The 54,334-nt window shown below is 62.7% G+C and carries 57 protein-coding genes, 1 tRNA gene and 1 pseudogene (1 of these 59 running past the window's edge); 29 read left to right on the top strand and 30 right to left on the bottom strand.

Annotated elements, in window-relative coordinates; genetic code table 11:
• The 8 genes from EN932_RS00265 to EN932_RS38645 all read left to right on the top strand — a co-directional run.
• A protein-coding gene (locus EN932_RS00265) for an ABC transporter ATP-binding protein (protein ID WP_013528529.1) crosses the window boundary here: on the top strand, positions 1-127 show its final stretch. The gene continues 653 nt to the left of window position 1, outside the view; only the last 127 of its 780 coding nucleotides appear in the window; its start codon lies off the left edge, out of view; its stop codon occupies positions 125-127.
• Positions 120-830, top strand: a complete 711-nt coding sequence (locus EN932_RS00270) for an ABC transporter ATP-binding protein (protein ID WP_127369551.1) — start codon at positions 120-122, stop codon at positions 828-830. Before EN932_RS00265 ends, EN932_RS00270 begins: the two co-directional genes overlap by 8 nt.
• 7 nt (positions 831-837) lie before the next feature.
• Entirely contained in the window at positions 838-1,725 is an 888-nt protein-coding gene (locus EN932_RS00275; RefSeq protein ID WP_024502116.1) for a branched-chain amino acid ABC transporter permease, read from the top strand.
• 22 nt (positions 1,726-1,747) lie between these two features.
• Positions 1,748-2,719, top strand: coding sequence for a branched-chain amino acid ABC transporter permease (locus tag EN932_RS00280; protein WP_024502115.1), 972 nt, complete (start codon positions 1,748-1,750; stop codon positions 2,717-2,719).
• A 27-nt stretch (positions 2,720-2,746) separates the two neighbouring features.
• Positions 2,747-3,394, top strand: coding sequence for a class I SAM-dependent methyltransferase (locus EN932_RS00285; RefSeq protein ID WP_024502114.1), 648 nt, complete (start codon positions 2,747-2,749; stop codon positions 3,392-3,394).
• A gap of 91 nt (positions 3,395-3,485) precedes the next feature.
• Positions 3,486-4,544, top strand: coding sequence for an aminopeptidase (locus tag EN932_RS00290; RefSeq protein ID WP_127369108.1), 1,059 nt, complete (start codon positions 3,486-3,488; stop codon positions 4,542-4,544).
• A gap of 336 nt (positions 4,545-4,880) precedes the next feature.
• On the top strand, positions 4,881-5,825 hold the full coding sequence (locus EN932_RS38640) for a hypothetical protein (RefSeq protein WP_245465104.1): 945 nt from the start codon (positions 4,881-4,883) through the stop codon (positions 5,823-5,825).
• Positions 5,826-5,881: 56 nt separating this feature from the next.
• Positions 5,882-6,364, top strand: coding sequence for a gamma-glutamylcyclotransferase family protein (locus EN932_RS38645; RefSeq protein ID WP_245460980.1), 483 nt, complete (start codon positions 5,882-5,884; stop codon positions 6,362-6,364).
• A gap of 201 nt (positions 6,365-6,565) precedes the next feature.
• Here EN932_RS38645 and EN932_RS00300 read toward each other — a convergent pair whose 3' ends face one another.
• From EN932_RS00300 to EN932_RS00340, 9 genes are all read right to left on the bottom strand, one after another.
• Positions 6,566-6,799, bottom strand: a complete 234-nt coding sequence (locus EN932_RS00300) for a hypothetical protein (protein ID WP_024502111.1) — start codon at positions 6,797-6,799, stop codon at positions 6,566-6,568.
• Between the two features lie 103 nt (positions 6,800-6,902).
• The gene (locus tag EN932_RS00305; RefSeq protein WP_127369107.1) at positions 6,903-7,286 is read right to left on the bottom strand and encodes a VOC family protein; all 384 of its coding nucleotides are present in this window, start codon (positions 7,284-7,286) and stop codon (positions 6,903-6,905) included.
• 95 nt (positions 7,287-7,381) lie between these two features.
• Positions 7,382-8,362 carry a 2-dehydropantoate 2-reductase gene (locus EN932_RS00310; RefSeq protein WP_013528521.1) on the bottom strand — a complete coding sequence of 327 codons (981 nt, stop codon included), beginning with the start codon at positions 8,360-8,362 and terminating at the stop codon, positions 7,382-7,384.
• 2 nt (positions 8,363-8,364) lie between these two features.
• The gene (locus EN932_RS00315) at positions 8,365-9,891 is read right to left on the bottom strand and encodes an acyl--CoA ligase (protein WP_013528520.1); all 1,527 of its coding nucleotides are present in this window, start codon (positions 9,889-9,891) and stop codon (positions 8,365-8,367) included.
• A gap of 88 nt (positions 9,892-9,979) precedes the next feature.
• Positions 9,980-11,566 carry a gamma-glutamyltransferase gene (ggt, locus tag EN932_RS00320; protein ID WP_013528519.1) on the bottom strand — a complete coding sequence of 529 codons (1,587 nt, stop codon included), beginning with the start codon at positions 11,564-11,566 and terminating at the stop codon, positions 9,980-9,982.
• A 64-nt stretch (positions 11,567-11,630) separates the two neighbouring features.
• On the bottom strand, positions 11,631-12,431 hold the full coding sequence (locus EN932_RS00325) for an ABC transporter permease (protein WP_127369843.1): 801 nt from the start codon (positions 12,429-12,431) through the stop codon (positions 11,631-11,633).
• Positions 12,428-13,354 (bottom strand): ABC transporter permease, encoded by a 927-nt coding sequence (locus EN932_RS00330; protein ID WP_127369844.1) that lies wholly within the window; start codon positions 13,352-13,354, stop codon positions 12,428-12,430. Before EN932_RS00330 ends, EN932_RS00325 begins: the two co-directional genes overlap by 4 nt.
• A complete protein-coding gene (locus EN932_RS00335; protein WP_013528516.1) occupies positions 13,354-14,436 on the bottom strand; it encodes an ABC transporter ATP-binding protein in 1,083 nt (360 codons plus the stop codon). The genes EN932_RS00330 and EN932_RS00335 overlap by 1 nt, the downstream gene beginning before the upstream one ends.
• Before the next feature lie 82 nt (positions 14,437-14,518).
• Positions 14,519-15,559 carry an ABC transporter substrate-binding protein gene (locus EN932_RS00340; protein WP_127370427.1) on the bottom strand — a complete coding sequence of 347 codons (1,041 nt, stop codon included), beginning with the start codon at positions 15,557-15,559 and terminating at the stop codon, positions 14,519-14,521.
• Positions 15,560-15,788: 229 nt separating this feature from the next.
• On the opposite strand from EN932_RS00340, the gene EN932_RS00350 reads away from it, so the two are divergent.
• Together EN932_RS00350 and EN932_RS00355 are read left to right on the top strand one after the other, a co-directional pair.
• Positions 15,789-16,490: a GntR family transcriptional regulator gene (locus EN932_RS00350; protein ID WP_245461027.1), complete on the top strand. Its 702-nt coding sequence runs from the start codon at positions 15,789-15,791 to the stop codon at positions 16,488-16,490.
• Between the two features lie 118 nt (positions 16,491-16,608).
• A complete protein-coding gene (locus tag EN932_RS00355; protein WP_027161123.1) occupies positions 16,609-17,178 on the top strand; it encodes a TMEM175 family protein in 570 nt (189 codons plus the stop codon).
• 28 nt (positions 17,179-17,206) lie between these two features.
• Here the strand turns inward: EN932_RS00355 and EN932_RS00360 are convergent, their stop codons facing one another.
• The 5 genes from EN932_RS00360 to EN932_RS00380 all read right to left on the bottom strand — a co-directional run bounded on the left by EN932_RS00360 (position 17,207) and on the right by EN932_RS00380 (position 22,493).
• Positions 17,207-17,968 carry an SDR family NAD(P)-dependent oxidoreductase gene (locus EN932_RS00360; RefSeq protein WP_127369480.1) on the bottom strand — a complete coding sequence of 254 codons (762 nt, stop codon included), beginning with the start codon at positions 17,966-17,968 and terminating at the stop codon, positions 17,207-17,209.
• Between the two features lie 212 nt (positions 17,969-18,180).
• Entirely contained in the window at positions 18,181-19,161 is a 981-nt protein-coding gene (locus EN932_RS00365; protein ID WP_127224210.1) for a hypothetical protein, read from the bottom strand.
• A gap of 398 nt (positions 19,162-19,559) precedes the next feature.
• On the bottom strand, positions 19,560-20,336 hold the full coding sequence (locus tag EN932_RS00370; protein ID WP_127224211.1) for a hypothetical protein: 777 nt from the start codon (positions 20,334-20,336) through the stop codon (positions 19,560-19,562).
• A 324-nt stretch (positions 20,337-20,660) separates the two neighbouring features.
• Positions 20,661-20,737: transfer RNA gene (locus EN932_RS00375), tRNA-Arg, on the bottom strand.
• A 253-nt stretch (positions 20,738-20,990) separates the two neighbouring features.
• A complete protein-coding gene (locus EN932_RS00380; protein WP_013528506.1) occupies positions 20,991-22,493 on the bottom strand; it encodes a HAMP domain-containing sensor histidine kinase in 1,503 nt (500 codons plus the stop codon).
• Between the two features lie 278 nt (positions 22,494-22,771).
• Between EN932_RS00380 and rpmH the strand changes: the two genes are divergently transcribed.
• The 4 genes from rpmH to EN932_RS00405 all read left to right on the top strand — a co-directional run bounded on the left by rpmH (position 22,772) and on the right by EN932_RS00405 (position 25,840).
• Positions 22,772-22,906 (top strand): 50S ribosomal protein L34, encoded by a 135-nt coding sequence (gene rpmH, locus EN932_RS00390; RefSeq protein WP_008833937.1) that lies wholly within the window; start codon positions 22,772-22,774, stop codon positions 22,904-22,906.
• Positions 22,907-22,922: 16 nt separating this feature from the next.
• Positions 22,923-23,276, top strand: coding sequence for a ribonuclease P protein component (rnpA, locus tag EN932_RS00395; protein ID WP_013528505.1), 354 nt, complete (start codon positions 22,923-22,925; stop codon positions 23,274-23,276).
• Between the two features lie 14 nt (positions 23,277-23,290).
• On the top strand, positions 23,291-25,102 hold the full coding sequence (gene yidC / locus EN932_RS00400) for a membrane protein insertase YidC (RefSeq protein ID WP_063169714.1): 1,812 nt from the start codon (positions 23,291-23,293) through the stop codon (positions 25,100-25,102).
• 177 nt (positions 25,103-25,279) lie between these two features.
• A complete protein-coding gene (locus tag EN932_RS00405) occupies positions 25,280-25,840 on the top strand; it encodes a fasciclin domain-containing protein (RefSeq protein WP_063169715.1) in 561 nt (186 codons plus the stop codon).
• Positions 25,841-26,029: 189 nt separating this feature from the next.
• Here the strand turns inward: EN932_RS00405 and EN932_RS00410 are convergent, their stop codons facing one another.
• The 3 genes from EN932_RS00410 to EN932_RS00420 are packed head-to-tail and all read right to left on the bottom strand — an operon-like array spanning position 26,030 to position 29,317.
• A complete protein-coding gene (locus tag EN932_RS00410; protein ID WP_127369020.1) occupies positions 26,030-27,571 on the bottom strand; it encodes a DHA2 family efflux MFS transporter permease subunit in 1,542 nt (513 codons plus the stop codon).
• A complete protein-coding gene (locus EN932_RS00415) occupies positions 27,568-28,860 on the bottom strand; it encodes an HlyD family secretion protein (protein WP_127369021.1) in 1,293 nt (430 codons plus the stop codon). The genes EN932_RS00410 and EN932_RS00415 overlap by 4 nt, the downstream gene beginning before the upstream one ends.
• Positions 28,853-29,317 carry a MarR family winged helix-turn-helix transcriptional regulator gene (locus EN932_RS00420; RefSeq protein WP_013528500.1) on the bottom strand — a complete coding sequence of 155 codons (465 nt, stop codon included), beginning with the start codon at positions 29,315-29,317 and terminating at the stop codon, positions 28,853-28,855. Before EN932_RS00420 ends, EN932_RS00415 begins: the two co-directional genes overlap by 8 nt.
• A gap of 202 nt (positions 29,318-29,519) precedes the next feature.
• Here EN932_RS00420 and EN932_RS00425 point away from each other — a divergent pair, with 202 nt between their 5' ends.
• From EN932_RS00425 to yihA, 3 genes are all read left to right on the top strand, one after another.
• Positions 29,520-29,810 (top strand): hypothetical protein, encoded by a 291-nt coding sequence (locus EN932_RS00425; RefSeq protein ID WP_245483243.1) that lies wholly within the window; start codon positions 29,520-29,522, stop codon positions 29,808-29,810.
• Positions 29,811-29,934: 124 nt separating this feature from the next.
• On the top strand, positions 29,935-30,573 hold the full coding sequence (locus tag EN932_RS00430) for a CatB-related O-acetyltransferase (protein WP_027161114.1): 639 nt from the start codon (positions 29,935-29,937) through the stop codon (positions 30,571-30,573).
• The gene (yihA, locus tag EN932_RS00435) at positions 30,570-31,229 is read left to right on the top strand and encodes a ribosome biogenesis GTP-binding protein YihA/YsxC (RefSeq protein ID WP_024502094.1); all 660 of its coding nucleotides are present in this window, start codon (positions 30,570-30,572) and stop codon (positions 31,227-31,229) included. The genes EN932_RS00430 and yihA overlap by 4 nt, the downstream gene beginning before the upstream one ends.
• 91 nt (positions 31,230-31,320) lie before the next feature.
• Here yihA and EN932_RS00440 read toward each other — a convergent pair whose 3' ends face one another.
• A complete protein-coding gene (locus tag EN932_RS00440; protein ID WP_013528496.1) occupies positions 31,321-32,055 on the bottom strand; it encodes a TetR/AcrR family transcriptional regulator in 735 nt (244 codons plus the stop codon).
• A 132-nt stretch (positions 32,056-32,187) separates the two neighbouring features.
• Here EN932_RS00440 and EN932_RS00445 point away from each other — a divergent pair, with 132 nt between their 5' ends.
• On the top strand, positions 32,188-33,387 hold the full coding sequence (locus tag EN932_RS00445) for an HlyD family secretion protein (RefSeq protein ID WP_013528495.1): 1,200 nt from the start codon (positions 32,188-32,190) through the stop codon (positions 33,385-33,387).
• A 22-nt stretch (positions 33,388-33,409) separates the two neighbouring features.
• Positions 33,410-35,005, top strand: a complete 1,596-nt coding sequence (locus tag EN932_RS00450; RefSeq protein ID WP_024502091.1) for a DHA2 family efflux MFS transporter permease subunit — start codon at positions 33,410-33,412, stop codon at positions 35,003-35,005.
• A gap of 171 nt (positions 35,006-35,176) precedes the next feature.
• Here the strand turns inward: EN932_RS00450 and msrB are convergent, their stop codons facing one another.
• From msrB to EN932_RS00470, 4 genes are all read right to left on the bottom strand, one after another.
• On the bottom strand, positions 35,177-35,680 hold the full coding sequence (msrB, locus tag EN932_RS00455) for a peptide-methionine (R)-S-oxide reductase MsrB (protein ID WP_013528493.1): 504 nt from the start codon (positions 35,678-35,680) through the stop codon (positions 35,177-35,179).
• A 212-nt stretch (positions 35,681-35,892) separates the two neighbouring features.
• The gene (locus EN932_RS00460; RefSeq protein WP_127369973.1) at positions 35,893-36,450 is read right to left on the bottom strand and encodes a fasciclin domain-containing protein; all 558 of its coding nucleotides are present in this window, start codon (positions 36,448-36,450) and stop codon (positions 35,893-35,895) included.
• A 221-nt stretch (positions 36,451-36,671) separates the two neighbouring features.
• Positions 36,672-37,400 (bottom strand): anti-sigma factor, encoded by a 729-nt coding sequence (locus tag EN932_RS00465; protein WP_013528491.1) that lies wholly within the window; start codon positions 37,398-37,400, stop codon positions 36,672-36,674.
• Positions 37,397-37,936: a sigma-70 family RNA polymerase sigma factor gene (locus tag EN932_RS00470; RefSeq protein WP_013528490.1), complete on the bottom strand. Its 540-nt coding sequence runs from the start codon at positions 37,934-37,936 to the stop codon at positions 37,397-37,399. The genes EN932_RS00465 and EN932_RS00470 overlap by 4 nt, the downstream gene beginning before the upstream one ends.
• A 152-nt stretch (positions 37,937-38,088) precedes the next feature.
• Between EN932_RS00470 and EN932_RS00475 the strand changes: the two genes are divergently transcribed.
• Positions 38,089-39,588 (top strand): amidase, encoded by a 1,500-nt coding sequence (locus tag EN932_RS00475; protein WP_127370182.1) that lies wholly within the window; start codon positions 38,089-38,091, stop codon positions 39,586-39,588.
• A gap of 103 nt (positions 39,589-39,691) precedes the next feature.
• Entirely contained in the window at positions 39,692-40,585 is an 894-nt protein-coding gene (argB, locus tag EN932_RS00480; RefSeq protein ID WP_013528489.1) for an acetylglutamate kinase, read from the top strand.
• A gap of 8 nt (positions 40,586-40,593) precedes the next feature.
• On the opposite strand, the pseudogene bchE reads toward argB, so the two are convergent.
• Together bchE and EN932_RS00490 are read right to left on the bottom strand one after the other, a co-directional pair.
• Positions 40,594-42,160: pseudogene (bchE, locus tag EN932_RS00485) on the bottom strand (magnesium-protoporphyrin IX monomethyl ester anaerobic oxidative cyclase).
• Positions 42,161-42,277: 117 nt separating this feature from the next.
• Positions 42,278-42,754 carry an Lrp/AsnC family transcriptional regulator gene (locus EN932_RS00490; protein ID WP_024502088.1) on the bottom strand — a complete coding sequence of 159 codons (477 nt, stop codon included), beginning with the start codon at positions 42,752-42,754 and terminating at the stop codon, positions 42,278-42,280.
• 136 nt (positions 42,755-42,890) lie between these two features.
• Here EN932_RS00490 and phhA point away from each other — a divergent pair, with 136 nt between their 5' ends.
• Positions 42,891-43,727, top strand: coding sequence for a phenylalanine 4-monooxygenase (gene phhA, locus EN932_RS00495; protein WP_013528486.1), 837 nt, complete (start codon positions 42,891-42,893; stop codon positions 43,725-43,727).
• 122 nt (positions 43,728-43,849) lie between these two features.
• On the opposite strand, the gene EN932_RS00500 is transcribed toward phhA, so the two are convergent.
• The 3 genes from EN932_RS00500 to EN932_RS00510 all read right to left on the bottom strand — a co-directional run bounded on the left by EN932_RS00500 (position 43,850) and on the right by EN932_RS00510 (position 46,418).
• Positions 43,850-45,289, bottom strand: coding sequence for a GMC family oxidoreductase (locus EN932_RS00500; protein WP_127384771.1), 1,440 nt, complete (start codon positions 45,287-45,289; stop codon positions 43,850-43,852).
• On the bottom strand, positions 45,286-45,462 hold the full coding sequence (locus tag EN932_RS00505; RefSeq protein WP_013528484.1) for a hypothetical protein: 177 nt from the start codon (positions 45,460-45,462) through the stop codon (positions 45,286-45,288). The genes EN932_RS00500 and EN932_RS00505 overlap by 4 nt, the downstream gene beginning before the upstream one ends.
• A 194-nt stretch (positions 45,463-45,656) precedes the next feature.
• Positions 45,657-46,418, bottom strand: a complete 762-nt coding sequence (locus EN932_RS00510) for a GGDEF domain-containing protein (RefSeq protein ID WP_013528483.1) — start codon at positions 46,416-46,418, stop codon at positions 45,657-45,659.
• Positions 46,419-46,578: 160 nt separating this feature from the next.
• Here EN932_RS00510 and EN932_RS00515 point away from each other — a divergent pair, with 160 nt between their 5' ends.
• Positions 46,579-47,292: a pyrimidine 5'-nucleotidase gene (locus tag EN932_RS00515; RefSeq protein ID WP_013528482.1), complete on the top strand. Its 714-nt coding sequence runs from the start codon at positions 46,579-46,581 to the stop codon at positions 47,290-47,292.
• A 91-nt stretch (positions 47,293-47,383) separates the two neighbouring features.
• Here EN932_RS00515 and EN932_RS00520 read toward each other — a convergent pair whose 3' ends face one another.
• Positions 47,384-48,229, bottom strand: coding sequence for an LOG family protein (locus EN932_RS00520; RefSeq protein ID WP_013528481.1), 846 nt, complete (start codon positions 48,227-48,229; stop codon positions 47,384-47,386).
• A 142-nt stretch (positions 48,230-48,371) separates the two neighbouring features.
• On the opposite strand from EN932_RS00520, the gene dapD reads away from it, so the two are divergent.
• The 4 genes from dapD (at position 48,372) to EN932_RS00540 (ending at position 50,818) form a co-directional block, all read left to right on the top strand.
• Complete coding sequence (gene dapD, locus EN932_RS00525) at positions 48,372-49,226, top strand: 2,3,4,5-tetrahydropyridine-2,6-dicarboxylate N-succinyltransferase (RefSeq protein WP_013528480.1); 855 nt, start codon at positions 48,372-48,374, stop codon at positions 49,224-49,226.
• Positions 49,227-49,298: 72 nt separating this feature from the next.
• Positions 49,299-49,661 carry a DUF805 domain-containing protein gene (locus EN932_RS00530; protein WP_013528479.1) on the top strand — a complete coding sequence of 121 codons (363 nt, stop codon included), beginning with the start codon at positions 49,299-49,301 and terminating at the stop codon, positions 49,659-49,661.
• The gene (locus tag EN932_RS00535) at positions 49,654-50,031 is read left to right on the top strand and encodes a DUF805 domain-containing protein (protein WP_024502086.1); all 378 of its coding nucleotides are present in this window, start codon (positions 49,654-49,656) and stop codon (positions 50,029-50,031) included. Before EN932_RS00530 ends, EN932_RS00535 begins: the two co-directional genes overlap by 8 nt.
• A gap of 13 nt (positions 50,032-50,044) precedes the next feature.
• Positions 50,045-50,818, top strand: coding sequence for a hypothetical protein (locus tag EN932_RS00540; RefSeq protein ID WP_063169724.1), 774 nt, complete (start codon positions 50,045-50,047; stop codon positions 50,816-50,818).
• On the opposite strand, the gene EN932_RS00545 is transcribed toward EN932_RS00540, so the two are convergent.
• Positions 50,721-51,761: a 2-dehydropantoate 2-reductase gene (locus tag EN932_RS00545; protein ID WP_127368969.1), complete on the bottom strand. Its 1,041-nt coding sequence runs from the start codon at positions 51,759-51,761 to the stop codon at positions 50,721-50,723. The genes EN932_RS00540 and EN932_RS00545 overlap by 98 nt on opposite strands.
• A gap of 127 nt (positions 51,762-51,888) precedes the next feature.
• On the opposite strand from EN932_RS00545, the gene dapE reads away from it, so the two are divergent.
• Positions 51,889-53,082 (top strand): succinyl-diaminopimelate desuccinylase, encoded by a 1,194-nt coding sequence (dapE, locus tag EN932_RS00550; RefSeq protein ID WP_127388244.1) that lies wholly within the window; start codon positions 51,889-51,891, stop codon positions 53,080-53,082.
• A gap of 5 nt (positions 53,083-53,087) precedes the next feature.
• A complete protein-coding gene (locus EN932_RS00555) occupies positions 53,088-53,723 on the top strand; it encodes a hypothetical protein (protein WP_013528474.1) in 636 nt (211 codons plus the stop codon).
• On the opposite strand, the gene truA is transcribed toward EN932_RS00555, so the two are convergent.
• Positions 53,690-54,334, bottom strand: a 645-nt coding sequence (gene truA / locus EN932_RS00560; RefSeq protein ID WP_128368674.1) for a tRNA pseudouridine(38-40) synthase TruA, incomplete at its 5' end; no start/stop codon positions are given. The two genes, EN932_RS00555 and truA, sit on opposite strands and share 34 nt — an antisense overlap.

A 54,334-nucleotide genomic window follows, 5' to 3' on the forward strand; every position in this document is an offset into this window, starting at 1 on the left:
GGTGGCCGACCTTTGCGACTGGATAACGGTCATGCAGCGCGGCGAGGTGCTGGCCGCTGGCGACTACGCCACCGTTAGCCGCGACGAGCGCGTCAAGATCGCCTATATGGGCACCGCCGATGACTAGTGCCGCACCTCTGCTTGCCGTCACCGGCCTCAACGCCTGGTATGGCGAGGGCCATGCGCTGCACGGTGTCGATCTGGAAGTGTTTGCCGGCGAGACGGTCACGCTGCTCGGCCGCAATGGCGTCGGCAAGACGACGACGCTGCGCGCCATCATGGGGTTGATCCGCAAGCGGACCGGCCGGATCGCCTTCGACGGCAAGGACCTGATGCGGCTGCCGCTGCACCGCACCGCCCATCAAGGCATCGGCTTCGTGCCGGAGGAGCGCGGCATCTTCGCAACGCTGACCGTGGACGAGAATCTGATTCTGCCGCCGGTCGTCGCGCAGGGCGGCATGAGCGTCGAGGAGATATTCGATCTGTTCCCCAATCTGAAGGAGCGGCGCAACAGTCCCGGCACCAGGCTGTCGGGCGGCGAACAGCAGATGCTGGCGATCGCGCGCATGCTGCGAACCGGCGTGAAGATGCTGCTTCTCGACGAACCGACGGAGGGGCTCGCTCCCGTCATCGTGCAGCGCATCGGCGCGTTGCTGGCGACGTTGAAAAAGCGCGGCATGACGATCCTGCTGGTCGAGCAGAACTTCCGCTTCGCCAGTCGCGTCGCCGACCGTTTCTACCTGATGGAGCACGGCAAGGTGGTGGCGGGGTTTCCGGTCGGCGAACTGCCGGACCGCATGGCGCAGCTCCACGAAGTCCTGGGTGTATGATGGCGCCATGACGATGATCTTCGGAATCCCGGTTCAGGCCTTCCTCGGCCAGTTGCTGGTCGGCCTGATCAACGGCTCGTTCTACGCCATGCTGAGCCTGGGCCTGGCCGTCATATTCGGCTTGCTGCGCGTCATCAATTTCGCCCATGGCGCCCAGTATATGTTCGGCGCCTTCGTCGGCTACCTGCTTCTCACCCATCTCGGCATCGGCTATTGGCCCGCTTTGATCCTTGTGCCGCTGATCGTTGGCGTCTTCGGCGTCGTGGTCGAGCGCCTGGCGCTGTCGAGGCTGTACGATCTCGATCCGCTCTACGGGCTGCTCTTCACCTTCGGCCTCGCGCTCGTGCTCGAAGGCATCTTCCGCTATTATTACGGCGTCTCGGGAAACCCTTACGCCGTGCCGCCGCTGCTTGCCGGCGGCACCAATCTCGGCTTCATGTTCCTGCCCAACTATCGCGGCTGGGTCGTGGTCGCCTCGCTGATCGTCTGCTTCGGCACCTGGGCGCTGATCGAGAAGACCAGGCTTGGATCCTATCTGCGCGCGGCAACCGAGAATCCCCGTCTCGTCCAGGCTTTCGGCGTCAACGTGCCGTTGCTGCTGACCCTCACCTACGGCCTTGGCTCCGCGCTGGCCGGGCTTGCCGGCATTCTAGCAGCACCGATTTATCAGGTGAGCCCGCTTATGGGATCGGACCTCATCATCGTCGTCTTCGCGGTGGTGGTGGTCGGCGGCATGGGATCGATCCTCGGTGCGATCGTCACCGGCTACATGCTTGGCCTCGCCGAGGGCCTGACCAAGGTCTTCTACCCCGAGGCCTCCAATCTCGTGGTCTTCGTCATCATGGCCATCGTGCTTCTGGTCCGGCCGGCTGGCCTGTTCGGAAGGGACGCTTGACATGTCGGAAGGGACATCTGACATGACCGAACTGACGCTTCGCGAGGCATCGGCCAAAACCTCGGCACGGCTGGAATGGATGCTGGTCGGGCTCGGCATCCTGGCGCTGCTGGTAGCGCCTTTCCTGATCTATCCGATCTTCCTGATGAAGATGCTGTGTTTCGCGCTGTTTGCCTGCGCGTTCAATCTTCTGCTCGGCTATACCGGGCTCTTATCGTTCGGCCACGCCACCTTCTTCGGCGGCGCCGCCTACTTCACTGCGCATGCCGTCAAGGTCTGGGGCTGGCCGCCGGAAGCCGGCATTCTGCTCGGCATGGCGGGTGCGGCCTTGCTCGGCCTTGTCATGGGCTTTTTCGCAATTCGCCGGCAAGGCATCTATTTCGCCATGATCACGCTGGCGCTGTCGCAGATGTTCTTCTTCTTCTGTGTGCAGTCGCCCTTCACGCAAGGCGAGGACGGCATTCAGGGCGTGCCGCGCGGCATGCTGCTTGGCGTCCTCGACCTGAACGTCTCGCTGAACATGTATTACTTCGTGCTGGCGGTGTTCCTGATCGGCGTCTTCGCCATCTGGCGCATCGTCAACTCGCCGTTCGGCATGATCCTGCGCTCGATCCGCGAGAACGAGAACCGCGCCATTTCGCTGGGCTATTCCGTCGCCAACTACAAGCTGGGCGCCTTCGTCATGTCGGCGGCCCTGGCCGGGCTGGCCGGCTCGCTCAAGGCGATCGTTTTCCAGTTCGCCACGCTCACCGACGTCACCTGGCAGATGTCGGGCGAGGTGATCCTGATGACGCTTCTCGGCGGCATCGGCACCATGGTCGGGCCGATCATCGGCGCCAGCCTTGTCATTGGCCTGGAAAACACGCTTGCCACTTCCGGCTTTCCGGTGACCATCGCCACCGGCCTCATCTTCATGGTGTGCGTGCTGATCTTCCGGCGCGGCATCGTCGGCGAATTTTATGCGCGGATTTTCAAGCGGGCGGGCAAGGACTGAGCACCGGAATCTGGGGGCCGCACGCCAATGTTGGACAACTACGCGGTGGACGGGTTTGGCGTGATCCACCAGGTCGACTCCAAACCGATCAAGTATGACAAGCAGTATATTTCCTATTACGAGGACCTGAGTGACCGGACCATCAAGCTCGGATATCAGCGACTCGGCTGGGTGCTGGGGATCACTGGCGAGATTCCCCGGTCCGTGCTGGAGATTGGATATGGCACCGGCACATTCATCGAAGCCGCGAAAATAACCGGGGTCGCCGACTGCGCCGGCTGCGACATAACCAGGTTTCCGCTGCCCAAGGGCGTCCGCTTCGTCGATTGGGATGAGGCGCTCTCCAGCTCGTGGGATCTCGTCGCCATGTTCGATGTGCTTGAGCATATCCCGGATCTGGGTTTCCTCGCCCGGCTTAAGGCCCGCTACCTGGCCGTCGCCGTCCCTTATTGCCGCTGGCGCGAGCTCGGCGCCGACGGCGACGCCTGGTTCCGGACGTGGCGTATGCGTCTTCCCGACGAGCACCTCCACCACTTCGATCGTGACTCGCTGGTGGCACTCCTCGCACACAGCGGCTTCGAATGCATGACGCTGAACTGCTTCGAGGACGGGATCAGACTGCGCCCTGGGGAAGTGGGTCCGAATATCCTGTCCGGATTCTTTAGAAAGCTATAGACCTCGATCAAATCGATGCGGCTGCTTGGGACCTGGGGCAATCGCGACAATCGCCCGATCGGTACGGGAGCACTGCTGTGGGCAAATCGTGATGCGCGCATTCTTTCGATTGGTTGCCGTTATGATCGTGGTGTCCGGTGTGACCGGCTGCACCAGTGTTTCATATTATGCGCAATCCGTGCAGGGTCATCTGCGGATCATGACGGCGCGCCAGGATGTCGGAAAACTGATCGAGGACCCTTCGACGCCGAAGGCATTGCGCGCTCGAATGGCATCGGCGAGCGCCATACGACAGTTCGCAACGGATGAACTGGCGCTGCCCGACAACAACAGCTACCGCAGCTATGTCGATATCGGTCGGGACTCGGTGACATGGGCCGTCTTCGCCGCGCCGGCATTCTCGCTGACGCCGCGAACATGGTGTTTTCCCGTTTTCGGCTGCGTGCCCTACCGGGGATATTTCTCCAGGAAGTCCGCAATTGAAACCGCTGCCGAACTTCAAGGACAGGGCATGGATGTCTATGTGACGGGCATCACCGCATATTCCACGCTTGGCTGGTCGAGTGACCCGCTGCTGAGCACGATGTTCAGCGAGGATAAAACCTATCTTGCAGGGCTGGTGTTCCATGAATTGGCCCACCAGCGCGTCTACGTGCACGACGATTCCGCATTCAACGAGTCGTTCGCTGTCGCCGTCGAAACGACCGGCGTGAAAAAATGGCTGCGCGCGGCTGGCGATACCGCAGCATTGCGCCGTTACGAAGCCGCCCGGAGGCGCAAAGCTGAATTTCTTGCGCTGGTGTCGCAAACACGGGACGAGTTGGCGAAAGTCTATTCCAACGCCGGAACCTCGGAGCAAAAACTGGCCGCGAAGACGGCCGCGATCGAACGGCTGCGGATGCGCTACCGACACATGCGCGACAGGCGCTGGGGCCGATACCGGGGATACGATGCCTGGTTCGCTTCCCCGATCAACAATGCAAAGCTCGCCGCGACTTCCGTCTATAGCGATCGGGTGACCGCGTTTCTCCGCCTGTTCGATCTGTGCTCGGGCGACTATGTCAGGTTCTATGCGTCGGTCCGACGGATTGGCGCACTGGACCAAGCTCACCGTGCCGAAGCCCTTGCGGCGGCAGATCGCTGTTATTGAGTCGGTCGAAGTGACGGCCAGAAGTGTCGCGATTTATGATTTTGGTGGAATGAATCGCCTATGCACTCGGCAGCCGATGGAGGAGTTGAGTGGATCATTGGTTGGCCGAGCTCCAAAACCTCTCCGACATGATGGGCCGGTAACGGACCGGCAGGTTCCGGCATCCGACAAGTGACAGCGGCCGCTGAATTCGGTGGACTAACGTCTCAAATTGGCCCAATGCGGATATCCCGCGTTGCAGCGCTGGATTTTGAAAGCTCAGTGACATCGGACTATTGTTGAGGCTGTCGCAAACCCTTTGCAGCGCTGTATGACAGGCGTTCGCGGGAGACAATCATGTTGAAGGCTACCGAAGAGGAGATCGAGGAGGTCCAGGAATACTTTGAATGGCAGGCGCCCGACCTCGAAGTGACCTTTATGCAAAAGGTCTACTCGGAATCTGTCCTGAACACTCGCCACGATGTGTGGGATATCCATACCAACAAGGATCGCTGGTGGGTCATCACGGGCGGCACAAACCTCTACTCTCAGGAGCAGTTCCCAAATATGGACCTTGCTCTCACCTTCCATATTGGCCTGATGCTCCGCATTCCGCGTACGGAAAAACAACAGGAGGGAGATCTACGCATACTCCCGTTCGGTCCCGTCTTCGAGAAGATGGAAGAATCCGGCACCGCTGTGACGCAAGCGCATAATCTCGCGGACTATCAAGCTGTAGGCGTCCGCTGCCGGGAGGCGCTTCTCGAACTGATCAGTGTCGCGCAGGACGCGGCAATATGGACAGGCACGCCGCCACAACGTGCGAACTTCCGCGTTTGGACGGAGATCATCTGCAACGATCTTCTGCCGGGCGACACCAACAAAGAGCGTCGCGGGACCCTCAAGAGTGCGCTTGAGTCCGCATGGACGTTTTCAAACTGGCTGACGCATTCAAAGTCGGCCACTTGGATTGATGCCGAGATGGCGCAATCGTTGATCCAACACGCCATCGGCATGGCGACATCACTAATCATTCGCGAGTTGCGCGGGGTGCCTCCGGAGTGCCCGAACTGCGGTTCGCCGCATCTCGAACCCGAGCATGGCGGAAATAATGAGGCACCCGGTATACTTTGGGAACGACCGCGCTGCGCCGACTGCGGATGGGCAGGCAGGCCAGTTCCAATCCTTGATCTCGAGGACGGACGGCCAATCATCACACGCGAAGGCGAAGAAACCGACGAGTGCAGCATAATGACGGTACCGTTACGAACGATCCTGAAGCCGGGACGATCGAACCGCTGAGGAACATAGAGACCGGCCCCCCCGAACACGTCGTCTATTTTGCCTACGGGTCAAACATGTCGACCGCCCGGCTGCGCGAACGCATGCCGAGCTGCAAGCCACTCGGCATCGCCACCTTGCCGGGTCATGAACTCCGTTTTCATAAGCGTAGCGTCGACAAGTCCGCGAAGTGCAACGCATTGGCCACTGGCAACGAGAATAGCGTGATCGGGGTTCTGTTCAGCTTCGACCCTGCCGAACGTGCTGAGCTAGACAAGGCCGAAGGCGTCGGAATTGGCTACGAGCACGCGACGGTCACGGTCATTAATGACAAAGGTCGTAGGCGAAAGGTCCTTACATATCTCGCCACTTCCGACTACATCGACGACAGCCTCAAACCTTATAGCTGGTATAAGGACTTTGTCCTTGCAGGTGGCAGAGAACACGGACTGTCACCGGAGTATATTGCCAAATACATCCAGTCGGTTGAGGCGATCGAAGATTCCGACAAGACACGGGACAATAAGCAGCTGGCCACGCTCGGAAGTTTCGGGCGGTGAGACTACGGTGTCGGGGCAAGTTGCCCGGCCACACTGCGGACCCGATGTCCGCTTAAAGCGCAACACGCGACCGCATTCAGATGTATGCTTTGGGTAGCCGCAATCAACATCGTTGCGGCAAACATACAGCGCAGTCCCGACGTCCAGATGGCGACGGACCGAATCGAGAAACGGCGCGGTTGAGATCGCCCGTGCGCGGTTCTATTGGTCCGAAAACGTCACGCTCACGCCGCGTTGCCGAAAATAAGCCTGCATCAACTTGCGGCCCGAGCGGTTGTTCTGCGCCAGCTTGGTCGGATCGAACACCGCCTGTTTGATCCCCTCTCGCGTCAGCGCCGCCTTAAGCGCCGCGATATGTGTGTCGATGTCGGCATTGTCCGCCCGGAGCGAGGCATAGATGCTCTCGGTCGCCTCGGCCACGGTCAGTTCGCTCATTGGTGTCGTCCTTTGGTTGGTTGGGCGGCGCTTAGCACAGATTCGCGGTCCGCCGATACCGAGACCGTCAGTACAAAGCGCCCATCGTGAAATCGAACCGTCCTTATGGGGCTTCGTAGAGTTCCAGCGGCAATCCATCCGGGTCCCTGAAAAAGGTAAACCGTTGGTCTGTGTATGGATCGATCCGGATTGGCTCGACGGCAACGCCTGCGGCTTCCAGGCGGATAATCACGGGATCAAGATGAGCCACCGCGAATGCCAGATGTCTCAGGCCTGTAGCCTCTGGGTGGGACGGCCGCATCGCCGGTGCAGGGAAGGAGAACAATTCCATTTGGGCCGACCCGATCCGCAGATCCGCCTTCCATGACTGCCGCTCCTCCCGATAAACCTCCCGGATCAGATCGAGGCCGAGGAGTTCGACGTAGAACCGTCGCGACCGGTCGTAGTCGGTGCAGATGAGCGCGACGTGGTGAATGGCGTTCAGCATGCTGCTAACCCTGGTCAAGCTGGGAGATGAGGCCAAGGCGCTTCAAGGCCTGGATCGTCGCGCCCTCGCCACGGTGCTGATCAACCCCGAGCCCATTATCCATAACACCCGCGTTCCACCGCCAGCCGCCGCACCAGCGCCAGCACGGCATCGATGGTCGGGGTCGGCTTGTCCGTTAGCCTGCCAAGTTCCTGTACCGCGCTCACCAGCGCGTCGATCTCCATCGGCCGGCCACGCTCCAGGTCCTGCAGCATCGAGGTCTTGTGCTCGCCGACATCGCCGGCGCCCTTGATGCGCCGGTCGACCGCGATGGGAAAACGCACGCCGAGGCTTTCGCCGATCGCCTGCGCCTCCAGCATCATGGTGCGGGCGAGCGTGCGGGTGCCCTCGTCGGCAACGATCGCGGCAAGCGTGCTGCCGGTCAGCGCCGAGATCGGGTTGAAGGAGAGATTGCCCCACAGTTTTACCCAGATCTCGCTGCGGATGTCTTCGCGCACCGGCGCCTGCAAGCCGCCCTTGACCATCTCCTCGGCCAGAAGCGTGACCCGTTCGCTGCGCTCGCCCGAGGGTTCGCCGAGCGAGAAGCGTTTGCCCTCGACATGGCGGATGAGCCCCGGCGCATCTACCTCGACCGCGGGATAGACGACCGAGCCGATGACGCGGTCCGGTCCAATCCGCTGCCAGATCGCGCCGCCGGGATCGACCGCGTTCAGCCTGGTGCCTTCGAGTGGCCCGCCGACGCCGTGGAAATACCACCACGGCACGCCGTTCTGCATGGTGACGACTGATGTGTGGTCCCCAAGCAGCGGTGCGATCTGGTCGAGCGCCGGGGTGAGGGAATGGGCCTTCAGCGCCAGCACGACATAATCCTGCACGCCAAGTTCCTCGGCCTTGGCGGCGGCCCGGACGGGGACGGACGTCTCCTGGCCATCCTCGATCAGGCGCAGGCCATCTGCCTTGATCGCTTCCAGATGGGCGCCGCGCGCGACGATCGAGAGATCGGTGCGGCCGGCGGCGGCAAGCTTGGCAGCGAGATAGCCGCCGATCGCACCGGCGCCGAAGATGGTGATCTTCATCGTCAAAGCCCGAGTTTGGCGGCAAGGCCGATGCGCTGCAATTTGCCGGTCGCGCCCTTGGGGATCTCGTCCAGGATCAGGATCTTGCGCGGCACTTTGAAGTCGGCAAGCCGCGTCGCGGCATAGGTGCGGATGTCGCCCTCAGTGGCGCTGATGCCTTCGCGCAGCACAACCGCCGCCGCCACCTCCTCGCCAAGCTTGTCATGCGGCATGGCGAAGGTGACGACCTGCGCCACCGCCGGATGGTCCATCAGCACATCGTCGACCTCGAGTGGCGAGATCTTTTCGCCGCCGCGATTGATGATCTCCTTGAGCCGACCGGTGACCCTGAGATAGCCATCCCCGTCCAGCACGCCCTGGTCGCCGGTGTGGAACCAGCCATGCGCGAAAGCCGTGGCGTTGGCATCCGGGTTCTTTTCGTAGCCCGTCGTGACATTGGGCCCGCGGATGACGATCTCGCCGGTCTCGCCTGCATCGAGCAGCCGCCCGTCGGGCGCCATCACAGCCACCTCCGGCCCGGCGGAGGCACCAACGCTGCCGGGCTTGCGCTGGCCCGGCGGCAGCCGGTTCGAGGCCATCTGGTGAGCCGCCTCGGTCATCCCGTAGGATTCGATCACTGGGCAGCCGAAGGTCGCTTCCAGCTCGGTCATGACCTGCGCCGGCAGCGACGCCGAGGACGAGCGGATGAAGCGCAGGCGCGCCGCCGCCAGCGCCTCGGTGTTGCGTGCCGCGCGGGCCAGGATCGCCTGATGCATGGTCGGCACCGCCGTGTACCAGCTCGGCTGCGCCTCGCTCAGCCACTGGAAGAAGCGCAGCGCGTTGAAACCCGGCGTGCAGTAGATGCTGCCGCCGGCAGCCAGCGACGACAGCACGGCCGCGATCAGGCCGTGAATGTGGAACAGCGGCATGATATTGAGGCAACGGTCATCGGCCGTCAGGCCAAGGGTGCCGCCGATATGAGCTGCCGAGGCCGCGATGTTGGCATGGCTGAGCGGCACCAGTTTTGGACGCGATGTCGTGCCGGAGGTATGCAGCAGCAGCGCAATGTCGCTGTCTTGCGCCATGTCGGGCGGGGCCTTCGGTCCGATCGCCGCGCCCTCGATAGCAAAACTGCCGGCGGGTGTGCCGGGCTGCACGACAAGCCGCAGCACGCCGATGCCGAGGCGCTCGGCCACCGTCACCGCGGGGCCGGTCTCACCCTCCGCGACAAGGATCGCCTTGGCGCCGATGTCGGTCAGGTAGAAATCGAGCTCGTCGGCCCGGTAGGCGGGGTTGAGCGGCGCCGTCGAGGCGGCGGCCGCCACGGCGACGAAGGCGGTGGCCATCTCGGGCCCGTTCGGCAGCACGATCGCTACCCTGTCGCCGCGGCCGATGCCGCGCGCATGCAGCTGTTTTGCCGTGTCGGCGATCATGCTGCGCAATCCGCCATGGCTGAGCGTTGCCCTATCGAGCGCCAGAATGGCGGGGGCGTCGTCGGCGCCGGCGGCCAGACGGCGGGAGAGATCTGCGTGGGTTTCAGTTTGGGTCATGATCACCGGCTGGATTTCGAACGATTACTGGCGAGAGCCCTTCTGACGGGCTTGCCTCGATATGGGCGCCATTGGACAACGGATCGCCTCAATAGCCAAGCGCCAAACCATCCTTGCGCGGATCGGAAGCGCCGGTCAGCGTCCCCTTCTCCCAGTCGATCAGCACCACTTGCCCGCCGCCAAGCGGATGATGCGGTTCGGCGATGCGGTGGCCGCGCCGGCGCAGGCCCTCGGTTGCATCAGTGGGAACGCCACGCTCGGCTTCCACTGTGTCATCGTTGTAAAACACCCTCGGCGCATCCAGTGCCTGCTGCGGGTCCATGCCGAAATCGATCATGTTGGTGAGCAGGTGGACATGGCCAAACGGCTGGTAACCGCCGCCCATGACGCCGAACGGCATCACCACGCGGCCGTTCTTCGTCGCCATGCCCGGCATGATCGTGTGCATCGGCCGCTTGCCCGGCGCGATCGCGTTCGGATGCGCCGGGTCGAGGCGGAAGCTCGAACCACGGTTCTGCAGCACGATACCGGTCTTCGGGCCGACGACGCCACTGCCGAACGAATAATAGGTCGAGTTGATGAAGGAGACCGCGTTACGGTCGCGGTCGACGATGGAGATATAGACCGTGTCGCTGCCGGGCAGCTCGACGCGCGGCAGATGCGTCATGGCGCGGTCGCGGTCGATCTCGGCGCGTAGCCGGTCGGCATAGGCGCCGGACAGGAGCTGCTTCAGGGGCACCGGGACATGGTCCTGGTCGCCGACATAGCGGTCGCGGTCGCGGTAAGCCAGGCGCCCGGCCTCGATCTCCAGATGCAGGCGTTCGGCGCCGTTGGGGTCGAGCCCGCCAAGCTCGAAGCCCGACAGCAAATTGAGCATCAAAAGCGCCGTCAGCCCCTGATTGTTCGGCGGCATCTGGTGGATCTCATGGCCGCCATAGGAGGTGCTGACCGGCGCCACATAGTCGCCTCTGGTCGCGGCAAAATCCTCGGCCGTATGAAGTCCGCCCAATTCGTTGAGCCGGCTCACCATATCGTCGGCGACCGCGCCTTCGTAGAAACCGGACCGGCCGTGTTTGGCGATGATGCGCAAGGTCGCCGCCAGTTCCGGCTGCCGATGGACGTCACCCGCCTTCGGCGCCCTGCCGCCGGGCAGGAAGATGCGCGCGGCATGCTCGTCGGCCGACAGGTCGGTCTCCGGCTCGGCCCAGTCGAAGGCGACGCGGTCGTGCACGACATAGCCGTTCTCGGCATAGTGAATGGCCGGCGCCAGCGCCTCGGCAAGGCCCTTGCGGCCATGGTCTTCGAGCAGGCGGCTCCAGGCGTCGACGGCGCCCGGTACGGTGACCGCATGCGGACCCTGCAGCGGGATGCGGTCGAAGCCTTTTTCGAGATACCAGCCGACCGTCGCCCTGGCCGGCGCCCGGCCGGAGCCATTGAAGGCCAGCACATTGCCTTGTCCTCCGGGAGAATAAAGCACGAAGCAGTCGCCACCGATGCCCGTCGATTGCGGCTCGACCACACCCTGCACGGCGGCGGCGCAGACCGCGGCGTCCATGGCATTGCCGCCGGAGCGCAGCATGTCGATGGCCGCAAGCGTTGCAAGCGGATGCGAGGTCGCGGCAACCGCCTCGGTGGCACGAACCGGCGAGCGGCCGGGAAACTGGAAATCACGCATTCTGTCTGGATATCCCCTAGTCACTTCTGCAAATTGGTCACTTCTGCGAATTGATCTGGTGAAATCAATGCCGCCGGCCGAAGATCTGCGCAACCGACAACAGCACGACCGACAGAACGATCAGGCAGGTCGAGATGGCGGCGATCGTCGGGTCGATCTGGTCGCGCAGCGCATTGAACATGCGGCGCGTCAATGTCGTCGTCTCGCCGCCCGATATGAACAGCGAAACCACCACTTCGTCGAAGGAGGTGATGAAGGCAAACAGCGCGCCCGAGACAATCGAGAAGCGGATCTGCGGCATCGTCACCTGCCAGAAGGCGGCGACGCGGCCGGCGCCAAGGCTGCGCGCCACGCGCTCCTGGTTCATGTCGTAGGAGCGCAATCCCGACAGCACGGTCAGCACCACCAACGGCAGCGCCTGCACCGTATGCGCGATGACCAGGCCGGTCAGCGTGTTGTTGAGGCCGATGCGCGCATAGAGAAAGAAGGTGCCGATGCCGATCAGGATCACAGGGACGATGAGCGACGCCGTCAGCAGCGCGTTGATGGTGCCGTTGAAGCGCAGCGTGCCCCGGTTGATGGCATAGGCGGCCGCGGTGCCGAGCGGCGTCGCCACCAGCACGGTCATGACAGCCACCTTGACCGAGACGATCGTGGCATCGCGCCACTCCAGCGACCCGAAATAGGCCTGGTACCAGCGCAGCGACCATTGCTGCGGCGGGAATTGCAGCAGCGTCGAATCGGAAAACGACATGATGACGATGATGATCGACGGTGCGATCAGGAACAGCAGCACGAGGCCGCCGAAGCAATAGAGCCATAGGCGTTGCCGGTGCGAGATAGGCAGGCCGAGATCCCTACTCATCTCGAACTCCACACGCCGGTGGCACGCGCGCCGAGCAGCCACTGGAACAGGCCGAGAAGCGCCAGCGTCACCACCAGCAGCACCACGCCCAGTGCTGCACCCGCGCCCCAGTTTGAATAGAGGCTGGTGGTCTGTTCCATGCGCATCGCCCACATGATGACCTTGCCGCCGCCCATCAAAGCCGGCGTGACGAAGAAGCCCAGGCAGAGCACGAAGACGATGACCACGCCCGAGGCGAGGCCTGGCAGCGACAGCGGAAAGAAGATCTGCCGGAAGGTGGCAGTCGGGCCGGCGCCGAGATTCATGCCGGCGCGCAGGCAGTCGGTGTCGATGGTCTTCATCGAAGCGTAGAGCGGCAGCACCAGGAACGGCAGCAAGATATGCGTCATGCCGATGACGACGCCGGAAAAATTGTTGGCGAGCGATAGCGGCTGGCTGATGATTCCGAGATCGATCAGCCAGCTGTTGATCAGTCCCTTGCGCTGCAGGATCACCAGCCAGGCATAGGTGCGCACCAGAACCGATGTCCAGAACGGCAGGATGACGAAGATCAGGCAGATCGACGCCGCCCGCCGCGACAGTTGCGACAGCATGTAGGCCAAGGGATAGCCGAGCAGCACGCAGGCGCCGGTGACGATGAAGGCGACCTTGAAGGTGGTGATGAAGGTCTTGATGTAGGAGGCCTGCTCGAAGAATCGCGCATAATTGGCGGCGCTGAAGCCGCCCGCTTCGTCGAACAGCGACAGCCAGAACAGCCAGCCGATCGGCACGATGATGATGGCGAAGACCAGAAGCAGGCTTGGCGACAACAGCGCCAGCAGCCGTAGTGATTCACGCCGGGCGTCGGCGTGAAGTCCCTGCGTGTTGAGCTCCCGGCCTGCGGCGCTGCCGATCTCTTCCATGAGGGCGGGCTGCGCGCTCATCAGTCTGCCGCCACCAGGATCGTGTCCTGCGCATCGAGACCGAATGAGACTGGCTGGCCGGGCGCCGGCATTTTGGCCAGCACATCGCTGCGGCAATAGTCGCGCAAAGTCAGCTGGCGGCCGTCGCGCAACGCCGCGTAGCAGACGAAGCTGTCGCCCTGATAGATGATGTCGCTGACTTTCGCCTCGAGCACGTTGACGCCGCTTGTCGGTTCGGCGTCTGCCAGGAGCCGCAGCTTTTCCGGCCGCACCACCATCAGGTGCTGGCCTGCCGCCGGCACTGGTGCCGCGGTATGGATTCTCCGGTCCTCGTACCAGACGGAGCCGTTGCGGCACTCGACCGGAATGAAATTCGATTCGCCGATGAAGCCGGCCACAAATCGCGTTTGCGGCCTGGCGTAGAGGGTTTCAGGCTTGTCGAGCTGTTCGATGCGCCCGGCGTTCATGACCGCGATGCGGTCGGACATGGTGATGGCTTCGCGCTGGTCGTGCGTGACATAGACGGTGGTCATGCCGAGCCGGCGATGCAGGGCGCGCAGCTCGATCTGCATGTGCTCGCGCAGGCCCTTGTCGAGCGCCGACAAGGGTTCGTCCATCAGCACGATGCGCGGCTCGAAGACGATGGCGCGCGCCAGCGCCACACGCTGTCGCTGGCCGCCGGAGAGCTGGTCGACCCGGCGCTCGCCCAGGCCCTGCAATTTCACCAGATCGAGCGCCTTCTCGACACGTTCGGCCGTCTCGGCCGCGGCGACGCCGCGCTGCTTCAGCGGAAAGGCGATGTTGTGGAAGACGTTCATGTGCGGAAACAGCGCGTAGTTCTGGAACACCATGCCGATGTTGCGCTTGTGCGGCGGCGTGGTGATGATCTCGTCGCCGCCGACCCTGATCGAGCCGGCATTGGCCCGCACGAAACCGGCCAGGATCATCAGCAGCGTCGTCTTGCCGGAACCGGAAGGGCCGAGCAGCGTCAGGAATTCGCCGGCCTCGACATCGAGGTTAAGGTCGCGCAGCACAGGCACGCTGCCAAATCGTTTCTCGATCCCGCGCATGCCGATGGGCAACGCGGATGGCGCAATGGACAAGATTTTTCGCTCCTTAGCCGCAGAGAACAGGTGGCGAGGCAGTGGCTGGTTACGCTGCCCGCCGTAAGCTTGTGTCCGCAGCCTATTGCTGGATCAGATTGTTGAACTTCTCCGTCGCCTCGATCAGATTGTCGCGCCAGAATTCTGCATCCTGCAACACCTGCTTCTTGACGTTTTCGGGCGCCGAATTGATGTCCTTGATCCTGTCCTGCGGGATCTTGCCGGTCTCGAAAGCCTTCTCGTTTACCGGGCCATTGTCGACGTAGAGCGGCAGATTGGCCTGCAGCTGCGGGCTGACGAACATCGCAAGCGCCTTCATCGCGGCTTCCTTGTTCTTGGCACCCTTGGGGATGACCATGCAGTCGGCGGTCAGCACGCCCTGATCGAAGGAGAAGCTGACCGGCGCGCCTTCCTTCTTCAAGGTGCCGGCGCGGCCGTTCCAGATGCTCGCCATGTCGACTTCGCCGTCTTTCACCAGTTGCATGGCCTGCGCGCCGGAGGTCCACCAGGCGTCGACATGGCCACGGATCTTGTCGACCGATTTCAGCGCGCCGTCGACATCCACGGGATAGACCTTGTCGATCGGCAGGCCCGAGGCGAGAGCCGCGACGCTCAGCGTTTCGGTCGCCTGGCTGCCGCTCAACGCGCGCCGTCCCGGAAACTTTTCCACGTTCCAGAAGTCGGCCCAGGTCTTGGGGCCTTTGTCGCCGAACACATCAGTCCGGTAGATCAGCACGACGGAGGTGTAGGAAATGCCGACCCAGTCATCGTGGACAAGCTTCGGGTTGATGCCGGTCTTATCGATGATGCCGTAGTCGAGCTTTTCGAACAGCCCTTCCTTCGAACCGCGCGCGCATTCGTCGGCGCCAAGTTCGGTGATGTCCCATTTCACTGCATTGCCGGTCACCTGCAGCCGGACGTCGTCGAGGCCGTTGGTGGTGTCCTCCTTGATGGTGATGCCGAGCGCGTCGGCTGTCGGCTTGAAGAACGCCTTGGTCTGCGCTTCCTGGTAGGTGCCGCCCCACGAGGCGACAGTGATGGTATCGCCCGCCACGGCGGGGGCCGCGACCGCTGCCACGAGGGCGGCCACCGCGACAACGCTGATGCTTCTGGTCCTGTTCATTTTCGGCTCTCCACCGGTGTTCCCATTGTTTTTGATTTCGCATGCTATTTTGTATACAATTTAAAGTGTAGCTTCGGGATCAGCGATGTCAACACCGATCGGCGCGCCTGGGGTCGTCGACCCGGGCTGGGAGATGGGGCGCCGGAGCGTGGCAAACCGCGCCGACTTTGAATACAGCTATGCGTGAGAACGTATGCCGGCAGAAAGACCGGAGAACTGGAAACGGAACTTGGCCAAGGAAACCAAAAACACGCTGCGCGACTCGGTCTATTCCGCGCTCAAGGCGATGATCGTGACCGGCCAGATCCCGCCGGGATCGCGCGTCACCGAGAACGACATCGCCGCAAAACTCAATGTCAGCCGCACGCCGGTGCGCGAGGCCTTCAACCGCCTCGAGCGCGACGGCCTGGTCACCGGCCGGCCGCGCCAGGGCTATGTCGTCACCGAGTTCGACATCAACATGTTCCGCGAGGCCTTCGAGATCCGCGAACTGCTCGACGGCCACGCGACGGAACTGGCCGCCGCTGCTGCGACGGAACAGGACAAGGCGCGGCTGCGTGTCATGCTGGCCGAATGCGAGCGGCTGGCCGCCATTCCGGAGCGCACCACGCGCGAAAAATTCCAGGAGCTCGAAGTCGGCATCGACCTGCACCGCGTCATCGCCGAAATCAGCGGCAATGCGATGCTGCATGGCATGCTGTGCGGCATCCTCGACAAGTGCCAGCACTATGTCTGGACCGAACTGTTGTGGCTCGACGAATGGAAGATCGCCCGCGACGAGCATGCCGAGATCGTCGAGGCGATCTGCGCCGGCGATGCCGCCCGAGCCGGCACGCTGGCCCGCGCCCACGTAAGGGGCTCGCGCGACAATGTGCTGCGCCTGCTGCAGGCGAAATCGGACTACCAGAGTTTTCTGGCCAAGGCGTCCTGAGCGGCGCTGGTGGCGGCGTCAGATGGTCCATATGGATATTGCTATCGACAGCACTACTATATGTCTCACGAACTGCGACGAGGACGGTCCAGTGCTTCCCTCGACAGGGCTCGATCGGTTGAGCGCATTTTCGGATGGCGTGTTCGCCGTCCTCATCACGGTGCTGGTCCTCGACTTGCGCCCGCCGGAGTTGCCGACGTTCAAGGCGCTTCTGGAGCTCTGGCCGACATGGCTGAGCTACAGCGTCAGCTATCTCTTCATCGCCATCGTCTGGGCGAACCATCATCATCTGTTACGCCACGCCAGGGAGGCGACAGCCAGCCTGATGTGGTACAATTTCGCACATCTGTTCTCGGTTTCGCTGCTGCCGCTGGCGACCGCGTGGATGGCGGTCAGCGAGCTGGCGCCGCAGCCGGTCGCCTTCTATGCCGCCGTCTTCTTCCTGGTGAACCTGACCTACATTCTTCTGATCCGCGAACTCATCGACCCGATGCCGGAGAACGCGGTTCCGCTCGCGGTGCGCAAGCGCATGCGCATCCGGTCGCTCGCGACGCTCTGTCTATTCGCGCTGGCGGGGCTGGTCGCCCTGAAATATCCAGTCGCGGGCTTGGCGATCTGTTGCTGCTGCTTGGCCGTCTATCTCAGGCCGGAAGCGCCGGGGGCAGGCAAAAGCTCGGGCAAAGGCTGAATTCTCGCACCCGACGCGTTAAACGGCTTCAGCCCTTGCGCTCCTGAAGGCTGTTGCCGCCATCGACCACCAGCAGGGCGCCGTTGACATAGCTGGCGCCTTCCGAGGCCAGGAACACGACCGCGGCGGCCACCTCATCCGGTCGCCCGGCCCGCGCCGGCGGCGTATTCAGGGCGGCTTGCCGCTCCATCTCGCTCGACGACCCTGTTTCGATCCAGCCGGGAGCCACGGCATTGACGGTCACGCCGCTTTTCGCCACTTCGAGCGCCAGCGTGCGTGTCAGGCCGACCATGCCGGCCTTGGCGGCGGAATAGGCTGATGTGCCTTCGAAAGACACCAGCGGCCCGGTGACCGACGCCACATTGACGATGCGCCCGTAGCCCGCTTCGACCATCGCCGGCAGAAACGCCTTCGTGACGAGGAATGCCGTCTTCAGGCTGACGTCGATCCCCTGATCCCAGTCGGCCTCGGTCATGGCGAGAAACGCCTTGTCGACCGATGGCGATGCCAGCGAGCCCATGCCGGCATTGTTGACCAGTATATCGACCGCGCCGACATCGGCCCGCAGCCGCGTGACATCGGCAGCGATGGTGAGATCGGCGATTGCGGCCCTGGCATCGATGCCTTCTGCACGGAGCTCAACGGCGCGATCGAGCACACGTGCACTGGCACCGGTGAGAAAAACGGCATGGCCGGCTTGGCCGAGCTGCCGGGCAATGGCAAAGCCGATGCCGTCGGCCGCTCCGGCCCCGGTGATAAGTGCTCGCTTGGTGGTAGTGATGGATGTCAATTCAGGCTCCGTTGGTTCCGCCTGCCGTGCGCGGTCGAACGCCAGCGGTCACAATCGTCGAACCATATAATCCATGGGGTACATAGCGCGCCTATTTTTCCTGTTAAATCGCATGCAGCGCGTCGACGGTATGGAAACCCGAAACACGTTCCATCATGGAAATTCAGTCCGACCAGCTCGCGGCTGTGAAAAAGAAGTAGGGGGAAATAGTCCTAGGTTGTGACAGGCTTCGGCAAGGTGAGCCAAGGTGGACGCTTGAGGTGGACCCGACTGCCGCCGACACTTATCTTGCGATCATACCGGGCTGAGAACTCGGAAATGAGCATGAGCGCCGCGAAGTAGGCTTCCGTCGCATAGCGGATTGTCCATTTCGTACCCAGACCGTACCGTCCTTCCATCATCTCGCGTGAATTGGGGAGCTTCTTTAGGAGGCCGCGGTTGATGCCGGAACAATGCGGAAGCGCGTCGTCGTAAAGGTAAAAAAGGTCGTGGGTTTCACGATACTTTCTGCCTGTCTTTTGAAGAATGAATGCCTTTATCGTCCGTTCGATTGCCATCTGCATCGACCACATTGCAGCGCCCCTTGCGGTATCACTATCAGTAAGCAGACCTATTGCCGCGTTTTGAAGATCAGAAAGAACCCCATCAATCAATTCCGTGATTTCATGATCCGGCGCGGTCACTCCCATCGTGTTCATTCTGATCCTGCGCAAGGCGGTGGCCACCGCCGTCGTCCTCGTTTTCAGTTTTCGGCTTTCCGTCAGGTCTATCTTCGCGAGGTTGGGCGGGTTTACGAGCCAGTCGGTGGGCGTCTCGCCCTGTTCAATGCCAAGGGGGAAATGAAGCCAAACGGTTTCACCAGGTGTCCCCGGCGTGGTGCGTGTTAGTGGAACGCGGATTTCAATCGGGACATGCCGAACAAGCACTACGCCCGACGCAAAACCCTCCCCGCTACTCTGATCAAAAGCACTTCCGTAGGTATCGCGATACCATGTCTCAATATGGTGGAAGATCACCGCAAACCATGGTTTCCCTGCAAAATCCTCCTTCGTGTCGCCCCGAATGTCCAGAATGCTTTCTAGAACGAACTTGATTGAAGCCCTAAGCGGACGTTGCCAAAGTGGGAGCTCCTCCACCTGAAGCTCCAAGTCGATTAGCTGCATATGCTCGGCAATAGCTTCTTCAAGCGTCACTTAGGACCTCCGGTCGTGCGGAACAATTATATGATGGAGAAGGAAGTAACGGACAGGTCGACGCTTTTCCCATAGATGTTCGAAAATTGCGGATTGTTGCCCCGTCGCCGCGTTCCCATGTTCCGGCACTCAAACCGGAGACAATGAAATGCCGAAGTCAACAATCAGTGCCGCCCTTTTACAAGAGCACCTTCACGGTGGCGGGTCGGTCTATGAAGAGGGGCAGAAAGCCTGTCGACGCCACGTCCCGCTGCGCAAATGCCCCTATACGGATAGCGGTCGCCGTGAAAGGTGGATGAAGGGCTGGCACGATGAACAGGCTGAGTTCATGACCAGCTAGGTCGTCCGCATGAGATCTATGAGGTCTGCCGAACTTGAACTGAAGCGCAAGGAGTATTTCAGTCCTCCCGGTTCGCCCATGCGATCATTTCGTCCGTCACTTGAACCGGTCGGGACTGATAGAGCTTTGAGATTGTTACGAACCGATCAAGGACCTTTTGGTCAACATCCGCGTCCACGTCAAAATCTCGTTTGAGCCGTTCTTTGGTTTCCCGCCAGACCTTCAAGGCGTAACCTGCCAAATCCTCCTTGATCGAAATCTTGAAGGGGTCTTTGATGTCTTCAGGTATCTCGCGAAACTGCGCCCAGCGCCGATTGTAGCCTTCATTGTCACGGACGGGACTTCCAAACTCCTGCTCGATCCTTTGCCTTGCAGCCTCTTTTCCTTTATTCGTAGCGGCTCTTAGTTTCCTGATTTCGGGCATCGTCATGTCGAAAAGGAAAGTGTCATCCATTTCCTTTTTGATGTCCGAAAAATCGACCTTCTGTCCAAGGGTGTTGTGCTGCGTGACAAGATCATCATAGAGCTTCCAATGATCATTCCACTTTCCTGCAACCCCGATACGCCCCGCCTTCACCTTTCCAAGTATAACTTCCCGCGTGTAGATCGAAACGATATCGCGCAAGCGTTCAATGAGGTCAGCGGCTTCTTTCTGCTTGTCCTCCCAAAGCTCCGCTTCAAAGCCCAGCCCTTTGAAGCGTTTGAAGCGCGAAACGTTGGCGTAGAGAAAGCTGAGAAAGCCAAGGCCAAAGACTGCGGCGGCTTCTGTCACTTTTTCCTGATAGATCAATGTCAGGCTCGCGCCGAGCAGGGCCAAGCCGACGATCACAAACAAGACCCGTTCCCAATTCGTAACGAACCACTTCCCAAAGGGTTTAAGCATTGCCTTGATTGATCCCCGCGCCTTCTTGCATAGATGGCGGGAAGATCGGCAATGCGCAACTGCTACCCGTTCCGTGAGGCTGCCCGAGAATGGCTTCCTCACGGTTTGTCACCCTCGATGAGAGTAGGACAGCCAGTGAACCGCATATGAAATTAGTGGGAGTATCCGTGGGGCTTTGAGCCCCATTCCGGGATTTTTACGGCTTTTTGTTCCCCTCTAGGCTGTTGAAGGCAACATAGAAAAGGTCGGAAATCCCAACGGTCTCATATAATTGTTTGGCGCGCCCGAAGAGATTCGAACTCCTGACCCCCAGATTCGTAGTCTGGTGCTCTATCCAGCTGAGCTACGGGCGCGCAACAGGCCATGCTTTCCATGACCCCGCAATCCGATCGTAAACGACCGGTCGCGACGAGACGTGTTCCCTAGCGACTGAATTTCGGAAAAGCAAGCCGATCCGGCAAAAGTTTTGTCACAAGTGCCTTGGTTGGTGATGAAGGCTGGGATTCCGGCAGATGGCAACGGTCCGAAGTTGAGCCGGTTCCTGCTCATTGGAAGAAGCATCGGGCCAGAGGACAAGAGGGCCGGGCGACCCGGCGCTCTAAACCGTCACGCCGGGCGGCGCAGGCCGTTGCGGGCCTGGTCGAGCCGGACCGGCTGGTCGGGGATGGTGACGGCGAATGTGGTGCGCCCGCCAATGCTCTCGACCAGCTCGACCGTGCCGCCGTGCGCGCGGATCAGTTCGTGCGCGATCGCCAGGCCAAGGCCGGTGCCGCCGCTGCGCGCCGAGCCGCGAAAGGCCGCGAACAGGTTTTCGCGCGCCTTGGGCGGCAGGCCGGGGCCGGTGTCGCTGACGGCGATGCGGCTGACGCTGCCCAGGCGCACGGCCGACACCGCCAGGCGGCGCACCAGGGCGCTTTCACTGTCGGCCGCCATCGCCTGCACGGAATTCCGGCACAGATTGGTCAGCACCCTGAACAACTGGTCGGAATCGGCATCGACCTCGAAGGCCGGCTCGACCGAATTGACGAACTCGATGCCTTGCTCGATGTCCAGCAGGCCGTGCACGTCCTCGACCAGTTGCCGCAGCCTCAGGCGTCGGCGCGCCGGCGGCGGCTCCTGCGTGCGGCCGTAGTGAAGCACGCCTTCGGAATAAGACACGGCGCGGTCGAGCGCGCGCAGCAGTTTCGGCGCGAAGGCCTGCACCGTCGGATCCTTGACCTGACGCAAGCGGTCCGACATCAGCTGCGCGGAAGCCAGGATGTTGCGCATGTCATGGTTGATCTTGGAAACCGCCAGGCCGAGATCGGCAAGATGCTTCTGCTCGGAGAGCATTTTTTGCAGCCGTTCCTGCATCTGCGACAGCTCGCGCTCGGCAACGCCGATCTCGTCGGCGCGGGCAGCCGGATGGATGATCCGCCCGGGATCGTCAGGGGCTTCGGAGAAAGATAGCATCGAGCGCGTCATCGTCCGGATCGGTCCGATCATGATCAGGTCGATGGCGGCGTAGACCAGCATGGCGGTGAACAGCGAGATCAGCAGCGAGACGAAGGCGACGTTGCGCGAATAGCGCAGCATCGCGTTGCGCAGGCTGTTGTCGGGCATGATCAGCTCGAACTCCTTGTCCGAGTCGCCGACCGGACCGAAGACGCGCAGCATACGGTCGCCGCCGAAAAACAACGTGTCGAGCGCACCGGTCATGCCCTTGATCATGCCGATCGAGGCGATATCGATGTGTTCGTCGACCTTCGGCGGCATTTCGGCCACCACCAGCAGCCGCGAGACGCCTCCGTCGCGCACCGCGATCGCCTTGGCGCCGATCGCCATCAGCACGTCGTTCTGCGCCGTGCGCGACAGCGAGGTGGGTTCACCCTGCACCAGCACGATCGACACCGCCGCCGCCGTGCTCAGCCGCTCCTTCAGCCAGTTCAGCCGGTAGCTCGCGATCCAGGGCAGGAAGATCAGCACTTCGGCCAGCAGCACGAAGACGATGGTCAGCAGCAGCAGCTTGGTCGACAGGCCGCGCGACAGCGGCACCGTGCGCACGCTGGCCGGCGCCTCGGTGGACCCCGCCGTGCCGATCCCTTCCTGTGCCTGTATGGTTTCGCTCATGCGGCTAATGTCTTCACGATCACTTGATCAACGCAGATTAGGCGATTACGGCTTTTTTGCCAATTTCATCCTTGGTCGCAAACATAAACCGGCCTGAATGGCGAAGCTTTCGGCCCGACGACTCCGGATTGACTTCCAAAAGCCTTCTTTCTATAAGCCCGCACACGCTCGGGCCATTCGTCCCGGCGCGGTTTCGATCGCGCCAAAGCCGGCCCGGCAAAGCTCCTGTTACACAGTGACAGAATCAAGAAGGGCCGCACCCCGCGGTATTAAAACAAATGAAGCGTACCTACCAACCGTCCAAACTCGTCCGCAAACGTCGGCACGGCTTTCGTGCCCGCATGGCCACCAAGGGTGGTCGCGGCGTCGTCGCAGCTCGCCGCAACCGCGGTCGCAAGCGGCTCAGCGCCTGAACGGAAGACGAGATCGTTGCCCGCATCCGGCAAGCCAGTGGGACCAAATCCCAAGCGGCTTCTGAAGCGCGCGGAATTCCTGGCTGTCCGTCGTGGTGAAAAACGACGCGGGCGGCTTTTTCTCGTCGAAGTTCTCGACCGCGGCGACGGCCTGTCGCCGCGCGTCGGCTACACCGTCACCAAGAAGGTCGGCAATGCGGTTGTCCGCAACCGCGTCCGGCGGCGGCTGCGAGAAGCCGTCCGTACGCACGCCGCAAGTGACATGGCGCCTGGCAATGACTATGTCATCGTCGGGCGCGAAGACGTGCTTACCACTCCGTTCGGCCAGTTGAAGGCCGAACTCTCCCGCCGACTGCGCGGAACACGATAGGCCAAGGGCTTTCGATGGAAAACAACCGGAACTTCTTCATCACCATCGCGCTGTCGGTGCTGATCCTGGCGGTATGGCAATATTTTTATGTGTTGCCGCGCAGCGAAGCGCAGCGCGAGGCCGCCCGCGTCGAACAGCAGCGCGTCGAGGAGCAGAAGAAGGCCGCCGGCACCAATCCCGGTACCGACACCGGAACGCCCGCCGCCCCTGGCGCCATTCCCAACGCACCCGGCACCGATGCCGTGACGCCGGCCGGCCGCGAACAGGCGCTCGCCACGACGACCCGCGCGAAGATCGACACGCCGAGCCTTGAGGGTTCGATCAACCTGACCGGTGCCCGTCTCGACGACCTCAAGCTCAAGCACTACACCGAGACGGTCGACAAGAACTCGCCCGAGATCAGCCTGCTCAACCCGGCGGCACTGCCCAATGGCTACTATGCCGAGATCGGCTTCGTCGGCAACGACAAGACCGGCGCGGTGCCCGGTCCCGAAACAGTGTGGGCTATCGACGGCAATGCGACACTGACGCCGACGACCCCGGTCACGCTGACCTATTCGAACGACAAGGGCCTGACCTTCAAGCGCACCTTTTCCGTCGACACCAACTACATGTTCACGGTGTCCGACACGGTGCAGAATGCCGGCACGGCCGCCGTCTCGCTGTCCAATTACGGCCGCGTCACCCGCTTCGACAAGCCGCTCGTTGCCAGCACCTATGTGCTGCATGAGGGCCTGATCGGCTTCACCGGCACGGAAGGCCTGCAGGAACACAAATACGCGTCCATCGAGAAGGACAAGCAGTTCACGCCGGGCAAGTCGACCGACGGCTGGCTCGGCATCACCGACAAATACTGGGCGGTGACGCTGGTGCCGACCGAGAAGCAGCCGTTCCAGCCGCGCTATGCCTATTTCGAGGACGGCCGCCATCGCTACCAGTCCGACTTCCTCACCGACCCGATCACCGTCGATGCCGGCCAGTCGGCGACGGTGGAGAGCGAGATCTTCGCGGGCGCCAAGGAAGTCGGCAAGATCAACGCCTATGCGGAAGACCGTCATATCAAGCGGTTCGACCTTTTGATCGACTGGGGCTGGTTCCACTTCATCACCAAGCCGATGTTCTGGCTGATCGACACGCTCTACAAATTCTTCGGCAATTTCGGCCTGGCCATTCTCGCCACCACCGTCATCGTCAAGGCCATCTTCTATCCGCTCGCCAACAAGTCGTACGCGTCGATGGCGAACATGAAGAAGGTGCAGCCGAAAATGCTCGAGATCCGCGAGAAATACGCGGACGACAAGATGAAGCAGCAGCAGGCGATGATGGAGCTGTACAAGACCGAGAAGATCAACCCGCTTGCCGGCTGCTGGCCGGTGGCACTGCAGATCCCGGTCTTCTTCTCGCTTTACAAGGTGCTCTACATCACCATCGAAATGCGGCACGCGCCGTTCTTCGGCTGGATCCAGGATCTGGCCGCGCCCGATCCGACGTCGCTGTTCAACCTGTTCGGCCTGATCCCGGTCACCCTGCCGCACATGCTGATGATCGGCGTCTGGCCGCTGATCATGGGCGTCACCATGTTCCTGCAGATGCGCATGAACCCGACGCCGCCGGATCCGACGCAGGCTGCGATCTTCACCTGGATGCCTGTCATCTTCACCTTCATGATGGCGGGTTTCCCGGCCGGCCTGGTCATCTACTGGGCCTGGAACAACACGCTGTCGATCCTCCAGCAGGGCATCATCATGAAGCGCCAGGGTGCCAAGATCGAGCTGTGGGACAATCTGGTCGCGCTGTTCCGAAAGAAACCATCACCGGCCGAATAGAAGGCGCAGCGCTTTCTCCAGCCTTCAAAGCCCCGCCTCGCGCGGGGCTTTTCGTTTAAGCAGCTCCGGCATCACGTTCCCGTGATCGGCGAAACTTGCGCCCCCTCGGCGGCGTGACTGCCTGTGCGTTTCCAAAGGCTATCAATTCCGATCAGCCCTCACACGGAGGAAGACCACATGCGCTTGCCGTCATTCAGGATCATCGCCCTTTCCGCACTCGTCGCCGGCGTGGCGATTGCCGCGCCCGCCTATGCCAAGAACCCGAATGTCGGCGGCGCGCCGATGTACACAACCAAGAACATCGTCGAGAACGCCGTCAATTCGAAGGACCACACGACGCTGGTCGCCGCGGTCAAGGCCGCCGGCCTGGTCGACACGCTGCAGGGCGCTGGCCCGTTCACAGTCTTTGCCCCGACCAACGCGGCGTTTGCGAAACTGCCCAAGGGCACCGTCGACACGCTGCTGAAGCCGGAGAACAAGGGCAAGCTCACCAAGGTGCTGACCGCGCATGTCGTGGCCGGCAAGATTTCGGGCGCCGAGATGATGAAGAAGGCCAAGGCGATGGGCGGCAAATACGAGATGAAGACCGTCTCCGGTGACACGCTGACCGCCGAAGTCAAGAAGGGCAAGCTCTACATCATGGATGAGTCAGGCGGCGAGGCGCGAGTGACGATCGCCGACGTCAACCAGTCGAACGGCGTCATCCATGTCGTCAACAAGGTGCTGTTGCCGAAGTAACGAACGGCTTCCGGCAAAGGGGATCAAGGCAGGTCCGTTGGGGCTTTCTCGGGCCTGCCATCCCCGCCTCATGACGAGGTGCCATGTTTCTTGGGAAGTCGTATCGGCATTGGCCGGGGTCCTGTCCCTCACAGGACCCCGGTTTCTTTTTGGCTGTTGCCTGTGCAGCCGGATAAGTTTCGAGCGTCGTCACTCCATCACGGCGCTGTGGTCGATCTTGGCCGGAGTCGCCGGCTTGCGCAGCAACAGAACCAGCGGAATGGCGGCAAGCGACAGGATCATCATCAGCTTGAAGTCGTTCATATAGCTGATGATCGTGGCCTGCAGCGTGACCACGCCGTCGAGCGCGGCGCGGCCCGCGGCGCTGTAGGGATCCATTGCCTGGAAGATCGCCGGATTGCTGAACGCCTGGTTGTAGGGTGTCACATAGGTGGCGATGTTGGCGTGGTTGATCTGCACGTTCTGCGTCAACAGCGCGGTGACCACCGAGATGCCGACGCTGGAGCCGATGTTTCGTGACAGATTGTAAAGGCCTGTGCCTTCCGCGCGCCGCTCCGGCGCCAGCGTGGCGAAGGTGATGGTGGTCAGCGGCACGAACAGGAAACCCAGGCCCGCGCCCTGGATGAAGCCGGTGCTGATGATCGTCCATTGCGAGACGTCAGGCGTCCAGCCGGTCATGTCGTACATCGCCCAGGCGGTGACCAGCAGGCCGGTTAGAAGCAGCCAGCGTGTGTCCACCTTGCCGATCAGCCTGCCGACCAGGAACATGCAAGCCATGGTGCCGAGACCGCGCGGCCCCATGACGATGCCGGCCGTCACCACCGGATAGCCCATCAGCGTCTGCAGATAGGGCGTCATCAGGGCAAGCGAGGCCAGATAGGTGATGCCGATGATGAAGATGAAGATCATGCCGACGGCGAAATTCCTGTCGAGGAACAGCCGCGGGTTCACGAAGGTGTTTTTGGCGGTGAAGGTGTGGACGAGGAAGACGTAGAAGGCCGACGCGCAGATCAGCGCCTCGACGATGATCTCGGACGACGAGAACCAGTTGAGCTGCTCGCCGCGATCGAGGAACATCTGCAGCGACGCGATGGTGACGCTGAGCATGCCGAAGCCCAGCCAGTCCAGCCTGGCCTTGAGGTCCGTCTTGGTTTCCTGGACGAACATCGAGACGCCGGCGAAAGCCAGGGCCCCGATCGGAACATTGATGTAGAACACCCAGCGCCAGCTGACATTCTCGGTCAGCCAGCCGCCGATGACCGGCCCGAGCACCGGCCCGACCATCACCGAAACGCCGAACAGCGCCATCGCCGAGCCGCGCTCCTCGACGCTGTAGATGTCGAGCAGGATGCTCTGCGCCAGCGGCACCAGGGCTGCGCCGAACAGGCCTTGCAGCAGGCGGAAGCCGACGATCTGCGGCAGCGACTGCGCGAAGCCGCACAGCACCGACGCGACGACGAAGCCGGTGATCGAGATCAGCAGGATGCGCTTGCGGCCGAAGCGATTGGCAAGATAGCCCGAAGGCGGCGTCATGACGGCTGCCGCGACGATGTAGGACGTCAGCACCCAGTTTATCTGGTCGGCGCTGGCCGAAACGCTGCCCTGGATATAGGGCAGCGCCACATTGGCGATGGTGGTATCCAGCGCCTGCATGATCACGGCCAGGATTACGCAGGCGGTGATGGCGCCGCGATTGGCGACCACGCCACCTGTCGCGGACGCGCCGGTCATGACTTTTGTCCGAACCGACCGAGGAGGTCCGTCACGAAGTCCGGCAGGCCGCGCGCATGGCCGGTATCGATGCCGACCACGACGCTCATCCCGCCGCGCAGCGGCGGCTTGCCCTGGAGATCGTCCACCGTCACGCGCATCGGAATGCGTTGCACGACCTTGACCCAGTTGCCGGTGGTGTTCTGCGCCGGAAGCAGCGAGAAGCTCGACGACGACGCCGGGCTGATCGAGGCGACCCTGCCGTGCCAGACGGCACCGGGATAGCTGTCGACGCTGATCGTCGCCGTCTGTCCCGGCCGCACATAGGTCAGTTCGGTTTCCTTAGGCTCCGCCGCGATCCACAGCTCGGTCGCCGAAATCAGGCTGAACGCCGGCTGCGAAGCCGGCAGGTACTTGCCGACCTGAAGCGCGTCGACATTGGTGACGATGCCGTCGAATGGCGCCTTGACGATGGAATCGGCAAGGTTGCGCTGGGCGTCGTCCACCGCCGACTGCGCCTGGAGATAGAACGGGTTCTTCTCCACCGGCTGGCTGGCGTCGCCGCCGAGCTGGGCAAGTGTCGCCTGTGCCTGCGCTTGGGCAACGGACACTTTCTGGCGGGCGGCGACGAGGTCGTGCTGGGCGCTGTCGAAGGTCGCCTTGGAGGAGGTGGAGGTCTTGAGCAGATCCTGCTGGCGTTGGAAAGCGGCCTCGTAGTAGGGGATGTCGGCCTGCGCCTGCTCGATCAGCGCCTGCGACTGCTGGTAGCTCGCCTGCAAGGTCAGCACCTGGTTGCGCACTGTGCCGAGCTGTGCCTGGGCGGCGGCAAGAGCGGTTTCGAAAGAGGCCGGCCGCAACCGGAAAAGCACCTGGTCCTTCTTCACCGCCTCGTTCTCGTGCACGTCGATCTCGGACACAGTGCCGGAGACATCGGTGGAAACGCCGAGCGACTGCGCCTGGATGTAGGCATTGTCGGTCGTCATGACCTGGCCGCCGATGACGTAGTAATAGCCGCCGACGACCAGCGCGAACGGAAGCAGGGCAAACAGGATCGGCCGTGCCCGGCCGCGCTTGGGCTTGACCGGCGCCGGAGGCGCCACCGCAACCCCGGCCTGGCGTGGCTCCTTGGACGGAGCCTCGAGCGCCGCCGGCTCCAGGGCGACCGGTGCTTCGAGCTCGTCATTGTCGATGACGGTGCTGGCTCGCCTTTGCTCGCGTTCGCTGTCCAGCCGGATGACCTGGTCGCGCGCCCGGTCGGCGGCGGATCCGTCTTCTTCGACAGGCTTCTTTGGTGAGGTTGATTCAGCCATGTGTTTTCTCCCGGTCGGCGGCAGGCTGGGCGCAAGCCGCGAGCAGATTGGATTTGATGAGGGATAGGGTTTGCAGCAGATGCAGTTGCGCATCCGCGGAAAGGCCGACAAAGGCCTCGTCACGCGTCTTCCGCCCATTGCCGCGCATGATTTCGATCAGCGGATGGGCTTGCGGCTTCAGGTACAGCAGCCATGCCCGGCGGTCAGCGGGATCGGGCCGGCGCTCGATGAAGCCGCTTGCTTCCATCTTGTCGAGCAGCCGGGCGAGCGTGATCGGCGTGATCTCGATCAGGTCCGCCAGTTTGTTCTGGTGGATGCCTTCATGCAGGCTGAGATAGGCCAGCACCTGCCACTGGGCGCGGGTCAGCCCCGATGCCCGCGACCTCTGCTCGAACCGCTTTCGAAGCAGGCGCGCGACATCGTGCAGCACGAAGCTGATGTTGGGTGACGATGGCATGGGAGGTACTGGAGTTTTTCGGCGCGACTGTTAGTGAGCATGCTTATTATCATCATGCACATAATCTTGCTGGACGCGGTGCGCAAGACGGACTAAGCCCGCCTGGAAAAAATGACGCATGGGCTGCGACCCACCCAAAGGCTCAGGTAGCGGGCTGTTGCCGGGCAAGGATACGACGATGAATTGGCTGAAGATCGCGACCGTGGCGGCCATTGCGGGATGGCCGGGCATTGCGCTCGCAAAGGGCGCCGTCAGTTGCGGCGGCGCCGCCATGCTGGGTGGCGCGCAATTGAACTGCAGCCACGTCGAACCCCAGGCGCCGCCTCAGTTTTGCACCTATAGCTGGGCTCTCCACATGCCGGCCGGCGACCAGAAAATCGTCGAAGGCAGCTTCATGCTGCCGCCCGGCGCCACGAATGTCACCGTCTATCAGGGCAGCGGTTTCGACAGTGCGCTGTCCGATCCGATCGTGATTTGCCGCGGCAGCAAATGAGCAAGGCCGTCAAGGAAAGCTCGCTCGTCGCCCGATTGGTGCTATAGGGCGGATCACGCTATTTTGAACGGGCGCATTCGAGTTTCGGATGCACCTGGCGGCCATTTCTCTGACGGATTTCGACATGGACGGACCCAACCCAGACATCAAGCACCCGATCCCGATGCATACCCGCGTCGGCTTCCTCAAGGGACTGGTGAACGCGCCGAACATCGAGATCGGCGACTTCACCTATTATGACGACCCCGACGGGCCGGACAAATTTGCCGAGAAATGCGTCCTGCATCACTATCCGTTCATAGGCGACAAGCTGATCATCGGCAGGTTCTGCGCCATCGCCGAGGGCGCGCGCTTCATCATGAACGGCGCCAACCACGCCATGTCCGGCTTTTCGACCTATCCGTTCAATATTTTCGGCCATGGCTGGGAAAAGGGTTTTGACCCGGCGACCTGGTCGAAGGAGGTGCGCGGCGACACCATCGTCGGCAACGACGTCTGGATCGGGATGGAGGCGGTGATCCTGCCCGGGGTGGAAATCGGCCACGGCGCCATCGTCGCTGCGAAATCAGTGGTGACGCACGACGTGCCGCCCTATGCGATCGTCGCCGGCAACGCGGCCAAGGTGGTAAAGATGCGTTTCGACGACCGGACAATCAGGCGGCTACTGGCGGTGGCGTGGTGGGACTGGCCGGTAGACAAGGTCAGCCGCAACCTCGATGCTATCCGGGGTGCCAATATTTCTCTTCTGGAGGCAGCAGCTTGAACGCTCTGAACAGCAGCATAATCGGCACCGAACTGTTTACGCGAGGGTGGATCTTCATCCGCGGCGTGCCGGCGATGAAGTTCCTGCCACCGGAAGGGCCGCCGGAAATCGCCTTTGCCGGCCGCTCGAATGTCGGCAAGTCGTCGCTGATCAATGCGCTGGTCAACCAGAAGGGGCTGGCGCGCACTTCCAACACGCCGGGGCGCACGCAGGAGCTCAACTATTTCGTGCCGGATGGATTTTCGGGCGAGGGCGCCGACCTGCCGCCCTTGGCGCTGGTCGACATGCCCGGCTACGGCTACGCCACCGCGCCGAAGGAGAAGGTCGACGAGTGGACCAAGCTGGTCTTCGATTACCTCAAGGGCCGGGTCACGCTGAAACGCGTCTATGTGCTGATCGACGCCCGTCATGGCATCAAGGCCAAGGACGACGAAGTGCTGTCGCTGCTCGACAAGGCGGCGGTGTCCTACCAGATCGTGCTGACCAAGACCGACAAGATCAAGACTGCCGGCGTGCCGAGGCTGATCGAGGAGACGCTGGCAAAGATCAAGAAGCGGCCGGCGGCGTTCCCGTTCGTGCTGGCCACCTCTTCTGAAAAGGCCGAGGGCCTTCAGGAATTGCAGGCAGCCATCGTGCTTGCCGCCAATGGCGGCTAAAGCATCCGCACCTTAGAGCAATTCTAGGAAAAGTGTGAAGCGGTTTTCCGTCCAGAATTGCGTCTAAACAAAGAGTTAGAGCATGGTCTGGCTAGGGCTTGGCCTCGATAGCAATCGTCTGATGGCCTTCTTCCGCCACAAGCCTTTCGGTGCCGTAGGCCTTCAGGAACATGCTGACGCCTGACCTGACGATGTGGTCGATCTCGTCCTGGGTCGGGGCCTTGGTGCGGTAGGCGAAGATGCACTGGCGGAACAGACCGGCCAGGCACAGTTCGGTGAACTGATAGGCGGCAAGATCGACATCGTCGATGCGCAGCAGGTCGCGCTCGATGGCGGCATTGAGAAAGGCCGCGACCTTGTCGTGGCCACGCTTGGGACCGCGCTCGTAAAAACGCGCGCCCATGTCGGGGATCCGGTCTGATGCCCCGATCACCGTGCGCTGCGCTTGGACGACCTTGGCCGACGTGATCTTGAGAGCCAGCACCTTGCCGAACTTCACCAGCGTCTCGCGCAGGTTGTCGGCATTGTCCAGCACGTCATACATGTTCTTGAAGATGGTGCCGCGCTCTTCCTCGATCAGCGCCTCGAACAGCTCTTCCTTGTTGGCGAAGTAGACGTAGATCGTACCCTTGGAGACACCGGCCTCGCGGGTGATGTCGTTCATCGAGGCGGCTTCGAAGCCCTTGTCGATGAAGACACGACGGGCGCCGTCGATGATCTGGCTGCGCTTGGCCGGATCCTGCCCCGCGGCCGGGCGGCCACGACGCAAGCTTTCCAACAGGTCGTCACACGACTCGTTTTCGACATTGGGCGGGGTCTCGGCCATGAAAGTCACACCTCGAAAATAATTCGAACCAAGCGGTTCGATTGCCCTTGATATGGTCCTCTTTACGCGCTATGTCAACGGCCGGATCGAACCGAACGGTTCAGTATTATATTATAACTTTAGAGAGATGTCATGTCCTCGAACGCGCCGACCACTGCCGAAGTCCGTCCCTTCCCTAACGCCAAGGTTGCGCCGGCGACGGAAGCACCGGAAGTACCTGTCCAGCCCGTCTCGTCGCCGCCGGCAGAGGCTCCGGCCAGGAAGAAGCGTTCGGTGCGTTCCTTCCTGCTGCCGGTCATCGGTGTTGCCTTGTTGGGCGCCGGCGCCTGGTATGGGTACGACTACTGGACAACGGGCCGCTTCATGATCTCGACGGACGATGCCTATGTCCAGGCGGACATGGCGTTCATCTCGCCCAAGATTTCCGGCTATGTCGATCAGGTCAAGGTCAGCGAGAACCAGCTGGTCAAGGCCGGCGATCCGCTGCTCGTCGTCGATGACGGCGATTACAAGATTGCCGTCGCCCAGGCCGAGGCGCAGATCGCCACCTTGAGCAAGACGCTCGACCGTATCGACGCCCAGACCGACGCGGCCCGCGCCTCGCTGCAGCAGGCCCAGGCGCAGAAGGTCGCCGACCAGGCCGCGGCCGACAACGCAGCCAAGGTCGCGGCGCGCGCCTCGCAGCTGCTCAAGACCCATGTCGGCACACAGGCGCAGCTGGACGACGCCCAGACCGCGGTCCAGCAGGCCGATGCCGCCCTTGTCGGCGCCGACGCACAGATCGCCGCCGCGCAAGCCAATATCGGCGTGCTGCAGGCGCAGCGCGCGGAATCGGCGAGCACGCTGGCGTCCCTGCAGCTCAGCCATGACAAGGCGCTGCGCGATCTTTCCTTCACCGTGCTCAAGGCGCCATATGACGGCATCGTCGGCAACCGCTCGGTCGAGCAGGGCGACCTTGTCAGCCCCGGCCAGAAGCTCGCCGTCATCGTGCCGATGGACAAGCTCTACATCGTCGCCAACTTCAAGGAGACACAACTTGCCCGGCTGGTTCCCGGCGAGAAGGTCAGGATCTCGGTCGATGCGACCGACGGCCAGGACTTCGAGGGAACCGTTTCGTCGCTGGCGCCGGCTTCGGGTGCCGTGTTCTCGCTGCTGCCGCCCGAAAACGCCACCGGCAACTTCACCAAGGTCGTGCAGCGCGTTCCGGTCCGCATCGATGTGCCGGCCGATGCGCTGAAGAGCGGTAAGCTGCGCGCCGGCCTGAGCGTCGTCGTCGCCGTCGACAGCCGCACCGCCCCATCCGGGTCGGCGTCAGTGGCAGCGTCGAATTGAGCGGCGGCCGGGGAGCAATGCCATGGCAACCGCAACCCTGACAGCAGGAGCGCCGCCGGCGAGGCCGGCTGTGCCTGACACCATTTCGACGCGGCGCGTCATCGCCTTCCTGGCGATGGTGTTCGGCATGTTCATGGCCATCCTCGACATCCAGATCGTCTCCGCCTCGCTGTCGGAGATCCAGGCCGGCCTGAGCGCCAGCTCCGACGAAATTCCGTGGGTGCAGACCGCCTACCTGATCGCCGAAGTGGTGATGATCCCGCTGTCGGGCTTTCTCAGCCGGATGCTGTCGACGCGCGTGCTGTTCACCATCTCGGCGGCAGGCTTCACCGCGGCCAGTGCGCTGGCGGCGACCGCCACCAACATCGACCAGATGATCGTCTACCGCGCCGTCCAGGGCTTCATCGGCGGCGGCATGATACCGAGCGTCTTTGCCGCTGCCTTCACCATCTTCCCGCCCTCGCGCCGCGCCGTCGTCTCGCCGATGATCGGCCTCGTGGCGACGCTGGCGCCGACCATCGGCCCGACCGTCGGTGGCTATATCAGCCATGCCATGTCCTGGCATTGGCTGTTCCTGGTCAACGTCGTGCCCGGCATCCTGGTGACAACGGCGGCCTGGACGCTGATCGACTTCGACAAGCCCAACCTCAAGCTGTTCAGCAAGTTCGACTGGTGGGGCCTCGCCGGCATGGCGGCTTTCCTGGGCTGCATGGAATATGTGCTCGAGGAAGGCCCCAACAATGACTGGCTGCAGGACCAGGGCGTCTTCATCTGCGCCGTCGTCATGACCGTCGGCGCGGTGCTGTTCTTCTGGCGCGTGTTCACCGCCGAGGAGCCGATCGTCGACCTGAAGGCCTTCACCAACATCAACTTCGCCTTCGGCTCGCTGTTCTCGTTCGTCATCGGCATCGGTCTCTACGGCCTGACCTATCTCTACCCGGTGTTCCTCGGGCGCATCCGCGGCTACGATTCGATGATGATCGGCGAGGCTCTGTTCGTCAGCGGCCTGGCGATGTTCTTCACCGCGCCGATCTCGGGCATCCTGTCGAACAAGATGGACCCGCGCCTGATGATGATGATCGGCTTCTTCGGCTTCGCCACCGGCACCTGGTGGATGACGCATCTGACCGCCGACTGGGATTTCTATGAGCTGCTCATCCCGCAGATCCTGCGCGGCTGTTCGATGATGCTGTGCATGGTTCCGATCAACAACATCGCGCTCGGCACCTTGCCGCCCGAGCGGCTGAAGAACGCGTCCGGCCTGTTCAATCTCACCCGCAACCTTGGCGGTGCCGTCGGCCTTGCGCTGATCAACACCGTGCTGATCGACCGCAACGCCTTCCACTACGCAAGGCTCTCCGAGCATGTGCAATGGGGCAGTGAAGCCGCGCAGACCAAGCTGCAGAACATGACCCGCAATTTCGAGCAGACCCCCGGCCTCGACGCCACAAGCGCTGCGATCTCCAAGTTGTCTGGCATGGTCCAGCAGCAGGCGGCGCTGCTGTCCTTCATGGACGTGTTCTTCATGCTGACGGTGCTGTTTGCGACGCTTGGCCTGTTCACCATGCTGATCCGCAAGCCGGCCGCACCGGGTGGCGGCGGCGGTGGGGGGCACTGATACGGAGCAATTCCAGGAAAAGTGCGCAGCGCTTTCCCTTGGAGATTGCGACAAGACAAGGTACGTGGGCAGCGGTTTCGGGAAGCTCCTCCAGTCCACGCCCGAAAAGCTCTGACCGCGTAAAAAACTCCGGGCCGCAAGCCCGGAGTTTTTGCATTCGAGTCTATGGACTCAGGCCGTGGCCGGTTTGAAGGTCAGCGCGACGCCGTTGATGCAGTGGCGCAGGCCGGTCGGCGCCGGACCGTCGTCGAAGACATGGCCGAGATGGCCGCCGCAGCGGCGGCAATGTGCCTCGGTACGCGTCATGCCGAGCGACCTGTCCACGGTCGTGCCGATCGCCTTGGGGATCTCTTGCCAGAAGCTCGGCCATCCGGTGCCGGAATCGAATTTCGTCTCCGACGAATAGACCGGCAGGTCGCAGCCGGCACAGGCGAAAATGCCCTTGCGGTGTTCGTTGAGCAGCGGGCTGGTGCCGGGGTACTCCGTGCCTTCCTTGCGCAGCACGTCGAAGGCGGCCGGCGACAGGATGGCTTTCCACTCGGCGTCGGTCTTGACGACCTCGAAGCTCTCGGCCGCTTGTGCTGCCTGCGGATCGCCCATGCGCAGCATCGTTGCCGCGGCCCCGATCACGCCGATGGCGGCGGCACCGCTCAAAAGAAAGTCGCGACGGTTCATGACCAGTTCCTCCTGATGTCCTTTTGCCAAACTACACCACCGCGCGGAAATCAAAAGCCGGTGACGGTAGCCCCTCGAACGAACACTCCGCGCCCTCCCACATCCGAATGCAGGCGGGCGCGAAGTGCACGGGCCAATTGCGGATCACGGGAGCGGGATCGTGCAATCGACGGAGGGTCCTTGCCGTCAGTTCGCCGGCAGCAAGCCCCTTGTTACATCTTGGGCAAAAGAACCTTGTCGATGACGTGGATGACGCCATTGGACTGTTCGACATCGGCGATCGTCACATTGGCGACATTGCCGTTCTCGTCGGTGACCGTGACCTTGCCGCCGTCGGCCTTGAGCGACAATTCGCAGCCGCCGACCGTCTTGACCTTGTGGGTGCCGCCGTCAGCCTTGGCCATCGCGGCCACATCTGCTCCCATCGCCTTGGCGCCGATGACATGGCAGGTCAGGATCTTGGTGAGCTTGTCCTTGTTTTCTGGCTTGAGCAGCGTCTCGACCGTACCGGCCGGAAGGGCTGCGAAGGCTTCGTTGGTCGGCGCGAACACGGTGAACGGACCGGCGCCCTGCAGCGTCTCGACAAGGCCGCCGGCCTTCACGGCGGCGACCAGGGTGGTGTGATCCTTCGAGTTCACGGCGTTCTCGACGATGTTCTTGTTGGCATACATGGCGGCGCCGCCAACCATCGGGTTTTCGGCGTAGGCGGCGGTGGCAAGGGCCGAAACGGCGATCGTACCGGCGAGCAAAAGGGTGGCGTATCTACGCATGATGTCGAACTCCTCGGGTTTTTCTCTTCCCATTTTTGGGGACGCGAGGAGATACGGAACAAACTCGCCCGAGTTTCAGAAATATTGTGATTTTTGATTTTATCCATGGCGCCAGAGGGATTTCCCGAGCCATCGGCCGCCCGCCGACATGCTGTCTACGGGCATGTTCAGCGAAGGATAGACTTATGATAGTCTGTTGTGATTTTCAGGTGAAGAGCCGGTCAGATGCTCTTCAGGTCGCCAGCGGCAACCACCGGTCCGGTCGGCTGTCCGGTCGGCGAACCGCCCGACGGCTCGAGGCTGACGGCAAGCACCGCGCCCTGGGCAAGTTTCTGATGGGCCGCCGGCGAGACGATAATATGCGCCGTTGCACCTGCCGGAATGACGCCCATCGAGACCGGCGGGTTCTTGCCCTCGATCATCCACAGCTCGAAGTCCTTGCCGGAAGCACGCTCACCGGAGACATGCGACAGGCCGACTTCGTGATGCGCGGCGTCGTAGACGGCAAGATATTTGACGTCGCTGCCTTCGGCGGCCAGCGAAGCGACGAGTCGCGCCTGCGGCTGCTCGACCGGTGGGTTGAGAATGGGCACGGCGATGTAAATCGCCAGTGCCGCAACCGCGGCTGCGGCAAGGCCGCGCCAGAAGGCCAGGCTGGACCACAGGCCGCCGCGCACTTCGGCGGGCCTGCTCACCGCGGCAGCGGTAGCGAACAGGCGGCGGTCGACCGCGGTCTTCACCGAAACCGGCGGCTCGACTTCCCGATAGGCGGCGGCAAGCGGTGAGAGACTGACCTCCCAGTCCTCGACAAGACGGGCGAAAGCCGTATCCGCATCAATGCGGCGAGAGACGATCTGGCGTTCGTCGGCATCGAGCACGCCGAGAACGTACTCGGCGGCGAGCAGGTCGTCGCCTCCACGTTCCGGTCCTGTGTCTTCTGCCAGCGTCATCTTTCCAGGCATTCTCTGAGTTTCAACAGGCTGCGGCGCAGCCATGTACGCATCGTGTTCAGCGGCACGCCATGGCGCTCCGCCAGTTCGGCATAGCTCTCGCCCTTGAGATAGGCGCCCCGGACGGCTGCTGCCCGGTCCTTCTCCAGCTCATCGAGACAATGGTGGATACGTTCGGATTCGTCGCCCGCCACCGCCATCGCTTCAGGCCCCGGCGCCGGATCGGCCACGTCGAGCGCGGCATCGATGTCGGCGGCGGGTTTGCGCCGCGCTCTGATGCGATCGATCGCATGATTGCGCGCGATTGCCACCAGCCAGGAGATCGGGCTTAGATCGGAAACAGCAAAACGGTCGGCCTTCGTCCATATCTTGACGAAGACTTCCTGCAGCGCTTCTTCCGCGTCTCCCCGGTCGTTCAATACACGAAGACAGACGCCAAAAAGTTTCGCGCTGGTCTGCCGGTAAAGCAGATCGAACGCGGCCCGATCCTTCATCGAAGTCCGAACGATCAGCTTGGTGATGTCCTGCGGCGTCATTGCAGGCAAATTAGGCGATTGCCATGTATTTGCAACGACGGAAATAACCTTGTGCACGCCTAAGCTTTTGTGTGTCACCGGCCCGGATCCGTCGGTCGATTGCCAATGGAATTGCCACTGGCTAGCTTGCCTTCATTGGTGGGGGAGCGCGCATGTCGGTCGAACGGATCCTTTGGGAAGAAGATGCCACCGGCCTCGCCAATCTGGTCCGCAAGGGCGAGGTTTCGGCCGTCGAACTGACCGACGCCGCGATTGCCCGCGCCGAGGCCACCCGTCCCGACATCAATGCCACGGCCGAACCGCTCTACGATGCCGCCCGCGTCCGCGCCAAGACCGTCGACCCCTCGCTGCCGCTGGCTGGTGTTCCCTTCGCCATCAAGGATCTCGGCATCGCCATCAAGGGCGTGCCGACGCATGGCGGCAGCCGCATTCCGGCATGGCTGGCCGACGTCAATTCGGCGCTGACCGACCGCTATCTCGCTGCCGGACTTATCCCGATCGTCACCTCGACATCGCCGGAGCACGGGCTTCGATTGATGACCGAATCCAGGGCCTTTGGCATCACCCGCAATCCGTGGAACACCGGCCATACCAGCGGCGGCTCTTCGGGCGGTTCGGCAGCACTGGTCGCAGCCGGCGTCGTGCCGGTGGCGCATGCCTCCGATGGCGGCGGCTCGATCCGTGTGCCTGCCGCCTGCACCGGACTTGTCGGCCTGAAGACGTCGCGCGGCCGTACACCGCTGACGCCCCTGGTGAGCGAAAGCTGGTACGGCATGGTCGTCGACCATGCGCTCACCCGTTCGGTGCGCGATTGCGCGCTGCTGCTCGACCTGACCCACGGGCCCGATCCTCTGTCGCCCTATGCCGCGCCGCGGCCGAAAGGCACGTTCGCGGCTGCCGCCGCGCGCGATCCCGGCAAGCTCAGCCTGGCCGTGTACCGCAAATCGCCGCTTCGCCTGCCGATCTCGGACGAGACGCTCGAGGCGCTCGACACGGCGGTGGCGCTTGCCCGCGAGGGCGGCCACACGGTCGAGGAGATCGACTTGCCCTTTATCGGCCGCGATTTCTTCGCCGATTTCTGCAGAACGGTTGCCTCCGCCGTCGCTGGCACGATGCGGGCCGAAGCGCTGCGCGTCGGCCGTTCCGTTGCCGGCGACATCGAGCGGGCGACGCGCGTGCTCGCCCGCTTCGGCGAACTGGTGTCGGCCGGCGAGACCTATGCCGACCTGCAGCGGCTGCATGCCGCCTCACGGCGGCTGATCGCAGAGACCGCGCAGTATGACGCCGTGCTGATGCCGATCATTGCCCACCCGCCGCTTGCCTGCGGCGCAATGGATCCGAAAGGCGCCGACGACCTCATCGAGAACCTGCTCGACAAGCTTCACCTGACGCCCTTGCTGAAGCTGAAGCCGTTCTTCGGCCAGTTGATGGACAAGAGCCTCTGGTTCACCCATTGGCCGGCGATCCAGAATGTCAGCGGCCAGCCATCGATCGCCCTGCCGGTCCATGTCACCGACGCCGGCCTGCCGATCGGCGTCCAGGCTGCCGGCCGTCCGGGCGACGAGGAGACGCTTTTGTCGCTCGCCGCGCAGATGGAGAAGATCTCGGGTTGGCTGGGTCGCAGGGCGCCGCTGATGGTGCCGACACGATGACGAGGTCGTGAAGCGCTCGAATATGACAGCAAAGCCATTTGCGGGCGGCGCCAATTCCCGCTAAGACGCCGCCGTCCTTACCGATCTCCAGGGAACCAAGCCGATGACGGAAATAACCGCCACCGCCGAAATGCAGGCAGCCCTGTTGTCGCGGGCGCTGCCCTACATGCAGCGCTACGAGCACAAGACGGTCGTGGTGAAATATGGCGGCCATGCCATGGGCGACATCGAGCTCGGCAAGGCCTTCGCGCGCGACATCGCGCTGCTCAAGCAATCCGGCGTCAACCCGATCGTCGTCCACGGCGGCGGCCCGCAGATCGGCGCCATGCTGGCCAAGATGGGCATCGAATCCAAGTTCGAAGGCGGCCTGCGCGTCACCGACCAGAAGACGGTCGAGATCGTCGAAATGGTGCTGGCCGGTTCGATCAACAAGGAGATCGTCGCGCTGATCAACGCCGAGGGCGAATGGGCGATCGGCCTGTGCGGCAAGGACGGCAACATGGTGTTCGCCGAAAAGGCCCGCAAGACCATGATCGATCCGGACTCCAACATCGAGCGCGTGCTCGATCTCGGCTTCGTCGGCGAGCCGGTCGAGGTCGACCGTACCTTGCTTGATCTTCTGGCACGCTCCGAAATGATCCCGGTGCTGGCGCCGGTGGCGCCGGGACGCGATGGCCACACCTACAACATCAACGCCGACACCTTCGCCGGCGCCATTGCCGGCGCCTGCCAGGCGACGCGCCTGCTGTTCCTCACCGACGTGCCGGGTGTGCTCGACAAGAACAAGAAGCTGATCGACGAACTGACCGTGGCCGAGGCCAAGGCGCTGATCAAGGACGGCACGGTCTCGGGCGGCATGATCCCCAAGGTCGAGACCTGCATCGAAGCGATCGAGCGCGGCGTCGAAGGCGTCGTCATCCTCAACGGCAAGACCCCGCATGCGGTGCTGCTGGAACTGTTCACCGAACATGGCGCCGGCACGCTGATCGTGCCCTGAGGGGCTCGTCAGCCGGCTAACTTTCTCGCCTCGGAATCTTCAATATTGTCGATGGTGGGAATGGCGGGCTTTCGGGCCGGGCGTCGAACGGACATCGATTCCTCCTCGGCGTCCTGCGGCGCGCCCCAGAATTCGGCCAGCGTCGGGCCGTCTTTCACCCTGATGTCGCGGACCAGAAAGCCCCAGACCTCGCGGAACCACACGCGGCGGCCCATCTGTGTGTACCAGCGCATCGAATGGCGCTGCTCGGGATCCTTGTGGAACAGGATGCGGGCCAGCGCCTTCGGCCGTGATTGCACCGCTAGCTCGATCAGCTTGACGCTGAAGAACAGCATCCACGGCCTCAGCCGCGTCATCTGCAGCACCTGGTGCTTGTAGTCCCACAGGCGCGCATCCTGCTGGATCACCTTGCGATCCCGCGCGATGCGGAAGAACGGCGTCCAGCGATGCGGCGTCACATAAAGCGCCTGGATCTGGTCGGGGTCGTAGGCGATGAGTTGGCGAAAGCCGCGCCAGGTCGCGAAACCCTTCGTCCTCGAAGCCGGACACCCAGGTCGCCATAGACAGGATGCCGCTGAGACGCAGCAGCCTTATCGCCTCGCGATCGGATGAGGTGCTGCCGCCCTTGCGGATCAATTGAAGCGTCTGCTCGTCGGTGTTTTCCATGCCGAGCAGCCAGCGGATGACACCGGCCTTGCGGTAGAGATGCAGGATGTCGGCATCGCGCACTATGTCGTCGGCACGGGTCGAACCGACGATCAGCACCGGCACGTTCTCGGCGATCAGGGCATCGAGGAAGGCCCGCCAGGCTTTCTTCGAGACCGTCGGATTCTCGTCGGCGAGATTGATGAGCTCGACGCCATGTTGGCGATGCAGCCATGCGATCTCCCTGGCGAATTTCACCGGATCGCGATGCCGCCAGCGGGTCCAGAAGCCGCGCTGGCCGCAATAGTTGCACAGATGCGGACAGCCGCGCGAAAACTGCATGACCACGGCCCGCTTGCCGCCCCAGTAGCTGTAACTGGTATGGTCGATCAGTTCCCAGCCGACGCGGTAGGCGTCGAGGTCGGCAATGGTCATGGCCGCCTGTGTGGCGAAGGGGCGGCTGAGATCGTCGCGATAGGCGATGCCGGCCACGCTCGCCGGCGGCTGGCGCATTTCCAGCCCTTCGACCAGCGCCACCACCGTCGCTTCGCCCTCGCCGCGCACGATGAAGTCGAAGGCATCGGTAGCGGCCAGGATGTCGCGCCAATGATAGGTCGGGAAAACGCCGCCATAGATGATGATGGTCGCCGGCTCGCGCTCCTTGATCATGCGCGCGATCGCCAAGGCGGTCGGGTGCGCCGAGGTCGAGCCGGAATGGCCGATCAGGACGAAGTCGGGGTGGTCCTCCAGTGCGCTGCGCACGACGTCATCGAGCGGCATCGGCCCGAACTCGGCGTCGACGAGGCGCACCTGATGGCCGGCATCGATCAGCGGCCCGCCGATCGCCAGCAGGCCGAGCGGCGGCAGGTGATCGTCGGGCACGCGGCTGCCGATGGCGGTGTGCGGCGGATTGATCAGGACGATTTTCATGGCGGACCTCCTGGGCAGTTGGTCCGCACAAGCTGGCCGGCGATGTGGACACGCGCTTGGCCCGTTTCAGCAGTTTGCGTGCAGCTTTTCCTCAAGGAGTGCGAAGGGCAGGCATTGTCATCGCCTGAGATGCCCGAGCGGCACATGGCCCGGGCCCTTGATGTTCTGCAGCACCAACTGCGTGTGGACGTCGCGCACGCCGTCGAGCCGCATCAGCCGGTGCATGACGAAAGCGTTGAGCTCGTCGACCGACGGCACCATGACATGCAGCAGAAAGTCATGGTCGCCGGTCATCGTCCAGCACGAGGAAACCTCGTCCATGCGCTGCACGGCGGCGATGAAGCTTTCGGGCGAGCCGTCGCTGTGGCTGACGAGGCGCACCTGGATGAACACCTCGACCATCAGCCCGACAGCGCGGCGGCTGATCACGGCGGCAAATCCCTTGATGATGCCGGCCTCCTGCAGCGCCTCGAAGCGCCGCGCGCATGGTGTCGTCGACAGGCCGATCTCTTGCGCCAGCTCTGAAACCGGTTTGCGCCCGTCGCGCTGCAGGACATCGAGCATCTTGATCTCGAAATCATCGAATCGAGGCATTTTCACTCCTTCCTGGGAATTTCTGAGTGAATATTATCCCGATTTCCGAATTCGAACCATCATCAAAACCGATTCGCCTCCGCAAATCCGCTTAACGTTCAGCACGTCAGCGATTTGCTTTGCGAGGAGAAAAACCATGACGACGATGAGCGTTGCCGAATACGCCCGCGACTGCGCGGCGCAAGGATTGCGCGGCGACTACTCGGTCTGCCGTGCTGATTTCACCGTGTCGCAGGGTTACGATTACAGCGATGAAGAGCAGGCGGTGTGGCGCACGCTGTGCGACCGCCAGACCAGACTGACGCGCAAGCTCGCCCACCATTCCTACCTCGACGGCGTCGAAAAACTCGGCCTGCTCGACCGTATTCCCGACTTCGACGAGGTCAGCGCCAAGCTGCGCAAACTGACCGGTTGGGAGATCGTCGCGGTGCCGGGGCTCATTCCCGCGGCTCCGTTTTTCGACCATCTCGCCGATCGCCGCTTCCCGGTCACCAACTGGCTGCGGACCAGGCAGGAGCTCGACTACATTGTCGAGCCCGACATGTTCCATGATTTCTTCGGCCATGTGCCGGCGCTGTCGCAACCGGTGTTCGCCGATTTCATGCAGATGTATGGCGAGAAGGCCGGCGACATCATCGCGCTGGGTGGCGACGAGATGATTTCCCGGCTCTACTGGTACACGGCCGAATATGGCCTGATGCAGGAGGCCGGCCAGCCGCTGAAGGCCTTTGGCGCCGGCCTTATGTCGTCGTTTACCGAGCTGCAGTTCGCGGTCGAAGGCAAGGACGCCCACCACGTGCCCTTCGACCTGGAAACGGTGATGCGCACCGGCTACGAGATCGACAAGTTCCAGCGCGCCTATTTCGTGCTGCCGTCCTTCGACGCCTTGCGCGATGCCTTCCAGACCGCCGATTTCGCGGCAATCGTCGCCCGGCGCAAGGACCAGCCGGCGCTCGACCCGGCGACGCTCTAGAGCAATTCCAGGAAAAGTGTGAAACGGTTTTCCGTCCGGAATTGCGTCAAACAAAGAGTTAGAGCGGATCGCCGTTCCGTGAAACGGTGAACTGCCCTAGGCAGCATGCTGCCCTGCAGCCGTCAGGCGGTGACCACCTTGCTGAGATGGTCGCCCAGCCGGCAGGCCAGCGCGGTGATCGTCGTCGTCGGGTTGCATTGACCCGACGTGCAGAACACCGAGGAGCCGCCGACATAGAGATTGTCCATGCCGTGCACCTTGCAGTTGGCGTCGACCACGCTCTTGCTGATGTCGGTGCCCATGCGCGTGCCGCCCATATGGTGATGGCCCGCCGTCTCGTCGTTGGTCGGATAGTCCTGACCATTGCTGATCCAGTCGGCAATGCGCACGCGGCCGAGATTCTTCTCGATCAGCGTTGCGCCGAACAGTCTGAGCCCTTCGAGAAGGGTGCGATGTTCCAGTTCGGATTTCTTCCAGTGCAGTTCGATGCGCGGCACGCCGGCATGGTCGACATCGGTCTTCGACAACTCGATCTGGTTGGAGGCCAGCGGCGCCTGTTCCCAGGCGACGTAGAGCTGGGCCGCGCAGCGCAGTCTCTGACTGAGCTGGTAGGACATCCATTCCGCCATGCTGGGCGCCGTGCAGGCGAGGTCGGCGATAAGGCTCTTGACCCCGGGATACGGCGTCTCGATCAGCCGGATGCCGAAATTCATGATCTGCAGCCGCTCCATGGCGGCGAGTGTCGGCGAGAAGAAGGCCTCGTTGACGGCGTCGACCTCGAACGCGTTATAGTCGGCCAGGATGGCGTTGCCACCCTCGAAGGTCGGATGCTCCATCCAGTAGCGGCCAAGCGCAGTTGCATTCGGCACGACGCCGCCGTTCGAGCGCTGGTTGGACCACAGAAGCAGCCGCGAATTCTCCAGCCCACCGGTGCAGACGATGAAATAGTCAGCGCTGAAGGAGCCGGCATCCTGCCCGTTTGACCACAGCCTGGCGCCAGTCACGCGTCTGCCGTCGCCGGCAAGTTCGGTGGCACAAGTGTTGAGCACCACCGCGATGTTCGTGGCCTTGTCGAGTTCATCGCCGAACTTTTCGGCGAAGCGCACGGCCGGGCTCTTGATCAGCTGCACCCAGCGAATATCGTCCGAGATCGGCATATCGGGCCGGAGGGCCGGAAGGTCGAGAATATCGCGCACTTCCGGCAGATAGGGTTCGATGTCGGTGCGGGCGATCGGCCAGCCCGTATCGGGTACCCAGGCCTTCGGCTCGAAATCCTGCTTGTCGAGCACGCGGCACCAGCCTGCCCAGTGGTTGGAACTGCCCCCCATGAACCGCAGCCGGGTGATGTCGAGATCGAAATAGAAATCCCCGACCGTGCTGCCCCGGTAAAAGTCCTGCGAGTCGTCGCTGAATTCGCGCGGACCGGCCTCCATCACCACCACCGGAATGCCGGCCGCGCCAAGCTTGCGGGCAATGGTCATGCCGGCCGGACCGGAGCCGAGGATGCAGACCTTCGGGGTGAAGTTCGCAGCGCGATACGCCTCGTAGCTGTCGAAGATCATGCCAGGTCGCTCCGCTTCAGGATCCAGCCACCGACCTCGACGATCTCGTTCGGGTCGGGCTTTGGACCGGCGGCATCGGCATCAGGCAGCTTGCGGAACAAAGACAGGGCAGGCAATGCGATCAACGCCTGCACGAGCGCGCGGCGTGACATTTTCTTGATGATGAAACTCATGGCTGGTCTCTCGGCTGGGCTTCGGCACTGCATGGCGTTCCCAGAACGGCAATTCCCGGAACGACACATGCATCACCGTGGAAGCCAGTATCGTGCCAAGTCTGGCCGCAAAGCAGTGAAAACCCGGCTAAGCGGTACAACCGAGTGCAAACAAGGTTAGAGTTTTCTTAACAGGCCGGTTGCGGCAGATCGGATCACGCCGCCTCGGAAATGCCGGTGTCGATGATCGTCAGGTTACGGCCCTGGTGCTTGGCCTGGTAGAGGCGTCGGTCGGCGGCGCGCATCAACTCCGACACGCTGGCTTCCTCGCCGCAGACAGTACCGCCGATGCTGACCGTGAGCGGAATGGTCCGCTCGTCGACGGGCCGGAAGCGGATCAGCTCGACTTCGCGGCGAATGCGCTCGGCGACGCGCTTGGCCTCCTGCTCGGTGGCGCCAACCAGAAAGGCGCCAAATTCCTCGCCGCCGATGCGGCCGAGCACATCGCCGCTGCGCACGCCGCGCTGAATCGCGCTGGCGATCAAAAGCAGCGCGTCATCGCCGGTCAGGTGGCCGAAATTGTCGTTGATGGTCTTGAAGTGGTCGGCATCGATGATCAGCAGCGCGCCGCGATCGGACTTGCGGCGCGAACCGTCGAGCGCCGCAAAGAAGCTTTCCCGGTTGAGCATGCCGGTCATGTCGTCGCGGCTCGCCTTTTCCGCCAGGCGGCGATGCGCGGCGGCGAGCTGGGCATGGGCTCGGGCGAGATCGCGATGCGCGTTTTTCAGCCTGTCGCTTTGCCAGAAAGTGCTTGCGCTGGCGGCCCACGCCAGCACCAGCGGACAGAGCGTGGAGGTCAGCCAGATCGTCCGGTTGACCGGAAATCCCATGGCCGGAACGATGATCAGGGTCAGCAGGAGAGAGGCCGCGACTGAGGCGAAAGCAACGGCGGCGGATCTCAGAATTATGCTGTTCATCGCTTGCTCCCACAAGACTGCCTCTCTGCCAGCAAGCCCTGAAGGCCACCTTTCCCAGATGCCTAAAATTTGAATCGTGAGACGATTTACGCAACCTCAACGAGCAGAAGTTGTGGATAAAGTCGCTTTCGGAATGCGCGTTTCATGCCATAAGGAGCCCATGACCACGCTCCCTGACCCCGCCCGCTTCGCCCATGTCACCGACTGGGTCTTCGATCTCGACAACACGCTCTATCCGCACCATTCGAATCTGTTCTCGCAGATCGACGTCAAGATGACCGCCTATGTCGGCGAACTGTTGGCATTGCCGCGCGACGATGCGCGCAAGTTGCAGAAGGAGCTCTACCGCGAATATGGCACGACGCTGAACGGCCTGATGACACGCCACGGCATCGACCCCGACGATTTCCTCGAGAAGGTCCACGACATCGACTATTCATGGCTGGTGCCCGATCCCGTTCTCGGCACCGCCATCCGCCAGCTTCCGGGCCGCAAGTTCATCTTCACCAACGGCGACCGCAGGCACGCCGAGCGCACCGCGCGCCAGCTCGGCATCCTCGACCATTTCGACGACATCTTCGACATCGTCGCTGCGGGGCTCAATCCCAAGCCGGCGCGCCAGACCTACGAGAAGTTCGCCGAACTCCACGCCGTCACCGGCCACAATGCGGTGATGTTCGAGGATCTTGCCCGTAACCTTTCGGTGCCGAAGTCGCTCGGCATGACCACGGTGCTGATCGTGCCGCGCAATTTCGAGCCGACCTTTTCCGAGATATGGGAGCGCGACCCGGCCAATGAGGATGATGTCGATTTCGTCACCGACGATCTGGCGGGGTTTCTGACGGCGATTGTGGAGAGGGGGGAGGGGAAATGAAGAAATGATGAAATGACGAATTGGGGATCGATCCGAACGCAGAGCCACAATCCCTTCATTCTTCAATTCTTCAATTCCCCGATCCGCAGCCCTACTCTCCTAACTTATAGAACCGGCTGATAATCCCCCACGCCTCATCCGCGGTGTCGACGAAGTCGATGATGTCCTGATCACCGGGGCTGATCGTGCCCTGCTCGGCGAGGAAATCGAGATCGATCGCCCGCTTCCAGAAGGATTTGCCGAACAGGATCACCGGCACGCGCTCCATGCGCCCTGTCTGGATCAGGGTCAGCGTCTCGAAGAATTCGTCCATCGTGCCGAAGCCGCCCGGAAACACCGCGACCGCCTTGGCGCGCATGACGAAATGCATCTTGCGGATAGCGAAATAATGGAAGTTGAAGCAGAGCTCCGGCGTCACATAGATGTTCGGCGCCTGCTCGTGCGGCAAGACGATGTTGAGGCCTATCGACGGCGCGCCGACATCGTCGGCGCCGCGGTTTCCCGCTTCCATCACGCCAGGCCCGCCGCCGGTCACCACGACATATTCGCGGTAATAGGAGGTAGCCGATTGCTGCGAGCAGAGGCGGGCGAATTTGCGCGCTTCCTCGTAGTATTTGCTGTTCTCTTCGAGGTTCTTCTTCTGCGTCTCGTTCTTGGCCGCCCAGGCCTCGCCGCCGGGTTCCGGCAGGCGCGCACCGCCGAACAGGATCACCGTCGAGCGGATGCCGCGTTCGGCTAGGATCATTTCCGGTTTCAGGAGTTCGAGTTGCAGCCTGACCGCGCGCAACTCGCGCCGCGTCATGAAGTCGGGATCGTTCCAGGCGAGCCGGTAGGTTTCGGCACGCGTCTGCGGCGTGTCAGGTACGCTCTTCGACCGCTCCAGATCCTCGTCCGAATGCGGCAGCGGCGTCCACCCCGCCTTTTCCATAGGAGTCATAACTACCCGTCCAATTCCCTTAACTGCGCCGTCCCGTGACGCACACGCGATTGACCCCCATTAAGCCTTAACATAGGGTCCGCGCGACTTTCAAAACAGGTTAAGGCTCAGCCCCTTAACAGCTTGGTAATGGAGCGAATTCATGTCGAAGCCCGATCTGGCGAGCCTCGAAAAGACCATCGAGAAGGCCTTCGAGGAACGCGATGCGATTTCGACTGCGACGCGCGGCGAAACGCGCGATGCCATCCAGTCGGCGCTTGACCTGCTCGACCGCGGCGCCGTCCGCGTCGCCGAGCGGCAGGCCGACGGCAAGTGGCATGTCAACCAGTGGCTGAAGAAGGCCGTGCTTTTGTCCTTCCGGCTCAACCCGATGGAGATCATCAAGGGTGGTCCCGGCGAAGCGACGTGGTGGGACAAGGTGCCGTCGAAGTTCGATGGCTGGGGCGCTGTTGATTTCGAAAAGGAGGGCTTTCGCGCCGTGCCGGGGTCGATCGTGCGTCGCTCGGCCTATATCGCGCCGGGCGCCGTGCTGATGCCGTCCTTCGTCAATGTCGGCGCCTATGTCGATACAGGCACCATGATCGACACCTGGGTCGGGGTAGGCTCCTGTGCCCAGATCGGCAAGAACGTGCATCTTTCCGGCGGCGTCGGCATCGGCGGCGTGTTGGAGCCGATGCAGGCAGGTCCGACCATCATCGAGGACAATTGCTTCATCGGCGCGCGCTCGGAAGTGGTCGAGGGCTGCATCGTGCGCGAAGGCTCGGTGCTCGGCATGGGCGTCTTCATCGGCCAGTCGACCAAGATCGTCGACCGCGCCACCGGCGAGATTTTCTACGGCGAAGTGCCGCCGAATTCCGTCGTCGTCGCCGGAGCGATGCCGGGCAAGCCCTTTCCGAACGGCGAGCCGGGTCCGAGCCTCTACTGCGCCGTCATCGTCAAGCGCGTCGACGCCAAAACCAGGTCCAAGACCTCGATCAACGAATTGCTGCGCGATTGATCTTTGCGCAAAGCGGGCGCACCTTCCGCCGGCGCGACAATCGGTCGCGCGGGTTCATCATGGAGGGGTGACATGGACTGGAAGTATCTGCTCACAAGTTTTGACGGTCGCATCAACCGTGGCAAGTTCTGGGCCGCGATTGGCGTTTTCATCGTCATTGGCATCGTTGCCTTTATTCTCGATGCGATCCTCGGTACACGCATCACCACGGCCAGTGGCGCCCAGATCGGCATCATCGGCATTCTCATCGCTCTGGCCTCGATCTATTTCGCACTCGCAGTCTACGCCAAGCGCTGGCATGATCGCGGCAAGTCGGGCTGGTGGAGCCTGATCATGCTGGTGCCATTGATCGGCCCGATCTGGTTTCTGGTGGAATGCGGCATTCTCGAAGGCGCCAGGGGCGCCAATCAATATGGACCGGACCCGCTTGCCTGACAGATCAGATCTCACCTGGCTTTTCTTCAAAACCTCGGGCCGCGTCAGTCGCGCGGCCTATTTTCTTGGCGGGTTGCTCGTCGCCATCATCCAGGCCTTCCCGCTCTACCGCTTCACGCTGGTGCCGGAAGGTTCGGCCGAGAGCAACATGTGGTCGTTCATCTTCTTCGTCGCCTTCATCGCCTCGCTGTGGTCGAACATTGCCCTGGCGGTCAAGCGGCTGCACGATTTGGACAAGCCGGGCATTGCGGCGCTGATCTTGTTCGTGCCGGTGGTCTCGATCGTGGCCTTCCTTGTGTTGTGCCTGTTTCCGGGGCAGCCTGGACCCAACCGCTACGGCCGGCGCACCAACGAGCCAGCACAACCCTGAGGTTCGATCGGACATGCGCTACCGTACGCTTGATCCGAAACTGATCATCGAGACCGCAGAACGGCTGGAGACGCGCGTTGCGGAGCGTTTCCCCGATGCCGGCCTGCGCGGCGTTGCCGCCGAACTGGTCTCGCTGTCGCGCGACCTGGCACAGGGCGCCAAGGCCCTGGAAGCGCCGATCTGGTGGCTGCGCGGCCTCATCGTCGCCGCTGTCGTTGCCGGCGCACTGATGTTCATCTTCGTCGGCACCGTCCTGCCATTCGACCGCATTTCCAAACCGGGTGATGCCGTCCAGTCGGTGCAAGGCATCGAAGCTTCGCTCAACATGTTCATCCTCGCCATTGTCGGATTTCTCGCCTTGATCCGCTCTGAGGAGCGCATCAAGCGCAAGCAGGTCTTTCGCCAGCTGCATGGCCTGCGCTCGCTGATCCACGTCATCGACATGCACCAGCTGACCAAGGATCCGGCGGCGCTGTCGGCCGATTTCAAGCCGACGTCGCATTCGCCCGCCCGCATCACCAATGCCGCCGACCTGGCGCGTTACCTCGACTATTGCTCCGAAATGCTGTCGATCACCGGCAAGATCGCCGCATTGTTCGCGCAGTCGGTCAATGACGACGTGGTCATCGACGGCGTCAACGACATCGAGAACCTGGCGTCCAACCTGTCGCGGAAAATCTGGCAGAAGATCACGTTGATCGACGGCCGGCCGGTGCAACAATCTGCTCCGGCGCCAGGCCCGGCGAGCCAAGCCGCTCCGCTTCCGCCGCGCGCACCAAGGCGATGATCCGCTGAACCGTCGGCACGGGCGTGCCGGCCTTCCCCGCCAGCCGCAAGATGGCACCTTGCAAATCGTCGATCTCCGTCGGCCGGCCGCGCTGAAGATCGTCCCACATCGACGAGCGCGCCTGCGGGTCGATCGCCAGCATGCGCCGCGCCAAGAGCCTGAACAGCCAGTCCGGCAGCCTGAGCACTTTCGGCAGCAGCGCCGGCCGCAGGCCGGCGATCCGCGCCGGCTCGATGCCGGACGCTTTCAGTGCCGTCAGCGCCTCGTCGATCTGGCCGGCCAGGATCAGCCGCCAGCGTCGGTCGGCCAGTTCGGTTGCCAGCGGCAGGCCGGAAAGCGCCACCAGCGCGTTGTTCAGATTCATCAGCAGCTTACCCCACAGCACCGCCTTCATGTCGCCATGCGCTTCAACCGCAAACCCTTCGACGCCAAGCAGGCCGACCAGGCCGGCATCGCCATCCTCGACCATCACCTTGCCGTCGCTGGCGCGGTGCACGCGCAGCGGCAGCTCGCCGTCCGGCGACTGCACCACATTGAACGGCACCATGCCGGCCAGCACCGTTCGCCGGCCAAGTCCGGCACGCAGCCTGTCGGCATTGTCGACACCGTTCTGCAGGCTGATCACCACGGCGTCGGGCCGGGCATGAGCTTTGATAAGATCCGCCATGTCCTGAGTGGCGCCGCTCTTGACCGTGACCAGGATCACGTCCGCCTGCGGCAGGGTGGCGGCCGGATCGGTGGTGACGGCAAGCGCCTCCGGCTTGATCGAGCGATCGCGGCCCTGGAGGTCGCTGACCCGCAATCCACCCTGCCGCAACGCTGCCTCGATGCGCGGCCGGGCCAGCAGAATGACCTTTCGGCCGGCCAGCGCCAGGCAGCCGCCGGCATAGCAGCCGATGCTGCCGGCACCGGCTATGACGATCCGTTTGTCCTTGTCTGCCATCCTGTCGCCCGCGCCGGGTCGCAACTATACGACATGAAAACCATAATATCGGCGGTATCGCCAGCCATGAGGCTGGCCCCTATGTCTGGCCGTGACAGGCCCTGCGCTTTCGACTATCGCTTTTGCCATGACGCTGCCGACCGATCCTGCCGAAAACCTCGCCGCCCTTATCCGTTGCGCTTCGGTGACGCCCGCTGAGGGCGGTGCGCTGACCGCGCTGGAGACGATGCTCAAACCGCTCGGCTTCCTGGTCGATCGGCCGGTGTTTTCCGAAGACGGCACGCCCGATATCGAAAACCTCTATGCAAGGCGTTCCGGCAATGGCCCGCATCTGATGTTCGCCGGCCACACCGACGTGGTGCCGGTCGGCGACGAAGCCGCCTGGACGCATCCGCCCTTCGCCGCCGAGATCGCCAATGGCGAGATGTATGGCCGCGGCGCCGTCGACATGAAGGGCGGCATCGCCTGTTTCATCGCCGCCGTGGCGCGCCATGTCGAGGCCAATGGCGGTCCGAAAGGCTCGGTCTCGCTGCTGATCACCGGCGACGAGGAAGGCCCCGCGATCAACGGCACGGTCAAGCTGCTCGAATGGGCGGCTTCCAGGGGCGAGAAATGGGATGCCTCTGTCGTCGGCGAGCCGACCAACCCGGATGCGCTGGGCGACATGATCAAGATCGGCCGCCGCGGCTCGATGTCCGGCGCCGTCACCGTCAATGGCCGCCAGGGCCATGTCGCCTATCCCTTGCTTGCCGACAATCCGGTGCGCGGGCTGATGAGCCTGGTCGATGCCTTGCTGCATCCGGTTTTCGACAAGGGAACCAGGGATTTCCAGCCGACCAATCTGGAAATCACCTCCATCGATGTGGGCAACCCGGCCACCAATGTCATCCCGGCCAAAGCGACCGCGACCTTCAACATCCGCTTCAACGACACCTGGACGGACGAGACCCTGCAGGCCGAAATCCACAACCGGCTCGACCAGGCGGCCAGGCGCAAGAAGTACCGGCAGGGCAAGAAGATGCCGGTCGACTACGAGCTCGTCTGGCGCGACCGGCCGAGCCATGTCTTCCTGACCCGTGACGACAGGCTGATCGAAATGCTGCGCGGCTCGATCAAGTCGGCGGTCGGCAAGGAGCCGACGCTGTCGACCTCCGGTGGAACCTCCGACGCGCGTTTCATCAAGGACTATTGCCCGGTGGTCGAGTTCGGGCTGGTCGGCAAGACCATGCACATGGTCGACGAGCGCGTCGCCATTGCCGACCTCGAGACGCTGACGCAAATCTACCAGCGCTTCATAGAAGACTGGTTCGGACAGGGCTGAACAGCATGCTTTCGGCGGACGAAACCCAAGCTTCGCTGACGGGCGCCTGGCGATTGATGCTCGGCAGAGCCGACGGCCTGCGCCTGCTCGACCTGTCGGCCGACGGCTTCTGGAATTCCTTCTTCGCCATTGTCGTTGCAGCACCGGCGCTGATCGTCGGCTGGGTCGGCATCGCCAACGAAATCGGCGATCCCGACGCCTTCGCGGGGCGCTTCAGCATGCTGGTGCGCCTGGCGACGGTCGACATCGGCTCCTGGGTGCTGCCGCTGGTTGCGCTCGCTTTCATCGCGCCGCGCGCCGGCATAGGCGGCCGCTTCGTCCACTACGTCGTTGCCAGCAACTGGGCTTCGGCCATCACCGCCTGGCTGATGCTGCCTTCGGCGCTGATCCGGCTTTTCCTGTCGTCCGCAAGCCAGGTTTCGAGCCTTGTGTCGCTGTTCCTCTTTGCCCTTTCTATGGTGCTGACCTGGCGCATGACAAATGCCACGATGGGCAGGGGCGCAGCGGTCGGCACGGCCGTTTTCGTCGGCATGTTCATTGCGTCGCTGCTGGTGCTGTTCGGCCTGCAGACGTTGCTCGGCATCACCGTCCCGGACGATGTCGGAGTTCAGAGCCTTTCCGGGCTCGTCTCGACCGGATAATCGACACCGGTGAGAAACAGCCCGTCGGGCGGCGCCACCTGGCCGCAGGCGGCGCGGTCGCGCGCCTCGAGCGCTGTTTTCAGGTCGGCCGCGCTCCAGCCGCCGTCGCCGACACGCTTGAGCGAGCCGACCATCGAACGCACCTGGTTGTGCAGGAACGAGCGCGCCGAAGCCCTGACCTCGATCATGTCGCCTTGTCGGCTCACATCGAGCCGTTCCAGCGTCCTGATCGGGCTGTTGGCCTGGCACTGGGTCGAGCGGAAGGTGGTAAAGTCATGCCGTCCGAGCAGGACCTTTGCCGCTTCGTGCATGGCGCCGGCGTCGAGCCGCTTCGGCACCCACCACACCTTGCCCTTGTCGAGCGCGGCCGGCGCGCGGCGGTTCAGGATGCGGTAGAGATAGTGGCGGCCAATGGCCGAGAAGCGGGCGTCGAAACTGTCGGAGACCACCGTCGCTTTCAGGATGGCGATGCGCGCCCCGGTCGCCTGCAGATGGGCGTTGACGGCATCGCGCACCTTGTCGCTCGGCCACGCCTTGACGAGGTCGACATGCGCCACCTGCGCGGTCGCATGCACGCCGGCATCGGTGCGGCCGGCGGCGCGCAGCCTGAT

It is taken from the genome of Mesorhizobium sp. M7A.F.Ca.US.002.01.1.1 (genome assembly GCF_004022955.1).
Lineage (GTDB): Bacteria > Pseudomonadota > Alphaproteobacteria > Rhizobiales > Rhizobiaceae > Mesorhizobium > Mesorhizobium ciceri.

What these genes read in the sequence shown, in the direction of transcription:
- EN932_RS00270 (WP_127369551.1), top strand. Translation starts at nt 120, where the DNA reads ATGACTAGTGCCGCACCTCTGCTTGCCGTCACCGGCCTCAACGCCTGG.
- EN932_RS00275 (WP_024502116.1), top strand. Translation starts at nt 838, where the DNA reads ATGACGATGATCTTCGGAATCCCGGTTCAGGCCTTCCTCGGCCAGTTG.
- EN932_RS00280 (WP_024502115.1), top strand. Translation starts at nt 1,748, where the DNA reads ATGACCGAACTGACGCTTCGCGAGGCATCGGCCAAAACCTCGGCACGG.
- EN932_RS00285 (WP_024502114.1), top strand. Translation starts at nt 2,747, where the DNA reads ATGTTGGACAACTACGCGGTGGACGGGTTTGGCGTGATCCACCAGGTC.
- EN932_RS00290 (WP_127369108.1), top strand. Translation starts at nt 3,486, where the DNA reads ATGCGCGCATTCTTTCGATTGGTTGCCGTTATGATCGTGGTGTCCGGT.
- EN932_RS38640 (WP_245465104.1), top strand. Translation starts at nt 4,881, where the DNA reads ATGTTGAAGGCTACCGAAGAGGAGATCGAGGAGGTCCAGGAATACTTT.
- EN932_RS38645 (WP_245460980.1), top strand. Translation starts at nt 5,882, where the DNA reads ATGTCGACCGCCCGGCTGCGCGAACGCATGCCGAGCTGCAAGCCACTC.
- EN932_RS00300 (WP_024502111.1), bottom strand. Translation starts at nt 6,799, where the DNA reads ATGAGCGAACTGACCGTGGCCGAGGCGACCGAGAGCATCTATGCCTCG.
- EN932_RS00305 (WP_127369107.1), bottom strand. Translation starts at nt 7,286, where the DNA reads ATGCTGAACGCCATTCACCACGTCGCGCTCATCTGCACCGACTACGAC.
- EN932_RS00310 (WP_013528521.1), bottom strand. Translation starts at nt 8,362, where the DNA reads ATGAAGATCACCATCTTCGGCGCCGGTGCGATCGGCGGCTATCTCGCT.
- EN932_RS00315 (WP_013528520.1), bottom strand. Translation starts at nt 9,891, where the DNA reads ATGACCCAAACTGAAACCCACGCAGATCTCTCCCGCCGTCTGGCCGCC.
- ggt (WP_013528519.1), bottom strand. Translation starts at nt 11,566, where the DNA reads ATGCGTGATTTCCAGTTTCCCGGCCGCTCGCCGGTTCGTGCCACCGAG.
- EN932_RS00325 (WP_127369843.1), bottom strand. Translation starts at nt 12,431, where the DNA reads ATGAGTAGGGATCTCGGCCTGCCTATCTCGCACCGGCAACGCCTATGG.
- EN932_RS00330 (WP_127369844.1), bottom strand. Translation starts at nt 13,354, where the DNA reads ATGAGCGCGCAGCCCGCCCTCATGGAAGAGATCGGCAGCGCCGCAGGC.
- EN932_RS00340 (WP_127370427.1), bottom strand. Translation starts at nt 15,559, where the DNA reads ATGAACAGGACCAGAAGCATCAGCGTTGTCGCGGTGGCCGCCCTCGTG.
- EN932_RS00380 (WP_013528506.1), bottom strand. Translation starts at nt 22,493, where the DNA reads ATGAGCGAAACCATACAGGCACAGGAAGGGATCGGCACGGCGGGGTCC.
- rpmH (WP_008833937.1), top strand. Translation starts at nt 22,772, where the DNA reads ATGAAGCGTACCTACCAACCGTCCAAACTCGTCCGCAAACGTCGGCAC.
- yidC (WP_063169714.1), top strand. Translation starts at nt 23,291, where the DNA reads ATGGAAAACAACCGGAACTTCTTCATCACCATCGCGCTGTCGGTGCTG.
- EN932_RS00405 (WP_063169715.1), top strand. Translation starts at nt 25,280, where the DNA reads ATGCGCTTGCCGTCATTCAGGATCATCGCCCTTTCCGCACTCGTCGCC.
- EN932_RS00410 (WP_127369020.1), bottom strand. Translation starts at nt 27,571, where the DNA reads ATGACCGGCGCGTCCGCGACAGGTGGCGTGGTCGCCAATCGCGGCGCC.
- EN932_RS00415 (WP_127369021.1), bottom strand. Translation starts at nt 28,860, where the DNA reads ATGGCTGAATCAACCTCACCAAAGAAGCCTGTCGAAGAAGACGGATCC.
- EN932_RS00420 (WP_013528500.1), bottom strand. Translation starts at nt 29,317, where the DNA reads ATGCCATCGTCACCCAACATCAGCTTCGTGCTGCACGATGTCGCGCGC.
- EN932_RS00430 (WP_027161114.1), top strand. Translation starts at nt 29,935, where the DNA reads ATGGACGGACCCAACCCAGACATCAAGCACCCGATCCCGATGCATACC.
- EN932_RS00440 (WP_013528496.1), bottom strand. Translation starts at nt 32,055, where the DNA reads ATGGCCGAGACCCCGCCCAATGTCGAAAACGAGTCGTGTGACGACCTG.
- EN932_RS00445 (WP_013528495.1), top strand. Translation starts at nt 32,188, where the DNA reads ATGTCCTCGAACGCGCCGACCACTGCCGAAGTCCGTCCCTTCCCTAAC.
- EN932_RS00450 (WP_024502091.1), top strand. Translation starts at nt 33,410, where the DNA reads ATGGCAACCGCAACCCTGACAGCAGGAGCGCCGCCGGCGAGGCCGGCT.
- msrB (WP_013528493.1), bottom strand. Translation starts at nt 35,680, where the DNA reads ATGAACCGTCGCGACTTTCTTTTGAGCGGTGCCGCCGCCATCGGCGTG.
- EN932_RS00460 (WP_127369973.1), bottom strand. Translation starts at nt 36,450, where the DNA reads ATGCGTAGATACGCCACCCTTTTGCTCGCCGGTACGATCGCCGTTTCG.
- EN932_RS00465 (WP_013528491.1), bottom strand. Translation starts at nt 37,400, where the DNA reads ATGACGCTGGCAGAAGACACAGGACCGGAACGTGGAGGCGACGACCTG.
- EN932_RS00470 (WP_013528490.1), bottom strand. Translation starts at nt 37,936, where the DNA reads ATGACGCCGCAGGACATCACCAAGCTGATCGTTCGGACTTCGATGAAG.
- EN932_RS00475 (WP_127370182.1), top strand. Translation starts at nt 38,089, where the DNA reads ATGTCGGTCGAACGGATCCTTTGGGAAGAAGATGCCACCGGCCTCGCC.
- argB (WP_013528489.1), top strand. Translation starts at nt 39,692, where the DNA reads ATGACGGAAATAACCGCCACCGCCGAAATGCAGGCAGCCCTGTTGTCG.
- EN932_RS00490 (WP_024502088.1), bottom strand. Translation starts at nt 42,754, where the DNA reads ATGCCTCGATTCGATGATTTCGAGATCAAGATGCTCGATGTCCTGCAG.
- phhA (WP_013528486.1), top strand. Translation starts at nt 42,891, where the DNA reads ATGACGACGATGAGCGTTGCCGAATACGCCCGCGACTGCGCGGCGCAA.
- EN932_RS00500 (WP_127384771.1), bottom strand. Translation starts at nt 45,289, where the DNA reads ATGATCTTCGACAGCTACGAGGCGTATCGCGCTGCGAACTTCACCCCG.
- EN932_RS00505 (WP_013528484.1), bottom strand. Translation starts at nt 45,462, where the DNA reads ATGAGTTTCATCATCAAGAAAATGTCACGCCGCGCGCTCGTGCAGGCG.
- EN932_RS00510 (WP_013528483.1), bottom strand. Translation starts at nt 46,418, where the DNA reads ATGAACAGCATAATTCTGAGATCCGCCGCCGTTGCTTTCGCCTCAGTC.
- EN932_RS00515 (WP_013528482.1), top strand. Translation starts at nt 46,579, where the DNA reads ATGACCACGCTCCCTGACCCCGCCCGCTTCGCCCATGTCACCGACTGG.
- EN932_RS00520 (WP_013528481.1), bottom strand. Translation starts at nt 48,229, where the DNA reads ATGACTCCTATGGAAAAGGCGGGGTGGACGCCGCTGCCGCATTCGGAC.
- dapD (WP_013528480.1), top strand. Translation starts at nt 48,372, where the DNA reads ATGTCGAAGCCCGATCTGGCGAGCCTCGAAAAGACCATCGAGAAGGCC.
- EN932_RS00530 (WP_013528479.1), top strand. Translation starts at nt 49,299, where the DNA reads ATGGACTGGAAGTATCTGCTCACAAGTTTTGACGGTCGCATCAACCGT.
- EN932_RS00540 (WP_063169724.1), top strand. Translation starts at nt 50,045, where the DNA reads ATGCGCTACCGTACGCTTGATCCGAAACTGATCATCGAGACCGCAGAA.
- EN932_RS00545 (WP_127368969.1), bottom strand. Translation starts at nt 51,761, where the DNA reads ATGGCAGACAAGGACAAACGGATCGTCATAGCCGGTGCCGGCAGCATC.
- dapE (WP_127388244.1), top strand. Translation starts at nt 51,889, where the DNA reads ATGACGCTGCCGACCGATCCTGCCGAAAACCTCGCCGCCCTTATCCGT.
- EN932_RS00555 (WP_013528474.1), top strand. Translation starts at nt 53,088, where the DNA reads ATGCTTTCGGCGGACGAAACCCAAGCTTCGCTGACGGGCGCCTGGCGA.